Origin of the sequence: Hymenobacter psoromatis, assembly GCA_001596155.1 — a bacterium.
Classification (GTDB): Bacteria; Bacteroidota; Bacteroidia; order Cytophagales; family Hymenobacteraceae; genus Hymenobacter.
Genome location: CP014771.1, coordinates 2,768,230 through 2,825,900 on the forward strand (window position 1 = coordinate 2,768,230; position 57,671 = coordinate 2,825,900).

The following is a 57,671-nucleotide window of genomic DNA, read 5'->3' on the forward strand; positions in this document are numbered from 1 at the left end:
GGCCACTATCCGTCCGAGCGCATCGAGCACCTGAACAGGCACGTTAGGCACTGCGTTTTTGAGGAGTGTGTTGGCACTGGCCGGATTAGGAAATAGAACTAAGTTGCCACTACCCAACGCCAGCCTGACGGTGCGCACGGGCGAGTAGGTAGCGCTGCCATCGATATCAACCTGCCGCAGCCGGTAGTAGAGCACGGCGCCGGGTAATTGGCCATCGATGAAGCTGTAGGAATGCGCCACGGTGCCGGTGCCGGCCGCCGCCACGGTGGCTAGGTGGGTGAAGGCCGCGCCGTCGGTACTGCGCTCGGCCTCAAACCGAGCACTGCTTTTTTCAGTGGCCGTGGACCAGGCCAGGCACACGGTGGCCTGGTCGGCACTCGGCTGGGCGGTGAAGGCAATGAGCTCGACTGGCAGGGGAGTAGCCACGGTGGTTTCATTGGAGCGGGCACCCTGGTTGAGGAGGCTAGCCGATTGAGCCGCCACGCGGTAGTAGTAGGTAGTATTGCGCGCCAGGCCGGCTACGTCCAGGCTGGTTACCGGGGCCGCCACCGAGAAGGGCGAACCAGCGAGCGGCGTCACGAAATCGGCCGTAGTAGCCACCTCGACCAGGTAGCTGTCTGCCTGGCCCAGGCCCGACGCCTGCCAGGTAGCCGTGAAGCTCGTGGCGGCCACGTTGGTGGCAGCAGTAGCGGTGGGCACTACGAGGGCATAACTGGCTACGTAATTTGAAGTAATACTGCTGCTGCTAAGGTCAAATCCGTTCAGGGTGCCGTCGTAGCTATTGACCAGTTCGTCGAGCGTAATCTGGCTGGTATTGTTGCTGGTCGGGGCACCCTGGTCAAAATTCAGGTACATGGCCAGGTCCGTCTGGGGTAGGGTCGGCAGCGTTTGCAGGTCGGCCATAATCTGGGTGATGCTGCGAGCCGTGCTCCAGATACGCAGCTCGTCGAGCCGGCCCCGCAGGTAGTTGCCGCCATAGGCCACGGTGGCCCCGATAGTCAGACTCTCCGAACTGGCCGCCGTAAAGGAACTGCTGCTGACCACATCAGCCACTCCATTCTCGTACAGGTCGAATCGATTGGCTGCCTTGTCCCACACAGCCGCCACGTGCGTCCAGCGATTGGTGGGCACGGTGCTGGTGCTGGCCACGCTGCGCGCAGCTATGGTGCCCAGGCCACCGGTCCACACTTCAGCAGTCAGCTTACCACTATTGAGATACAGGTTATAGTCGCCGCTTTTGCGAATCAGCGAGTTTACGGCGACCGTGCCGTCGTAATATACCCAGGCTTCGAGCGTAAAGGCCGAAGCACCTAGGTTACTTACGGCAGGGGTAGGGTTAGCAAATCCCACGTAGTCATCTACCCCATCAAAAGCCAGGGCGCTACCCGGCGCGGCGCGCACGAACAGGGCTATGCTGCTCGCCATGCCGGTGGCCGTGGTCAAGATAGTAGTACCCGCGTCGGGCGCGGCTGTTGGGACCTTAAAGGTGAGGCTGGTCGCGGTGTTGGCTGTGATGGTGGCGGTGGCATCTACGCCATTGACCACCAAGGAAGTGGTATTGGCCAGGTTAGCCCCCGTAACGGTTACGACCTGCCCGCGCCCGGCGGGCGACTGCGAAAAGCTACTGATAGCTGGCACCAGCGTGGGCGTCACGGCAAACCAGTCGGAACGCTCCGCGGCACTCAGCAGGCCACTATATACGGCTATGGCACCCATTTCGCCAGCCAGCGGATTCGTGCCATTCAGGTAGCCCCCCAACTCCATATCCACTACCGGTGTGCTCCCTACCCAGGGTAAGCCGGGCAGGGTAGTGCGGTAAGTTTCCGTATCGTGGGCGTAGACTATCAACTCGTTAGTGGTTGCGTTGAAGGTGAGAATGCACCGCGTCAGGGGCGCCGTGCCCAAGTCGAGCGAGGTTACGAAGTTGCTACCCTTGTCGAAAACCTGTAGCTTGGTAGTGTTCTGAAACCAGATACTCAGGTCGCCGCCCACTGAAATTACTGAATTGAAGCCATTAGCCAGCAGCCGTATGTCCACCACTATAGAGGCATCTGAGTTAGCGGCCAAAGCATCCGTTACGGTCATGCTTTGGCTGGGGCTGGGCGTGCCTGCGTTGTACTGGGCTACCTGCTGGCCATCGTCGGCTACAAGGCGGGGGCCGGCGTGGCCAGCGGTTACCACTGCATTGCGCGAGGCTCCGCTTTGGTCAAGTCGGCGCACAATCTCGCCGCTGCTGCCCGTCACGTAGTCGGCGGCGGTGGTGCCGTAGCGCACACGCAGCACTGCCGGGCCCGCAGGTGTGGGGATAGGTTCGGGAGCTGGCGCGGGTGCCGGCTGCCCGCTACCGGGCACCGCGATGCCTGGCAACATAAACGTAGCCGGAATGAGGCCCGTACGGGGACGGGAGTTGAAGCCATCAACTGCGCAGTGGGCCGGTATCTGGTTGCCCGGAGTGTTGAGATGCAGGCCATCGGAGCAGTAGCCATACTGCGGGTCCATGCCAGTTTGCGTAACGTAGGGGCTGCTTTTTACATCAAGCAGCATATCGCAGAACGATGCCCAGTTGGCCCGGTACAGGTCGTTGATAGCGTCGATTTCGGCGTTGTACTGCGGGTCCTGAGTAGCGTAGCAGGTTACGACGGCCACCTTGACGCCCTTCGATTTCCAGTACTGTGCCCAAGCCACCATCTTGCCATATACCTGCTGTGCCGGATTGGCCTGAAAAATCTGGTTCGTGGTTTCCTGCAACACAATCCACTCTTCGCCGTAGTTGCCGGTACCAAAGAGCGGTGCTACCTCCGTGTCGTCGCTCAGGCGCAGGTAGTCGATGGTCGCGCCGTTTTTGCTACGGTTTTGCCACACGTATCCGCTGCCTAGCAGGGCAGCGGCCTGGTCGGGCCACGCGCCGGTAGTGGAGCTGCCGATGGTGCTGGCGTTGCCCGTGGTAGTGGCCCCGTTGGCCTGCGAGTTGCCACGTACTACTATCAGCACCGGCCCCACCCTAAAACTGCCGCTGCTGGTGCCAATGCCATTAGGCGTTGTCACCAGCACCTGGCCCGTGGCCTGGCTGCTACTCAGCGTGGCCGTGAGCTGGGTATCCGAATTGACGGTGAAGGCCGCCACCGGACTACCCTGAATACTCACTGCCGTGGTGCCCGCGAAGCCACTACCCGTAATGACCACCGTGCCACCGGGGCTACCACTGGCGGGTGCAAAGCCACTAATAGCTGGCGCATTACCAAAGCTGCCCGTTCTGGTAGCTGCATTGGAACTGTTGAGTGTCCGCGTGGCAGCAACTGGAGCGGCGTTTTTGGCTAATGCTGCCATCTGCCCCATTCCACCAAAAGCCAATACTACTACTAGGAAAATAATAGTTATAAATCTTAAAACAAAGTATTTACTAATTATATTAAACATAACGCTTTTGATTAAATGCAAAAACTCAACCTCAATACTCAAGTGTCTTTTATAAATAATGAGTAGCCAAAGACACCCCTAGCAAATATATGTCGTCCAATAACTTCACCAAACATGAACAAGTTAAATAATTTATAAAATCCAATTTTTACGTTTCAAATTACCAAATTTTGCTCATATTTTTTTCTAAAGTGCATTTTCTTACCGTAATAATATTTCGTAAATTATTATTTTTATCATAATTAGAGACAATAAAAAAACCAAGAATATTGGTTGATATCGAATTTATTCATGATTATTACTATTTTATTTTTATAGAAATTAAAATTTTTTTAGCACATCAACACGTACAAAAGGCAATAAAAGCATAATACCTAGCGACTCAAGCAAAAATACTTAAATCTCTAAGTATTACATTTTTATAGCAGATAAATGCTGTTAAGCGTCGCACTTAGCTATACTTGGCTGGATTTCAAGCGCAGAGCGTATTTTCTAATGGAAAAAATAGCGCCAGGGCCTTGAGTGCCCGATTGGAGGGTAGGGCGCGCCGCTAAAGCCTGTTATACTCGTCACGAAGTGAGTTGCGCGTCGAGAATATGATAGCTGCGGGTTAGTAGGGACGCGAGGTCTTGCCCAAACTCGGGGAGCCGGGTAAAAAAGCTGTGTACAGCTTAGCGAAATTCGCCTTTGGTGCGGTAAAAAGTGGTGTTGATAATCTTCTGGCGCAGATACTTCCAGAAGCGCTCAATCAGATTCAGATTGGGCGAGTAGGGCGGTAAAAAGACTTGCACAATCGGTTTATCGACTAGCCAGGCCCGCAATTCCTGGTTTTTGTAGTAGCGGGCGTTGTCACAGACCACGTAAATCCGCGCTTTATCGGGGTGAGCCGCCAGCAGCAGCTCGTATAAACATTTCGTGCTCTGCGCATTTACGCGGGCCGTTTCATCCAGCAGCACCTGGGTCGGGCCGTAGGCATTCAGGGCCGCGTTCAGGTTCCCCCGCTCGCGGCCGCTGACGGTGAGCAAGGGTCGTTCTTCGCCCACGGCGCACCAGGCGCGGGTGCAGCGCGTGTGGTAGGTGGGATGGGCCGCGTCGGCATAGTAGAGGACAGCCTCACCTCGCGCGAGGTGGGCTCGAGCACGGCCAGTTTCTGCAAAAAGTCTTCCTGCGCCCCCGCATTGGCCTGGCAGGGCACGGGCGTGGTAAGCTTGTAGGTAAAGCCCAGCCGGTGCAAGAGCTCCGTCAGACCAGAAACCGAATAGGCGACCCCGTATGTGGCGGCCACCCAGGCCTGAAACGCCTTTACCTCCGTGTAGAGCCGCGTATTGACCTCGTGGCAGAGGCCCGCGAGTTGGGCGCTGCGCAGCAGGCCCCAGTAGCCGGGCGCTCGTGGGCCAGATATTTGACTAGGCCCAGGTCGGTGAAGGCGCGCACGTAGCGATAGACTGTGGCCTTGTCCAAGCCCAAGTCGTCGGCAATATCGGACAACGGACGGCTCTTATCCACCAGCAGAATGACTGTCACTTTCACATAGCCCTCGTCGCGCCGTTATTTTTGCAACTGCCGCAGTTCGCGCCGTTCTACGTCTGTCAGGCTGAGCTTCATGCGGCAAGTTTAGCACTTTTTAACGACTACCTTCGCACCTCACTTCGTGACGAGTACATGCACTATTGGCATGTCTGGCGAGCATGATACAGGCGAAGACGACAAAATAGAGTTGCTGTAAGGTGTTGCTCAACCGCTCGTAATCGCGGGCCAGCCGTCGAAAACGACTGCACCAGGCAAAGCTGCGTTTGACCACCCAGCGGCGGGGCAGCAGCACGAAGCCGGTTTGCTCTTCAGGCTTGGTTATTACCTGTAAATCAATGTCGTGTACGGCCGCCTCATACTCTGGGTCTTCACCCGTGTAGCCCTGGTCGCCAAAGCCAACCTCCACCGTTTGGCCCGTGATTTCCTGTACCTGCTGGCAGCGTTCGCCCACCTGTGCCCGCTCCTGTTCGTTGGCCGGGGTGATGCCCACGCGCAGCAGATAGCCCAGCGTATCGACGGCAAGGTGGGCCTTGCTACCCTTGCGCCGCTTCGCCCCGTCATAGCCCGCCCGGTGCCCGCTTTCGGGGGTGCTTTGCAGCGTGCGCCCGTCGAAGATGACCGCCGTGGGCGTGGCCGCCCGGCCCAGCAGCACCCGTTGCAATTCATTCAAATCATGTACAATAGATTCAAACACGCGGGCATCGCGCCAGCGGGTCCACTACTGGTACACCGCCGACCAGGGCGGCAGGTCGTGGGGCAGGTAGCGCCACTGACAGCCGGTGTGGCCTAAGTAGCGCAAGCCGTTGAACAAGGCCCGCAGCGGATGTTCGCGCTGGGCGCGTCTTCGCACATCAGGCACAGGTAAGGGACCACAGAAGCCCATTCCTCATCCGAAACATCACTGGGGTAACTTCGCGTAAAGGTCATACCCCAAATTTAACCCCAAGTGCAGCCCCGGCTCTAAAGCCGGGGCTGTTTGGCCAGACGCACCAGCAGCTGCAGGCCGGCGGTGCTGCCCGCGGGCAGGGCCTGCACCAGCATAAGCCCATAAATAGGCTTGAGCTTGGGATTGGTATTGAGACGGATGGCCGTGGCATCGTACGTATGAAAGGCATACACCTGGCCGGCCACCAGCTTGTTGAGCAGCGTCACCGAGTTGTTGGCCACGAACTGCTGCTGGATACTCAGCGTGTCCTTGATGTTAGCAAAGGTGGCAGGGGTAAGGGACGTCAGGTTGAAGAGGGCGTTCTGACGCGGTGCCGTCCATCTTTTGTTCAGGATGACGCTAGGGTCCTTGGGAGTGGCCAGGCGAGCGGCATCGGTCAGCAGAATCAAATCGGTCTGCTCTTGCAGCACGGGGTTGGGCACCGTGCCGGTGAGCGCGTAAGCAGGGTACACGAGGCCCGATTTGAGGTCGATGAAGCGCCGGCCTCCCGAGCCGTAGGTGTTGTTGGAGGAGGGTAGGCGCAGGGTGTAGTCGTGGAATACTTGCGTGGAATCGGGGCGGCGCACCGCGAGCGTGAAGGAGCGCGCCGAGCTATTGCCGTCGGTATCGGTAGCCGTGAAGAGCCACGTTTCGGTGCCCGAGGTGGTGCGCGCGCCAAAAGTGGACGTGTACAGAAAGTTGCGGGGCGAGGTCGTGAGCGCCGAATCGAGGTAAACTACCTCCTGGTGGGTTGGCAGGCTGATGTAGCTGAACGTGGCCAGGTTGGTGGGGTAGGCGAAAGGCGCGGCCAGGGGCGAGTAGGTGACCGTAACGCGGAAATGGTTGAGCCGGTTGGCACTCGCGGTATCGGTGCTGGTAGCGGCGTAGAGGCGGGTCGAGAGCGTGTCGCCGGCGTTCACCGTTTTACTACCCGATGTGAAGCGGGACGAGCTGATGTAATACAGCTTGAGCGGGCTGTTGACTTTGGTGCAGGCTGCCAGCAGCAGCGACAAAGGCAAGGCAACAAGCAGCGGACGGATACACAGGCGAAAAAGCATAGGCAGCAGCAAAGGTCGGCAGGCCGGCGCGGACGCGCCCCTACCCCACCGCCTAACGCGCAACTACGCCAAGTTATTCCACGCCCCTAGGCACTTCGGCGCTTTCGCGCGCGAAGGCCGGCCGCGCTGCCCGCGGCCGGCCAACAACCTGCCTGAAAGCAAGTTGGCAAAAAAATCGACTATTTGGCTTTTACCCGGAGGAGCTTTTTGTTCAGCCAGTTCTCATACAGGTGCTTTTATCTTTAGCGCGTTATGGCGCTGGCCCCTACCCCCACCGTTTTTTTTGAGAATGTCGCCGGCCAGATACTGGTGCAGCCAGCGGGCTATTTATGCTCGAGCTGGAGCGCTAACCCGCGCACGCTTGCCGAAACGCAGGCCCTGCTGCTGCACCTGAGCCAGGGCCTGAAGCACTTTGGCTGGACCAAAGCATTAAGCAACCAAATGCAGATGCCGCCCTTCTCAACCGAGGAGCAGGCCTGGATAACCCAGGAATGGCTGCCGCACGCCGTGCACGACGCCGGCTACCACGTGGGCGCTATCATCCTGGCCGCCAACCTCTACGCGCGCCTGGCCACGGCCTTCGTCACCACCAACGTGCGGGGCCTGCCCGTCCGCTACCGCTCATTCGACGACGAGGCCGAGGCCACGGCGTGGCTGCTGCGCCAACGGTAAATGAGTAGGTGAAAATTAGAACGGTCATGCTGAGCTTGTCGAAGCATCTCTACCGCGCAAGTAATCCCAACGTTGGAATTACTTGCGCGGTAGAGATGCTTTGACAAGCTCAGCATGACCGTTTCGGTCTGCACTATTTACGCACTTACCATCGGGTAGTCGGTGTAGCCGTGCGCGCCCGGCACGTAGTAGGTATTCTTGTCGCTCTCGGCCAGCGGCACGTGCTGGGCAAAGCGCGCTACCAGGTCGGGGTTGGCGATGTAGAGCGTGCCGTAGGCCACGAGGTCGGCGTCGCCGTCGGCGATTACCTTATTGCCCTTTTCCTGGTCAAAGCCGGCGTTGATGATAAGCGTGCCTTTATACATGGGGCGGTAGTGCTTGGCGATGTGCGGCTCGGCAAACTTGTTCTGGCTCACATCAGTAAACGGCTCGGACAGATGCAGATACGCCAGGCCGTAGTCGTTGAGGCGCTGCACGATGTAGTCGAACGTGGGGATGGTTTCGGCGTCGAGCGTCATGCCAAACAGGCCGTCGAGCGAGGGGTTGAGGCGCGCGCCCACCTTGCCCAGGTCCACGCCGGCCGCCTTAATGGCATCCAGCACTTCGAAGAAAAGCCGCGCGCGGTTCTCGATAGAGCCGCCGTACTCATCGGTGCGATGGTTGCTGGTACCGTTGAAAAACTGGTGAAACAGGTAGCCGTTCGACGAGTGGATTTCCATGCCATCGAAGCCGGCTGCGAGCGCATTTTTGGCGGCCTGCGCGAAGTCGGCCACCGTTTGTTTGATTTGGGCCGTCGTCATGGCGACCGGCGCCACCGTGTCCTTCATGCCGGTGGGCGTGTACACCTGGGCATGCGGGTTGAGGGCCGAGGCCGATAGCGGCAGGTTGCCATCGAGCAGGTCGGGGTGCGATATGCGGCCCACGTGCCAGAGCTGCACGAAAATCTTGCCATCCAGCGCGTGCACGGCGCTGGTAACCTTTTGCCATCCAGCCACTTGCTCGGGCGTGTAGATGCCGGGCACGTTGATGTAGCCCACGGCCGCGCGGCTCACATACACGCCTTCCGTGATGATAAGGCCCGCCGTAGCGCGCTGCGAATAATACTCGACCATGAGGTCAGTGGGCGCGTGGGCGGCGTTGTCGGCGCGGCTGCGCGTCATGGGGGCCATCACGACGCGGTTTTTTAAGTTGAGCTTATCGGAGTGAAAAGCAGTCAGGAGCGGTTGCTCAGCCATTATAAGGAAAGAAAAAGTCGAAGACGAAGGCTGCCAATCGGGAAGCTGCTACAAAGCCTGTAGGTACACGTTTTGTTTATGCCATTGCGCCCATATTTTCCCTACCCCCCTCGCTACGAGCGAGTTGCCACCACCATACGCGGCCGACCAAACATATCGGCCACGCCCCGCACGGCCGCGTAGCCCTGGCCACGCAGCAGCGCCTGCGTCTCGCCCGAGAGCGCCTCGTTGATTTCCAGGTATAGCCCGCCGCCCGGCCGCAGCAGCAGTTGCCCCACCTCGCCCAGCCGGCGGTAGAAAAGCAGCGGGTCGTCGTCGAGCACGAAAAGGGCGGTGGCCGGCTCCCAGGCCAGCACGTTTTCGCGCATCAGCGGGCGCTCACTTTCGCGCACGTAGGGCGGATTGCTCACCAGGATGTCGAGGCTGCCGGGGGGTAGGCCGGTCGGCATTTCTTGCAGAATATCAACCCGTTGCAGCTCCACCAGCGGCGCGTAGCGGGCCGCATTTCGCCCGGCCACGGCCAGCGCTTCGGCCGAAATATCGACCGCCACCACCCGCGCTGGCTTGGCCAATTCCCGCGCCAGCGCAATGGCCAGGCAGCCGCTGCCCGTGCCCACGTCGAGCAGGCGCAGGCCCGGCTGCCCGGCGTGGGCGCGGGCAATGAGCTGCACCAGCTCCTCGGTTTCGGGCCGCGGGATGAGGGTAGCGGGCGTCACTTCCAACTCCAGGCCGGCAAAGTGGGCGGTGCCCAGCACGTACTGCACCGGCTCGTGGGCCAGTAAGCGGGCTTGCAGGGGGGGTAGGGCGGCGGCCAAGGCGGCGGGCACGGGCGCGGCGGCCTGCATGCGACGCTGCAAGGGCGAGAGGCTCAGCAGGTGCTCGGTCACCAGGGCGGCAATGGCCTGGGCTTCGGGCGCGGGATAGAGGGCTTGCAGGGCGGCAGTAAGCTCGGCGGTAAGTTGCTGGGTGGTCATGGGCGGGCAAAGATGGGGACGCGGGGGGTAGGGAAACTTCCATTTGGCGAATAGCTTTACGCTCCTAACCCGCCTTGCTACCCCCTCCTATGCCCGCGCCCGACGATTCGCTTTTTATGCGCCGCGCCCTCGACCTGGCGGCCCTGGGTCGGGGCTACACACGCCCTAACCCCTTGGTAGGCTGCGTAGTGGTCGGCCCCGAGGGCACCATCATCGGCGAGGGGTACCACCAGCAGTACGGCGGCCCGCATGCCGAAGTAAACGCCCTGGCCAGCGTGGCCGACCCGGAGTTGCTGCGCCACAGCCGCGTATTCGTGACTCTGGAGCCTTGCGCCCACCACGGCAAAACGCCGCCCTGCGCCGACCTGCTCATCGCCAAGGGCGTGCCCGAAGTGATAGTGTGCAACGACGACCCCAACCCGCTGGTGGCGGGCCAGGGCCTGGCCCGCCTGCGGGCGGCGGGCATCGGAGTAAGCACCGGCCTGCTCGCCGCCGAGGGCCGCCAGCTGAACAAGCGCTTCTTCACGGCCCAGGAAAAAAAGCGGCCCTACCTAGTGCTGAAATGGGCCGAGTCGGCCGATGGGTTTCTGGCCGGGCCGCACTTTCAGCAGGTGCAGCTGAGCGGGCCGCAGGCGCAGCTGCTTACGCACCAGTGGCGCACCGAGGAGGCGGCCATTCTGGTGGGCACGCGCACAGCCCTGCACGACAACCCTCGCCTCAACGCCCGCGAGTGGCCCGGCCCCCAGCCCACCCGCCTGGTTATCGACAAAAACCTGGCCCTACCCCCCAGCCACCACGTGCTCGACGGCTCGCAGCCCACCATCATCTACACCCACCGCGAGCGGGCCAGCCAGCTCAATCTTACCTACGTTACGCTGCCCTTTGCCCCGCCCGGCGCGCCGCCCGCGCCCGACCTGATGCCCGCCGTACTGGCCGACTTGCAGGCGCGCGGCATCGAATCGGTGCTGATTGAAGGCGGACCCACGGTCCTCACCGCATTGATTAACAGTAATATGTGGGATGAAATTCGGATTTTCCGCTGCCCCAGACGACTGGAGCGCGGCATCGCGGCCCCGCGCCTGGGCCTGCGCGGCTGGCACAGCCGCGAAAAGGTGGGCCCCGACGACCTGTTTACCTATTTGAATGAGTAATGGATAATAGGCAAGGGGTAATGTCGTTCAGAATTCTGAGCGACATTACCCCTTGCCTATTACCCATTACCAATTAAGCCTAGCGCCCGCCGAACAGGCCGCCGAGCAAGCCGCCCAGGCCGCTGCCCATGATGCCGCCGCCACCGGCGCTGGCCGGCTGCGAGTTGGATTGGCCACCCAGGCCGCCCAGCACCGACATAATGGAGCCCAGACCGCTACCGCCCATCGAACCCTGTTGCGGATACTGGCTGGTATTGACGTTGCTTTGGCCGCCGCCGCCGAGCACGCCGCTCAACAAGCCACCGCCGAGCAGGCCACCCAGCATGCCGCCCAGCGAGCCGCCGCCGCCGAGGCTGCCCATAGCTCCGCTCAGCAGGCCGCCCAGCGAGCCGCTCTGGCTCTGGGGCTGGCCACTGTTGTTGCTACCCCCGCCCATAACTTTAGAAATCACCATCGGGGCCACCACGCCCAGCAAGCCGGCCATCAGGGCACCTTTGGGAATGCCTACGTTGCTGAGCTTGTCGCCGATGCCGCTCAAAAAACCCTGCTTGTTAGGGTCCTGGGGGTCGTGCGGCACGCTGGCCGCCTGGTCCACCACGGTTTCCAGGGTTTGCTTTTGCTCGGGATTAACACCCAGGTAAGCCGCCATTTTATCTATCATCGCCTCTTCGTTGTTAGAGTACGAGCCGTCGGCACGGGCGAAGCTAATGAGGTCAGTAATAAGCGAAAACCGTAAGTCGCTACTTTTCAGCTGGTCTAGGTTTTGCTGAATGCTTTGGTTGGTAGAATCGCTGGCGGCCGCCAACACCTGCTGCGTATCGCTGGCCGAAAGGCCCGCCTGCTGCGTCAAATGCTGCAAAAATTCCATCTCAGTCGCTGAAGCCTGGCGGTCAGCCGTGCCTAGCGAAGCCATAGCACTTAAGTAAGCCGTTTTTTCGGCTTCCGAATAGTTTTGAAGGAGTTGGTTGTCCATGAGTGGGTAAAGATTGGGAAAGGTTTGGGGCGTAGCCAGTGGTCGGCCCGATTATCCCGTCTTAACGGGAACTTCTGGTTTACGTTGCCTCCGGCAGCCGGCACTTTTTCTCGAAAATTTTACCCCTGATTCCTAAAACGTTACTCCGGCGCTTGGGGGTTTTGCGCCCGGCCAGCCGCTTTTTCCAGCCGAAACATTTGGCTATTCCAAAAAGTCCTCCCATCTTTGCAATCCCAAACGGGAACAGCCCCACGGGAGATTAGCTCAGCTGGTTCAGAGCATCTGCCTTACAAGCAGAGGGTCACTGGTTCGAACCCAGTATCTCCCACGTTGATTAACAGCCACTTAGCTACGAAGCTAATTGGCTGTTTTGCTTTTGGTTTAAACGTTGGTTTAAACAAGTACCTTGCTCGTACTCACCGAGGCGATAGATTCCGGGAGGTTAGCTCAGTTGGTTTAGAGCGCTTGCTTCACACGCAAGAGGTCGAAGGTTCGAATCCTTTACTTCCCACCACGCAAAACAGCCACTTCGCTTCACGGCGGAGTGGCTGTTTTAATTTTCAATTACCCGGCGAATTACCTAGGGGTAGGCGCGTTCCGTGCCAGCGGGCCGCCCTAGTACCTTTGACCAGGGCTCGCGTCGGAACCTGCTTGCGCTACCTTTTATGCCCGAACTAACCTGGCTTGGCAAAGATGCCATTCGCCACCACCACCTGGAAGTGCCCTACCGGCCCTTCGTGCCCACGGCCTCTTTCACGGCCCCCGGCACGGCCCCCGATGCGCCCTGGCACCGCATTATTCACGGCGACAACCTGGACGCGCTCAAAAGCCTGCTGCCCGAGTTTGAGGGCCGCGTGAAGTGCATCTACATCGACCCGCCCTACAACACCGGCAATGAGCAGTGGGCCTACAACGACAACGTGAACGACCCGCGCCTACTAGCCTGGCTGGGCCGCACCGTGGGCAAGGAAGCCGAAGACCTCACCCGCCACGATAAATGGCTCTGCATGATGTACCCCCGGCTGCAATTGCTACACAAGCTGCTCAGCGAGGACGGGGCCATTTTTATCTCCATCGATGATAATGAGGTGGGGAATCTGCGCTGCGTGATGGACGAGATTTTTGGGACGACTAACTTCGTAGATACCGTTGTCTGGCAGAAAAACTACGCGCCTAAGAACTCAGCAAAGCATTTCAGCGGCGACCACGAGTATATCCTTGTGTATGCCCGCAACGGTGAAGTGTGGCGGCCCAATATGATGCCCCGCAAAGCCGAACAACTCAACCGTTACAAGAACCCTGACAAAGACCCGCGAGGCCCTTGGAAAGCTGGAGATTTATCAGCCCGTAACTTTTATAGCTTAGGTACTTACTCTATAACAACTCCTAGTGGGCGCTTCGTAGATGGACCACCTAAAGGCAACTACTGGCGTTATGCAGAAGAAAAGTTCTGGGACTTACATGCCGACAAGCGTATTTGGTGGGGAAAGGATGGCACCGCCGCGCCTTCTGTTAAGCGTTTTTTATCAGAAGTGCAACAGGGAGTAGTGCCCCAAACCTTATGGACTTACGGCGAAGTTGGGCACACACAGGACGCTAAAAAGGAAGTCAATAAAATTCTGCATGATGTTGAAACCTTTGCCACACCTAAACCCAGCACTCTAATTGAGCGAATTTTAGAACTCGCCACCGACTTCGATAGCATCATTCTCGATAGCTTCGCCGGTTCCGGCACCACGCTGCACGCCGTGGCCAAGCTCAACGCCCGCGACGGGGGCCGCCGCCGCTGCCTGCTGATAGAGGTAGAAGACTACGCCGACACGCTGACCGCCGAACGGGCGCGGCGGGTGCTGGCCGGCTACGGCGCGGTGCCCGGCCTGGGCGGGCGCTTCGAGTTTGGCGAGTTGGGCGGGCCGCTGTTCGACGCGACCACCGGCCTGCTCGACCCGGCCGCCCCGCTGCCGGCCCTGCGCCAGTACGTGTGGTGGCAGGAAACCGGCACCCAGCTACCCCCGGCCCCGGCCGCGCCGCCCGACCACCCCGCCTACCTCGGCACCGCCGCCGATGGGGCACGCATTTACTTCGACTACCACCCGGCCCGGTCCAGTGCCCTCACCACCGACTGGCTGGGCGGCCTCACCGTGCCCGCCCCGCGCTTCGTGGTGTACGCCGATAGCTGCGAAGTCAATGCCGACTGGCTGGCGCGGCATAACGTGGTGTATAAGAAAATTCCCCGCGACTTGGCCCGCCTTTAACGCTATGCAGCTCAAACCCTACCAACAAGCGGTGCTAGCCGACGTAGCCCGCTACGTGGCCCTGCTCGACGGGGGCCAGCAAACCCCGGCGGCCGCCTTCGCCGCCTTCTGGCAAACGCACCCCGTCTGGCCCCTCGATGTGGCCGCCGCCACCAACGCCCAGCCGGTGCGGCCCTACCAAACCAGCGCCGCGCTGGCCCGCACCCCCCAAATCACGGTGAAGGTGCCCACCGGGGGCGGCAAAACCTACCTGGCCTGCCACGCGCTGGGCACCCTGCTGGCCGATGCCCCGGCCGGTACGCCCCGGCTGGTGGTGTGGCTGGTGCCTTCGCTGGTTATCCTGGCCCAAACCCTGCGCGACCTGCGCAACCCGGCCCACCCCTACCGGCAGGCGCTAAACGCAGCCTTCGGCGGCCGGGTGGAGGTGATTGACAAGGACGAGCTGGCCCAGGGCCGGGGCCTGCTGGCCGCCGCCCGCGGCGAGCAGCTGACCGTGGCCGTGCTCAGCCTGAACACCCTGCGCACCACCGACCCCGACAACCGCAAAGCCTACGACGAAAATTCGGCGCACCTGCCGTTCGTAGCGGCCTTCGCGGGCCACCTGCCCGCGCCCATTGCCCGCCCCGATGGCACTCCCACCGACCCCACGGCCACCATGAACGTGCTGCGCGCCCTGGCCCCCGTAGTAGTGGCCGACGAAAGCCACCACGCCAAAACCACGCTCAGCGAAAAGATGCTGGTGGCCCTGGCCCCCCGCTTCGTGCTGGAACTCACGGCTACCCCCCGCCCGGCTTCCAACCTGCTAAGCCTGGTAAGCGCCCAGGCCCTGAAACTGGAGCATATGGTGAAGCTGCCGGTAGTGGTGCAAAACCTGCACCGCAAAGAGGACGTGCTGAACGCCGCCGTACTCTGGCAAGCCCGACTAGAGAAGCTGGCGCGGGCGGCGGCCCGCACCCAGGGCACGTACCCGGTGCGGCCCATCGTGCTGCTGCAAGCCGAATCGCGCACCAACGCCAGCAGCGAGAACTTCGACAAGGTGAAGGCCGCCCTGCTGAAGATGGGCGTGCCCGAAGCCCAGATTAAAATAAAGACTGCCGACCGCGACGAGCTGAAAGGCATAGACCTACTGGCCGCCGCCTGCCCGGTGCGCTACATTATCACGGTGAACGCGCTGGCCGAGGGCTGGGACTGTTCCTTCGCCTACATCCTGGCTTCGCTGGCCAACCGCAACAGCGCGGTGCAGGTAGAGCAGCTGCTGGGCCGGGTGTTGCGCCAGCCCCACGCCACCCCGCACCCTGAGCGCCTGCTGAATTGCAGCTACGTACTCACGGCCTCCGACCAGTTCAGCAAGACGCTCGATAACATCGTGCAGGGCCTGGAACTAGCCGGCTACACCGCTGCCGACTGCCGGGCGGTAGCGGCCCCCGACCTGGACGACGCGCCCGCCACCCCGGCAAGCAAGGGCGAACAAGGCCGGCTTGATTTTCCCACGCCCGCCCCCGCGCCTACCACTGCCGATGATTTTGACTTGCTACGCCTGGTGCCGGTATCAGACTTGCCCGACGAGGCAACGCCCCTACCCCCCGGCCCGGCCGCTACCCCGGTAGAAACTCCCGAAACCACGGCGGCCGCCCAAACCGTAGCTGCTATGGAGGCCACAGCAACAGCGGCGGCGCTGGCTGCCGAAGCCATTGCCGCTACCGCCATTTCAGACCCTAGCACCGACCCTAGCCCCGTGGCCTCCCAAGCTCATACCCACCCAATGCGGGACACCGTGCGCATGGCTGCTGCCAGCCTGCGCCTGCCCGAATTTGTAGTGCCCGGCCCCGGTGGCCTGTTTAGGCAAGAAATGCCGCTCAGCAAAGAGCACCTGCTTAAAGGTTTCCGCCTCGACCAGCAGCGCACCGACCTCAACTTTGCCCAACTGCCCGAAGCCCTGCGGGTAGTGGACTTGGAAGAACGGGCCGACCACTCCTACACGCCTACCGTGCGCAAGGCTGATGCACAACTGCGGGAGCCGCTACTGGCCTACTTCCGTGGCACCTCGCCCGCCAGCCAGCGCCAGGCCGTGGTATCGGAGCTAACGAAGCTGCTGAGCCGCCCCCTGCGCCCTATTGCCGAAGGCGACCTGCGTATTTACCTCGACCGCCTGCTGGCCCCGTTCGACCCCGAACAGCTTCGCGATGCCTTCGACCAGCCAGGCCGCTACGCCGCCGTAGTGCGGGCGGCTATTGAGGGCTTCACCGAAGAATACGCCGTAGCAACTTTTAACCGCCAACTAGATACCGGCACCTTACGCACGGCGGCCAGCTATGCCCTGCCCACCCGCCGCGTGGCACTGCATCCGGCCCTGCCGCTCACTCGCTCGCTCTATGAGCGCGAAGAAGATGGCAACGGTCTGGAACGCGCCATGATGCAACTGCTGGATGATGCCGATAATGTGGTATTCTGGACCCGCAACCCCTCCACCGCACCGGCTGGGTTTCGCCTCAACGGCCCCATTGCCAACCACTACCCCGACTTCATAGCCCAAACGGCCAGCGGTAAAATTCTGCTTATCGAAACGAAAGGTGACGACCGCGACAACTCGGATAGCGCCTATAAGCGCCGGCTAGGGGCCGCCTGGGCTAGTGCCGCCGGCCCCGGCTACAAGTATTACATGGTATTTGACCAGCAGACGGTAGCAGGTGCGCAACGCCGGGGTACGTTTGCTCAACTGTTAGCCGAATTGTAAAACACCTGCTAACGCTTATGTCCTAATGCCCGGCACCGTCCCTGCTCGCGTCCTTCTCTATCCAGCATTACGCACTACCTAAATCCGCCCGACATTACGCAGCGAAAAATGCCGCCGTGCAGCAGTTCAGCCACTAGTCCCCCGCCGAGCGCTTCATTGACCTTGAATGCGCCTCCCATACTACCGCTAAGTGGAAGCTGAAAATACACATAGAGGATAACTTGCTGGCTACGTAGGAATTAATGATGGCATTTTTTAATAGTAATTCGCGTTTGTATTGACAAAAGTTAACTCTTTTTGGCAAGAATCGCCGTACTTTGCGGCCCGATTCACGTATACACACCCGTTCCTGGCCCCCTCTTTTCAACGCTCTCTCCCTTTTTTACATGGTACACAACCCTTCCCCTCAAGCCGCCTTCGACCTGAATCGGGTGAAGGCTGAACTACAAAGCTCTGCCTACCAGAAGCGAGTTGCTGAGGCCAAGCGCGACGTAAAATCGTTGCAAGACAAGGCAATCATTGACCGCAGCCGCCTCAACGTTCCGGTATCGTTCTAGCGGCTCTTTGCTCTATATTTCCAACGGCGTTCCTATTTTGGAGCGCCGTTTTTGTTTTTTCTTATGCCCCTGCCCACCGACCCGCCCATTGCCATTGAACCCAGGTTGCTACCCTACTCCGAAGCTGCCTTAGCCGAAGTGCTGGAAAACAAGTGGGTAGATGCCGCTACCATCTCCCAACGCCAGCAGTTTATCTTTCTGAAAGAGTACCTGGGACCAAGCCGCGACGGGCTAAACGCGCAAACTATCCTGGTCGAATCTCCCTACGTCAGCCAATCGTACCTGACTGATTACGCCAACTACTACGCGCACTGCTTCGCGCCCTATGAGCGGTATTGCAAGCGGGTCCACTTCTTCGCCCTGTCTTTCACGCAAGATGAACTGCTGGCGGCCCTGCCTAACGAAGGCCACGCTATTTGGGCGGCTTACCTGGGCTATGTCGTGGTGAAGCCGCTGCCCGCACCCATTGGGGCTACCTTGCTCCGCCCCTATACGGCTGGTAACCAAAACCAGCGGCGCTACCCGGTGCGGCGGCCCTACCCCGTTAATCTACTGGGACGTAAGCTGACAATCGAAACGCTTATTTTCCAGCAGCAGGATACCAACGTGAGCGCCTGCGCCACCACCGCCCTGTGGATGGCCTTCCACAAAACGGCCTTCCTGTTTCAAACCAGGCTGCCGTCGCCGTACCACATCACCGAATCGGCGGGCAACCTGTTTCATAACAACGGCCGCAACTTCCCTAACCGGGGCCTCGACACTTACCAGATTCTGAACGCCATTGAATCGGTGGGCTTGGTATCGGAATACCGCAACTACACCGTGCCAACCACCGAAGCGGTTGCATCAGGCGAAGCTACCCGGCAGCTTCAACAAGCAAAGGCGTTCATTTACGCCTACTTACGCATGGGTCTACCCGTGCTGCTCTTTATTGAATTTGTGGGCGGCGGACACCTGATAACCGCCACCGGCTACCGCGAGCCGCAGCCCGACCACCTATACGCCGGTAGTACAGCCCTGCTCTCGGATGGCATTGAGCGAATGTACGTGCATGATGACGGTATCGGCCCGTACTCGCGCTTAGGATTCAACGATGGCGAAGGGCACTTGGAAACCTCCTGGCCGCTAAACGGTGATTGGAACCAGCGCGAGCCGGCGGCCCTGACTGCCGTAGCCGTTCCAATAGTACCTGACGTTCGCATTCAGTACGAGCAGGTTTACGAGCAAGCCGCCGTATTCAATCAACTGTTAATCGTGCTCTGTCAAGGCATATTTCCCGACGAGCAGTTGCCGCTGGTGTGGGATATTTATTTATCATACAGCAACGAATACAAGGCCGACCAGCTACGAAGCCTACCCGGTAGCCTGGCCCAAGCTCAACGTATCGCGTCGCGCCTGCTACCAAAGTACGTTTGGGTTGCCAGCGTGCGACGGGCGGGTAGCCTACTCCTGGAAATGATATTTGATGCTACCGACTTGCATACCGGCTTCTATTGTCTGCTCACCAGCGCCTACGGGCCGTTGCGCACCGTTCTGGATACCGCCCTCCGGCAAGTAGGCTTCCAGCAGCTTCTGCGTAGTAGACACGAATTTGATGCCCGCTACCTACCGCTGTTGTTGAATGATTTAGACCTGCCCGAATTGAAATAGAAACCGATTATTGCTGAAAAATTCATTGATAGCCGTTTGTCATTGTCATGAATCCCCTGGTGGATTACTTGTTTCACGAGTGGGGAGTAACCACGCCCGCACAATTGCCCGCCACCATTTGCGGCTAGGATGGCCTGGCCAATTCAAAATAGGGTGCCCGCAGTATCCACTTCATGCCCTTTGCTTGCTCGACCTAGCTACCTACTGACTGGCCGAAATTCAGATGTCCCCCGCGCCCGCATTAGCCCGCCACCTGGCAGCAGAAAAAAGTCGTCTCCTGGTACACGCCCGTACCTACTCACCAAATAGCCCCCCACCCAATGGGCTTCCCATGCTGATTCAGGCCAAACCGGGTGGGGTCTATTTGACCTACCCCGGCCGGGACGAAATTTCTAACAGCGTGGCTGGACTGCCGCACTTGGTTTCTATGGCTGTCACGCCTTGGAACAAGGAGTAAGAACCTAACTGTTTTCACTACCAATCTCCTCTCTTAAACCAGTCTCTCAATGCGCCCGCCCGCCGACTTAACCGGCCTCGCCAGCGCCGTAGTAGCTCCGGCCGCCCTACGTCAGCTCGCCCAAAGGTCCCATGTGCCTGCTGCTCTGCTGCAAGTATTATTGAGTATTTATCTTTTTCGTTGTAGTCAGCCAAATAATATACTTACTACCCCCCAGCTAAGCGAACTTCACCTCCTGAGCCTACCTCTGCTTCGGGGCTACATTCGGCAGTTAGAAGCAGGCGGCTACGTGCGGCGCGAATCCTTTTTCCGGCGCGGCCCCCGGCTGTTGGGCCTCACGACTCCTGGCCACGTATTGGCTAGCCAGTGTGCTGCTCACATTTGCCGGGCCGCTCAACTCTTTTTAGATGGCGAAGCAGTGGGAACGGCCCCAGCCAGCACAAAGGCTCGCAGTTCAGGCCGCACCCGCACGTAGGGCAAAGGGTCGAACAGGGAGCACTCGCGCACGGTCTTTTGTACGGCTCGGCGCGTGTTGTGGCGCGGGTTGCTGGCCGCATTCCGGCATTTTTTAGCCGCCCGCCCATACCGCGCTTCGCTGCAATACTGCGCCCCCGCTGCCTGCCCTGAGATGTCGCGCCCGCATGTCTGGCAGCGGCGCACATCGGGCACGGGCGGGGTAGCCGGTTCTACCCCTATAGACAAGCTGTTAAAACCGGGACGGTTTGGCCGGGCGGGGGCGGGCGGGCAGTTAGTTAAAACCGGGATGGTTTGCGGGTGGGCTTTGAGCAGGTGCGGCAGGCAAGGAGCGGCCGTGCGTAGGTGCTCCCATCCGGCGGCCAGGCCAGCGGCGGCGGCTGGGGCCAGTAAGTCGGGCGCATACTGAGTGAGTAGCTCACGGTAGCGTTGGCGCTGCTTGCGTAGGCTCTCCGGGTGCTCTTTGCGTAGTGCCTGCCAGTAGTTAGGATGGCTGCCCGCCGTGAGCAACTGCCGCACGGGCTTGGATAAGCCGGCCGGTATGGAGGCCGCCGCGAATAGTACCTGGTCTAGTGCCTCGATGAGCATCGCGCCCAGGGCGGCCAACTTAGCGGGGTCAGTCAGGTCAGCCAGCGTGGCTACTCCGGCCCCGCTCAGCCATTCGGTGCGCCGGGTTTTCAACTCCACGCGCAACAGGGGCGCGGTGGCGGGATGGTGGTAGGCCGCTAGGTGGCGCTGCTTGTCGTATAGCTTCAAGTGGTACTGCTGGGCGGTGGCCTCCAGGAAATAGCCTTGGCCGCCGAAGTGGCTCAGGTCGAAGGGCAGCGTTTTGTAGAGCACGGCCCGGCGCAGTAGTTGGGTGGCCGGCGCGGGTAGCGGCACGTTCAGCCCAAACTCCAGTGCCCGCAGCCGGGCTTGCTCAGGGCGAAACTTGAACGAGTAGGCTAGTTCGGCAATGGTAGCGGCCACGGCCCACGCCGGAAACGGGCCGCCATTGTGCTGCCCGTGCCGGAGCTTATGCAGACTACCCTCGAAAGTGGCCCGCCCGCTGGGGTAGATGGTAAACAACAGGTTGCGGAAGGTGGCCTCGCTCCGTGGCGCGCACTCGCCTGTTTTCAGGTTAACCGGCGTGTAGAAGGTCAGGTCTGGGTGCGTCGTCCAGCCCCGGCCCACTTCCGGGGGCACTTCCACCTTCACAAAGTCAATCATCGGCCCGCTACTTGGTGGCTGTTGCTTCACCCCGCTGCCCGGCTGCTACCCACGCCAGCAACTCAGCTCGGTTGAAGTAGAGCTTATTACCGCGCTTGCTGTGCGGAATGCCCCGCGCCGATACCAAGGCGTACAAGCGCGGCTTGCTCAGGCGGGTTATCTGCTGCGCCAGTTCAATGCCGCCCACCTCGGGGGCGGGCGCGGCGGCCGTGGTGCGAAGGCAGTTTAAGGTATCCAACATCAATGCTTCCAGGTTGCTCAACCGGGCATTGATAGTTTCAAAAGGGTTGTTCATTGCTCCATCAGTTAGTTTGATGGGCAAATTTTTCAACCGCTAGGTGGCCTAAACCGGTTTAACCCGGTTACTATTTTCTAGCTTGTAATGTTTTCAGTTCACTTTCTGCTTGCTCTCGGGCTGTGCCACTAAGAAGCGCAACAACCCTTGCTATATCTTTAATCATATCCGACAGAGCCTTACCCTCTAATCTAATACGGTTAGTGGTATGGTGGGCTAGCGCATTGTAATATTGCATTAGTTTCTGGCCACTTGTTCGGCTGGAATAGCCAGCCTTAGCGGCGGCCTTAACTGCTTCGGTACTATCGAGGACCCGGCCCTCGTAGATGTGTAATAAGGCTACCTGGCGTAAGCTGAGCTTATCAGTGACTACTGGCATTTTATACCCCTCATACTCATCCAGCAAAACGCGAAAATGCAAGGCCCGCGCTAAACTTTGGCTAGTAGTACGGGGCGCGTTTGCTAGGGGGCGGGGGTCGAACTCAAATAACAGCTTGGACAGCCAAGTATTACCGGCTCGTGCGTCGCGCAGCATACGCACGAAAGGATGAAGTTCTTGCGACAATTCGGATAAGCGCTCCGCTAAATATAGCCTTTTGTCTGAGGCGCGGTCAAGGTGCCGTGCGTGTCGTTGGGCAAGCACTGCCGTTTCGTTCTCAAAAAATAGGGTGAACGTATTTCGCACCATACGAAGCCTCCGCAGTACATAAAGCCTGCTTACCAAACGTTGAGCCAAGCGGTCTGCCCGCACAGATTTTTCTCCATCAAAACGTGGTAAAAACTTCCCTTTCGTTCTTAGATTCAGCCTCTGAACCCGGTCAGGTCGAGATATTTCAATGGCCCGTTTATAGTAGAAATCCTCACAACTACTATAATACCAACGCCTGAAGCTATCGAGAGTAAGCCCGTTTATTTCGTTGGCAATCTCCCGTACAACGCCCGTGTAGTCAGCTATTGCATTGTAATAATCAGCGGTTTTCATAACCAGTCAGGTTTGGGCTACAACAATCCCTCAAAGGCCGAATCAACCAACTCCGAAGCGAAGGAATCCAGGTACACGGCCGTAACGGCTTCCGACTTGTGGCCCATCGCTTGCGCGATAATTGCCGTTTGGGTGCCGGCCTGTTTCAGCGTGGTGGCGAAGGTGTGACGGGCCACGTAGGTAGTGAGGGGGGTAGCAATGCCAGCCAGCTCGCCCAGCTCTTTCAAGTCCTTGTTGACTTGCCCCAGCATCTTGTGCAGGCGGTTTTGCACCTTGTGCGGGGTGCCGTGGCGGGCCTCATCGAGCATCGGAAACACGTAGCTGCTGGCCGTGGCGTAGGTCAGGGGCCGGTAGGCGGCCAGGATAGCGGCGGCCGGGGCCAGCAGCCGTAACGAGAACTTGCCGCCCGTCTTTTGGCGCACGTAGTGCAGGCGTTCGGGGTGGCCGGTGTCGGGTGCTTCGCCGCTCAGGTCGCGCCAACGCAGCTGAGCCAAGTCCACGAAATTGATACCGCCGCCGTAGAACGAGAACAGAAACACGGCCTTCGCCAGCCGTAGCCGGTCGCTGGCTGGCTCTAACGCTTCCAGCCGCCGCAGCTCGTCGCGGCCCACGGCGCGCTTAGCAGTACTCACGTCAAATTTGCCCACCTGAAACTTGTACTTCTCGGCCACGGTGCGGGCGAAGGGGTAGGCGTTGGCCCGCAACAGGCCGCCCGCGATAGCTTGATTGAGCACGGCCCGTAGGGTACGGAACCGATTGGATAGCGTGTTGTCGCTGGCCCCAGTGGCGCGTAGCGTTTGCTCCCATTCTTGGCAGAAAGGCCCCGTTACTCGGTCAAGAGGCACGTCGTAGCTAATGAGCCAGGCGGCGCGGGCCTGCTGAGTGCCCCGGCCGCTAGGCGGTGTAGGCGCGCCGGCCTCGGCCGCCAGGAACTTCGCCAACTGGTTGCCTAAGTCGCGGTACACAATTGCATTGCCTGACTGCCCGGTTTTAGTGTAGCCCGCACTTAGCTCGTCGCAGTAAGCAATGAGCTTCACCCGGCGCTGGGCTTTGCGGCCCTCAATGGCTTTGGCAGCCACGGCGGGCGCGTCGTGCTGTTCGTCGGCTTCGGCCAGCGCGTCGGCCGCGCCGCTATACTTGACCTCCCACTCGATTAACTTTTTCAGTAGCTTGTCGCGGTCTGGTTCGGGGTAGCTTTTGCGAACCTCTTTCTTGTCTGCGTTCCAGTATTTCGGCTGCAAGCTCAGGCCGGTAGACAAATACTTTAGCTTACGGTCTTTCGTAATCCGCACCATGAACGGATGCGACCCATCGGCCAGGGTTTTGTGGATGTAGTAAACGACCTTGACCGTTGCCTTACCCTCTTTGTGTTCCGTAGTTGCCATTTGCTCGCCCTAATGCTGGTTTAAACGCTGGTTTAAACAAATGTAATAGAAAGTGCGGTAACGACAATAAGCCGCAATAGGCTTAGAGTGCTGAAAACGGCCTTTTTTCTACCGTTAAGGGCTATTAGCAATTATCGATAAGGATAGGTCCTCGGCCTTACAAGCAGAGGGTCACTGGTTCGAACCCAGTATCTCCCACGTTGAGTAACACCCACTTAGCTACGAAGCTAATTGGGTGTTTTGCTTTTGGCTTAAACATTGATTTAAACAAGTGCCTTGCTTGTACTCACCGAGGCGATAAATTTTGGGAGGTTAGCTCAGTTGGTTTAGAGCGCTTGCTTCACACGCAAGAGGTCGAAGGTTCGAATCCTTTACCTCCCACCACTTAAAACAGCCACTTCGCTTCACGGCGAAGTGGCTGTTTTGCTTTTCAATTACCCGACGAATTACCCAGGGGTAGGCGCGTTCCGGGCCAGCGGGCCGCCCTAGTACTTTTGGCCGGGGCTCACGTCGGAATCTGCTTGCGCTACCTTTTATGCCCGAACTAATCTGGCTTGGCGAAGAGGCCATTCGTCACCACCACCTGGAGGTGCCTTACCGGCCCTTCGTGCCTACGGCCATCTTTGAGACCCCGGCACGGCCGCCGATTCGCCCTGGCACCGCATCATGCGCGGCGACAAGCTGGACGCGCTCAAAAGTCTGCTGCCCGAATTTAAGGGCCGCATGAAGTGCCTCTATATTGACCCGCCCTACAATACCGGCAACGAGCAGTGGGCCTACAACGACAACGTGAACGACCCGCGCCTGCTGGCCTGGCTGGGCCGCACCGTGGGCAAGGAAGCTGAAAACCTCACCCGCCACGATAACCGGCTCTGCATAGCTACCCCTATTTACCACCGTTTTTCAGGAGGTTCCACCGGGGTTTTGGCGGCTTGATAGGTTGAAGCTAGCGCGCAGAGCCGCCGCTGGTCCTGGCAATCGGCCGGCTTGCCGACGCGCCAGACGAACGGCGGCAAACGTCCGAAACTTCGCATCTTTGGCCCCGGTTAGGACGGCTGGAATACCAGTTGTGGGTCGGCCGCGCGTTATGGGCCACCGGGGACCTTTTTTCTATGGCTAAATTCGATGATGCGGCCCTTGACGCGCGCCTGACGCAACTGCGCCAGACCGATGCGGCGGCGTTTATCGAACAGCTATTCAAGACCTTTTATGCGCCCCTGGGCGGCCTGGTGTACCGCGTGGTGCCCGACCGAGCGGCGGTGGAGGACATTGTGCAGGACGTGTTTTTGCGGGTGTGGCAGGGGCTGGCCACGCTGCCGGCCATCGACTCGCACCGCGCTTACCTCACGCGCATGGCCCTCAATGCGGCCCTGCGCTACCAGCAGCGCGCCCAGCGCCAGGTAGCCTGGGACGATGCGCCCCCCAATACCGCCCCGCAGGCCCCCGACGCGCTGGCCGAGCTGCACGCCAGCGAAACGGCCGCAGCTATAGCCGCCGCCCTCAACCACTTACCCCCGCAGTGCCGCCTAGTGTTTGAGCTGAGCCGCTACGAGGAGCTGAGCTACCAGCAGATAGCGGAGTCGCTGGACATCTCGCCCAAAACCGTGGAGAACCAGATGGGCAAGGCGCTGCGCATTATGCGCCGCGAGCTCGCCGGCGTGCTCAAAAACCTGTATGGGCTGCTGCTGTGGCTGGCGGCGTGGCGGCTGCTGGGGCCGCTACCCCCCGGCGGCGCGCCGGTGGCGGCCGGCCACGCGCCCAGCAACTATTTTTGGACTTTGCGTAGGGGTAGCGCGCCCGCTCGGTATCCTATGAGTAGCCCTGCCACCACTTTGTGCCGTCCGCTTCGATGATGCCATTTTACCCTGACCCTGCCGACGCCCCCTGGGCCCTGCTTGCGCGCCACCTGGCCACCCAGGCCACGGCCGACGAGCGGCGGGCGCTGCGCGAGTGGGTGCGGGCCGACCCTACCCACCTGCAAATCCTGACCACCGTGACCCGCGCCTGGGAGCGGGCGGGCGAGGCGCAGGCAGGGTCCGTACTCTTCACGCCCGCCGAGGTGGAGGCGGCCTGGCAACGGTTTCGGCCGCTGCTGGCTGGGCCGGTGCCGGTGGCTGCCCCGGCCCCTACCCCCGCGCCCGCGCCGGTAGTGCGCCCACTGTGGCCGGTGCGGGCGGCGGTGCGCTGGCAGCTGGCGGCCGGGCTGGCGCTGCTGGTGGGCGCGGCGTATGCCCTCACGGAGCGCTTTGTGGTGCGGCACCCCGTGCCCACGGTGGCCTACGTGAGCGGACCCGGCCGCCGCGTGGTGCACCTGCCCGATGGCAGCACGGTGTGGCTCAATGCCCGCTCGCGGCTGCGCTACACCGGCCTGGGGGCCGGGGCCAGCCACGGCACGCGCGCCGTGTCGCTCACGGGCGAGGCATTTTTTGAGGTAGTGCCTAACCTTGACCGGCCGTTTCTGGTGAGCACCGCCACGGCGCGGATGCGGGTCACGGGCACGGCCTTCAACGTGCGGGCCTTCGCCGCCGAAGACTCGGTGGTGGTGAGCGTGACGCGCGGCCAGGTGTGGCTGCTGCACCCTGCGGCGGCCGACAGCGTGCTGCTGGCCGCTGGCACCCGCGCCGCCCTGCACGCGGCCGATGCCCCCGGCCGCGTGGCCACCGCGCTGCGCTGCGCCCCCCTCACCGACTATAATTTCCGGGCCTGGCAAACCGATACGCTGCGCTTTCAGGATGTGGCGGTGGCGCGGGTGGCGCGGGCCTTGCAGGCCACTTTTGGCACCACCGTGCGCATAGCCAGCGCCGGGCTGGCGCGCTGCCGCTTCACGGGCACGTTTGCGCGGCCGCAGCCGGCACAGGTGCTGGCCGTGCTGGCGGCGGCCACCGCCAGCCGCCTCAGCGCCGATGGCGGCGGCTACGTGCTGACCGGGCCGGGCTGCGCCGCGCCAGCCGATTCCGTCACTATGAAAGCTGCCTTGTGAGCCGGCGGCCGAAAAACCGGCTGGCGCGCCGCTGGGCCGGCGTGCTGCTGCTGGCCAGCTTGTTGGCCGGGGGCCAGTGGGCGGCGGGCCAGGCCCTACCCCCGGTGCTGCGGCGCACGGTGGCCCCCACGCCCGGCAACCGGCCGCTGGGCGCGGTGCTGGCCGAGCTGTCGCGCCAAAGCGGGCTGCCTTTCAGCTACAGCAGTTCGCTCGTGCCCACGGCGGCGCGCTGCGCGCTGCGGCCCGGCCCGGCCCGGCCGTTGGGCGAGGTGCTGCGCGAAGTGCTGGGGGCCCGGCATCTCACCTACGGCCTGCTCGACGGCCAACTGGTGCTCTGGCCCGACCACGTAGCCGCACCTCCTAACGCATTGGCCGTGAATGGCTATGCCACGCCGCCGGGCCAGCCTGCCGGCAGCCCGCTGGTTCCCGAGGCTTCTGCTTCAGCGGCAGTTTCCCGCACTGCTGCTCCTCTTTTGCGGCCCCTGGCGGCGGCCGCGCGCGCTGGCGTTGCGGCCAGCGCGGCCCGGCCGGCTGGCAATTCGCGCTACTTAGCCTCAGGCCCTAAAAAAGCCCTGGCGGCGCGCGCCCTACCCCCCGCCACCGGCACCAACCCGAGCGGCCGACTGGCCGGTCGGCCCGGCACCGCTCGCGCTGCCCCGCAGGCAACCACGGAGCTGCTAGCCAAAGCTGCGCACGGCAAAGCTGGCCACCTACCCACGCGGGCCGGGACGACTGGTGCTGAGTCGTTGGCTACGGCGGGGCGCGCGCGGCCGGCATCGTCCGCGCTTGCCAGCCGAGGCCAGGGCCCGCGCCTTGCCCCGAGCCCCGCCGGCCGCCGCACTGCGGCGGGGGCGGCGGCCACGGTGAGCCCGGCCGCGTCGCTGGCCCGGCTGCCGATGCGCCCGGTGCCGCTCGCGACGCTGGCGCTGGTTGGCGCTCCCACTCTCTTGTCGGCCGGGCCCGCGCCAGCTGCCGCAGGCAGGCCCGCGGGAAACAAGCCGCCGCGCACGGCGGGCTATTTTCTGCGTCGGGCTTATTTGCACGGCGAGGTGTGGGGCAGCGAAAGCCTACCCCTCAGCGCGGCCGCGAAGCTGGGCACGCAGCGGATTTATCTGATGCTGGGGGCGGCCACCGGGCCGTTTGGGCGGGGCGGGCTGGTGGGGGGGGTAGGCCTGGGCACGGCCGGCGCGGCGCGGGGCCGCTTCACGCCCAGCCTCGATGTCATTTACTGGTTTTTGGCCGGCGACCGCGACGACGACGACGTATCCCACGCCGCCCTGGCGCAGCTGCGGCCGGCCCTGGCCTGGCAGCTGCGCCAGGGCGGGCCAATACAGCTGTTTGGCGGCCCCACGCTCAACCTGGCCACGGCCCGCCACAACGGCAGCCGCCGCTGGAGCTTCGGCCAGGACCAGTGGCTGTGGGCGAGTGATACGGATGACCAGACCATCACCCGGCTCTGGCCCGGCGTGCAGGTCGGCCTGCGCTTTTGATAGTGCCGCCCGGTTAGGCTGCTGCCAGCCCTAAACAACGGATTGGAAGAGCAGGAGATGAGCTGTAAAAAACTAGCATGGAGCTACTTACCAAAGCCACTGCGCCCCCGCGCGGCCCGCGGCGACGGACCCGGTCGGGGGCACGCTCCAGCCGGCCAGGTCGCGGATGAGCTCCTCCAGCGTAGTGGCCGACAGGCTGGCTTCGAGGCCCGCCAGCATTAGCTGCGGCTCGGATAGGCGGCGCTTGCGGGCCGATAATTGGTCAAGGTCGGGCAGGACCAGGAACCGGGACACCGGGCTGCCCAGCGGGCGGTAGTCGGAGGAATAAGGGGTAGCCATAACCGTGGGTTGCTTGAGCGGGGGGGGGTAGGGCGGGGCACCGCACGGGCGGTAGCAGTAGTAAGAGGCGGCCGCCGCCGCCTACCCCTACGCACCTGACCTATAATTTTTAATTAATTGACTATCAGCAATAAACTACCCTACCCATCACGTAGCAAAGAATGAAAACGAACGTCATTCCGAGCTTGCCGAGGAATCTCGCCCGTAGCCGTTCGTGCCTCGTTCCACGACGCGGGCGAGATTCCTCAGCAAGCTCGGAATGACGTTCGTTTTCGCCCCTGGCTCCCTAGAAACTATAATTTCAGACTTAGGGCATGACGAAGCCCAGGTCCACAGTCACGATGTTGGCCGCGAGGCCGGTGGTTTGCCAGTAGTGGCCGTAGCGTAAATCCAGTGATTTGAACTTGGCAACCCTACCCCCAAAGGGCGTTTTGAAGCGCCCCAGGCCGTAGAGCGGGGCGTAGCGGAAACCCAGGCCCACCTTTTGGGCCGTGAAGGCCGACAGGTCGTAGTCGGAGGTATAATATTCATCCGTAACCGAGTGGGCCAGGTAGGGCGCGAAGTAGGTCGCGGCCGTCTGGGTATGGTAGCGGTAGAAGGGATAGAGCGCGAAAAACGGCGACACTTTCACCGGCGCTTCCAGCTCGAAGGTGTGCGCCCGGATGCCGAAATTATCGTTGTAGAAGCGGTAAAAACCCCGGATTTGCACCAGGTCGGTGGCGTAGTAGTTCAGGCGCAGGCCCACGGGATACTTGTTGCGCAGGCGGGGCAGCAGCTCGGTTTTGGCGGTGCCCAGGGTGCCGGGCGTGCCCAGCGTGGGGCTGCTATCATAGAAATAAACCCGGTGAAACGGCGTGCTCAGCAGTCCGCGCTGGCTCACGAGTTCGGTGCTCACGGCCAGCTGCAGGCGCTGGTTGATAACCTGCGAATACACGATAGTCAGGTTGTAGCTCTGGCGGTTATCGAAGCCCGAGCCGTGGGCCTGGTTGCCCTTGCCGGTGGTGCCGGTGCGCAGCTCTACGGGCAAAATCAGCGTCACCTGGTCCAGGTACACCTGCCCGGCCACGCTCAGCTCGCGGTTGCCGTTGCGCGAGCCGTGAGTCCAGGAGCCGGCCAGGTTAAACGACTGGTAGTCATATTCTTTGGAAGCCCCGCCGCCCACGCCCACAATGGTGCGCTTGTCCTTCAGGGTGCGGTTATAGCCCAGGTCGATGTGGTAGCGCGTGTCGTTGGACGAGGGCGAGGATATTACCTGGTCGATGCGGTCGGTCGAAGCCGAGGCGTAGTGGTCGAAGCCTACATTGGCCGTGAAGCGAGCCACCGAATCGAGCGGCAAGTTCAGGATAATAGTGGGCGCCACGTCGGTAAGGTGCTGCGTGCCAATGCCGCCCTCCACGGCCCCGTGGTTGCCATTTTGCTGGTAGTAGCTGGTGATGAAGTCCACGTCGGTTTCCCCCACCGACACCCGCTCGTGGTTGGCCACCGAGGCCGAGGCTGGAATGCCCGAGCCGTCGAGGCGGTTGGGATTGGGGACGCCCTGGGCCAGGGTGGCCAGCGGGGCAAAAAGGAGAAGACCGAAAAGTATATTTTTCACTAACGCGTAAATTAGGTAAGTAGCCGGAATTAAACAGCAGGCAGAAAGGCCGTATTAGCCTGATAATCAAGTAAAAAACGCAAATTTTATTACTTTTTGCTTACTACTTATAAATGAATTAAAAATTCAGGACTGCGCCCTGCGGCAGCACTTGACGCCGCCGGTATGCTGAATTCATTATTAGAATCAGTTGCAGCCGCAGCCGCCGCCTACTTTGCCGCCGTTGGCGCCGCCCCCACCCTCGCGGTAGCTCTCGAAGTTGACTTCGGAGGTTTCGACTTTGCGGGTGGCCAGCTTCATATCCTCGTCGTTGAGGTAGGCTTTCTGGTAGGCGGCCACCGACACGCAGCTCGGGAGCAGGGCGCTGGCAGCCAGCAGCAGGCCCAGCAAGGCCGGGCGGAAGGGAAAAGGCTTCATAGAATAGCGGCGCGAAAAGAGGGGGGTAGGAGCGGCCCGGTGCGGCCTAACTCGTGATGGTGAGGATGTTGCCGCTCTGCGCCACGGTGTATTGGCGCAGCCCGCCCGGCGAGGGGCCGCTGACCACGCCGCCGCTCAGGTTGAAAATGGCGTTGTGATTGGGGCAGATAAAGCGGTTCTGCGACGGGTTGAAATATACGCTGGTGCCCTGGTGCGGGCACGATGCCTGGAAGGCGAGGTAGGTGCCGGCCGTGGTTTTGGCCACGATAATGGCGCGGCTATCAACGTAGATGTAGCCCAAGGTAGCGTCGTTGAGCGGCGCGCTGGTGGTGGCCGTCAGGTCCACCGTGAGGTTGACGCCGGTGGCGGCGGCCACGGGCGTGGGGTTGCTGCCCGCGCTGTTGCCGCAGCCGCCCAGGCAGGCCGAGGCCAGCAGCGAAGCCGCCCCGAGCCCGAAGAGCTGCATGAAATCTTTACGGTTCATTTCCGAAGTATTTGCCATCGCTAAAGCACGGGAAAAAGGGTGAAGCGTAAAAGAAATATCACTAGCGTAGCTGGTAAAAGCTTGCCTGCCCAGCCTGGCGGGCAGCTTTGGTAGTAAGAGCCACCAAACTCCGCCTACCCCCACGCCCTCCCGCAATTTATTTTACCCGGCCCAACGCGTTGCACTGATTAGGCTGACTATCAAACTAGCGCAGTTCACAAGTCCGTGTGCACGAACCTGAAATTTGCTGTCATAGGCATCATATAGCCAGTATCAGTCCGGCATTCCGGGCTTGCCAAGGAATCTCGCCCGCGTTGTCGGACACTGCCCGAACGGCCCGCGCGCAATTTTTCGGCAAGCTCAGCATGACAGGATGATGCCTGCCTGAACAGCTCCACCAGAGCGTCAACTACGCTGCTCAGCGAACACGCGCGCCGCCCCAAAATGGCCGGGCCAGGGCGGCGGGGTGGCCAATGGCAACGAGGGCGGCGGCGCTGTAGCGGAAGGACTCGAACCTTCAGGAAGTGGTTAGGCGGCGCGGGCGGCGCTTTATCCCGAGCCTTCACCCCCGAGAGAGGAGGGCGTGTCTGCCAGTTTCACCACGCTACAAGAATACGCCGGCGGCAAAGCAGCAGCAAAATTGGCCGGACTAGCGGCGGCAGAAAATGAGCAAGCTCACTTTCGAAAGTGACGCGTGGCATTTGGCCGGGCCCGCCCCACGGCGAATTTTGATGCCTTGTTCTCCCCGTCTTTGCCCAGCAGCCCTACCCCCTTGGCAGAGCTGAGGCGGCACCGGCCACCCCGCCCTTTTCCCTTCCCGCCCATGCTTTCGCGCGTTTTCGCTTCCTGTCCTGGCTATCGCGGCGCGGGCAGGGGGGTTGGGCTGCTGCTGCTGGCGCTGCTGAGCAGCCAGGCCAGCTGGAGCCAGCGCCCCCAGCCCTCGCGCAAAATTGCGCTGCCGGCCGGCACCGACAAAAAAGAGCTCTCGCCCAAGCAGGTGGATGAAGCCCTGCGCCTATTCTTGCGGGCCGATTCGCTGCAACAGGCCAGCCGGGTGCAGCCGGGCCTGGAAGCCGATGCTGAGGGCTTCGTGCTGGACCAGACTATTACCAAGCCGGGCCATGATTTCTACGAGCTGTTCTACAGCTCGTTGCAGGCCGTTACGGGCCTGGGCGACTATACCATCACGCTGAGCGAGCGGCCCATTCGGGGCACGTCGTCGCTCATTTCGATGAACGTGAACGATACCGAGCTGCTCGAAATACCCCTGCCCACCCGCATCGAGCAAATTGAAGAGGCCGTGGCCGCCGCCGTCGAAACGGCCGGCGACTACCTCACCGAGCAGCAGACCCTCAGCACCCAGATGGAAACCGTGCATCCGACCTCCGCCGCTTCGCCTACCCCCGCCCCGCCGCCCAAGCACTAGCCGGCCGCGGCCCCACCCCAACCTACCCTACCCCCACCTCTCTTCACTACCTGCTATGAACAAACATTTTCTCGTACTGCTGCTGCTCGTGCTGGGCAGCGCGGCCCGCCCGGCCCAGGCCCAACGCTTTGTATATACGCCGGTGAACCCGGCTTTTGGCGGCAACACCTTCAACTACAGCTGGCTGCAAGCCTCGGCCACGGCCCAGAACACCACCGTGGACCCGGCTTCCGCTGGCCAGAACGCCACCGCCAACCCGCTCACCCAGTTCAGCGCCAACCTCAACCAGCAGGTGCTTTCGCAGCTCACCAACCGGCTGCTGACCTCGCAGTTTGGCCAGGGCGCCATCAAGGCCGGGTCCTACACGGTGGGCACTTACCAGATTCAGGTAACGCCCGGCGGCAACGGGGTAGTGGTGACGGTGGTGGACTCCGGCACCGGCAACCAGACGACCATCACCATTCCTAACGGCTTGTAGGTCATATGCTTGCCACCTGCCTACCCCAGCCTACCCCCCGCCGCTGGCCCTGGGCCGCGCGCGGCCTGCTGGCCGCCGCGCTGCTCACGGCCAGCAGCTGCGTGCCCTACCTGCACCAGCACCTGCTGGCGCCGCAACCCGCCCGCCTGGGGGCCGAGGTGGCCGGCAACGAGCCGTGGCACCAACTGCCCGCCCCCGCCGGCAAGACGGTGGTGGCGGTGTACAAGTTTCGGGACCAGACGGGCCAGTACCGCCTCCAGGACAACGGCACCAGTTTCTCCACCGTCGTCACGCAGGGCGCTACCAGCATTTTGCTGCGGGCCCTGGAAGAGTCGCGCTGGTTTGAATCGATTGAGCGCGAAAACATCGGCAACCTGCTGAATGAGCGCAAGATAATTCGCTCGGCGCAGTCCGAGTTCGCGGCCCAGACCGGCAAGCAGGCGTTGCCGCTGGCCTCGATGCTCTTCGCCAGCATTATTCTGGAGGGCGGCATTATCTCCTATGATTCCAACATCATTACGGGCGGCGGCGGGCTGCGCTACTTCGGGTCCGGTGCCTCGGGCCAGTACCGGCAGGATAGGGTGACGGTGTACCTGCGGGCCATCAGCACCAACACGGGGCGCATCATGAAAACGGTGTACACGTCCAAAACCATCCTGTCGCAGCAGGTGAGCGCGGGCGTGTTTCAGTTCGTGGATTTCAAGCACCTGCTCGAAACCGAAACGGGCTTTACCTACAACGAGCCCAGCGAGATGGCCGTGAAGGAGGCTATCGAGAAGTCGGTGCAGGCCCTTATTATGGAAGGCGTGCAGGACCGATTCTGGGCCCCGCGCGACACGGCCGAAGCCCACGGCCCGGCCATGCGGACCTATCTGCGCGAAAAAACCGAGAACCTGAACATCGACGAGCTGGGCCGGGTGCAGCAGCCGCGCCGCGCCGCCGTGGGCCTGCGCCTGGCCGGCGCCGCGCAGCGCTACTCGGGCGACTACAGCAACCCGCAGCTGCGGCCCGCCATTGAAGCCAGCCTGCACGTGCAGGTGAACCCGGCCTGGAGCCTGTTTGCCACCGGGGGCCGGGGAGGGCTGGCGGCGGGGGTAGGCGGCAGCTCCTTCGACCAGACCTTTCTATACGCGGAGGCGGGCGCGCTGCTGCGCCTGCTCCCGCGGGACCGCCTCACGCCCTACCTGCTGGCCGGCGGCGGCGTTACGCGGCGCGAGCGGCGCACCGACACGCCGTATAACACGCTGCCCCACGCCGTGGTGGGGGTAGGGCTCGAATACCTGGTGACCAACCGCCTGGGCGTGAGCGCGCAGCTCGATAATCACCTCTACTTCAACGACCAGCTCGACCTGCTGGCGCGAGGCAGCTACAACGACTACTACTGGGGTGCCCGCGTGGGCGCGGTGTTTTACCTGGGCCGGCTGGGCGGGCCGGCGGGGCGGCCCCGCTAGCCGGCAAAACCTCCGGCGTACGTATTTATACCTGGTACGATATCATTTTAGAGAGAAAGTTTTTAAAATTACTCCCTTTGGGGTATTGATTCTAGGTTACTACCCCCAATACCTTTGACTTATTCTTCCGGCCGGAGAATGTCTCTCTCATCCCCTACCACTTCAACTACCCAACCTCATGAATACGCTTAAACTCAAACTGCTCGCCGCTTCCCTGTTCGCTTGCTCCGCCGCGTTTGCCCAAACCCCGCGCACTACCCCCTACGACCTTGGCACGGCTCCCGGCCCTAATAATGGCGTGGGTGCTTCTACCAGCCGCTCGACTTCTGCGCGCGGCGTGTCGTTCACCAACGACTCCTACGTGCTGCAGAACGGCCCCAGCCAGTATGCCAAGGTGGACCAGAGCGGCGGCGGTGCCGGCAACTCGGCCGACATCATTCAGAATCTGGCCAACGACCCGTCTGACTTCGGCATGGACGCTACTCAGACCCAGATTCACAGCGGCACAGCCGGCCGCAACAAGGCATTTGCCCGCCAGGATGGCGACCGCAGCGTGTCTATCCAGTACCAGCAGGGTGGTGGCAACACGGGCAACGTGTACCAGGATGACGAGGACTTCAACTACGCCACGCAGTCGCAGATTGGCGACAACAACCGGGCCGGCATCACGCAGAACAGCGGCGATAACTACGCCAAGCAGACGCAGCAAGGCAACAACAACTACGCTACCACGCAGCAGCAGAACTACGCCAGCTCCAGCACCATTGCCCAGACTGGCAACATGAACACGGCTATCGTAAGCCAGCGCTAGTCGCTTCCTACCCGGCCGTTCGGGCCGGCCTGACTACAGCCGGGCTCCGGGCTGGCAGCTTGCCAGCTTGGAGCCCGGCTTGATGGCTGCTTAACCCTGGCTTTGAGTACAACCGTTTTTTTCCTAAACCTCTACTAGTATGAAAACCTGCTGGTTACTACTGCTACTTTGTTTGGGCCTCGGGCATGTGGCCTGGGCGCAAGCCCCCGGCACAAGCCAGGCCGCCACGGCCGAGCAGCGCCTGGCCGAAGACCTGGGGGTGGACCGCCTGCGCAACGCGCTGCTCCTGCCCGCTTCCGACGCGCGCAACACCACTTCCTTGCTGCAAACCGGCACGGCCAACACCGCCACTATCGACCAGACCAGCCTAGGCACGCCGGCCAACCAGGCCGCCGTGGTGCAGGCCGGCGTCGGCAATGGCCTGACGCTGAATCAGGCGGGCCTCGGCAACCAGGCGACCTTTGGCCAGACCGGCAACGCCAACCAGGCCACGCTGCGCCAGTCGGGCAGCAGCAACACCATTGATGGCCAGGTGACGGGCGACGACAACGCGCTGGACGTGCAGCAGCAGGGCCAAGGCAACCGCTACTCGACGCAGCTCACGGGCAACCGCGGCCGCTACACCATCGAGCAAATTGGCAGTGGCAACAGCCTGACGCAGCGCGAAACCTCCACTACTACCCCCCTGCCCGGCTATAGCGTGCAGCAGCAGGGCAGCGGGATGCACCTGACCATTGAGCAGGGCAAGGTATTTCCGTAGCGGGCCGCGCGGTGCCGCTTTGCTTTTTTCTACGCCCTATCTACCTCTTACTATGAAACTTACTTTGCTACTGGCCCTGGTGGCGTGGCCGGCCCTGGCGGCTTTGCAAGCCAGCCCGCCGTGCCTGGCCCACCTGGCGCTGCACGAGCAGGATGGCCTGCTGCACATCACGGGTAGCTGCCGCAGCCAGTTGGCGCAGGCGGCGCAGTACCGCTATGAGCTGCGCACGCAGCGCGCGGGGCGGGCGGGCCAATCCACTACTACCCAGGGCGGGCGCTTTGAGCTGCCAGCGGGCCAGGAGGTGACGCTTTCGCAAGTGAGCCTTAATGCTGGAGCCGATGCGCACTATCACCTGCACCTGCTGGTGTACGATGCCACTGGCCACGCCGTGGCCCAGGACTCGGCCAGCCGATGATTCCCTCCCCCCCTCCCTCCGACTCAGGCAGCAGTGCCTGAGTCTTTTTGAGTTTATACCGGCCGGGCTTTTTTGCCCTACCCCCTCGCGCTTCTCCCACCCTCCCCACTCCTTCTTTCTATGAATGCAACCAAATACTTTTTTCTGATAATCAGCTGGTTAATGCTGGCCGGCTGCACCGAAACCACCGTGGAGCCTACGCGCTACGGCACGCTCACGGGCACGGTGCTCGATGCCCGCAACAGCCAGCCGCTGGCCAATGTCGTCATCACGACCAACCCGGCCACGAGCAGCTATATTACGGATGCAAAGGGGCAGTTTAGCATTGGACAGGTGCCCACCGGGGCCGTCAACGTAACGGCCCACAAGGCCGACTATACGGACCAGACGACCAGCGTCACGGTTACGGAAGGTCAGAATCAGAACGTGGCTTTGATACTGGCCAAAACTGCCACCAGCACCACTACCCCCAACTCCCCCGCCCAGCCCAGCCCGGCCAACGGCGCCACCGGCCAGCCCATTCAGCTTACCCTGGCCTGGCACTCGGTGGGCACGGCCAAGAGCGACTCGCTGCGCTACTCGGTGGTGCTCTATGAAAGCAACAACCTCAACCAGCAAAACCTGCTCACCAATGCCCGCGACTCGACCGTGCAGGTGAATTTGCGCTACAACACTACCTATTTCTGGCAGGTCACGGCCACGAATATGTCGGGCACCGGCAGCAGTGTGCGTTCGCCGGTGTGGACCTTTCAGACGGCGGCCCTGCCCGACAACCGCTTCCTGTTTGTGCGCCTGACGGGCCTCAACTCGGACATTTATTCGTCGAATAAAACCGGCGGCGACCTGGTGCGCCTCACCAGCGAGGCCACCACCGAAACCGCCCCCCAGCTCAGCCCCAACCGCGACCTGATTGCCTACACTTCCAACGAAACGGGCCAGTTTCAGCTCTATACCATGAACCGCGACGGCTCAAACCGGCGGCGCATCACCACACTCGCTGTGGAGGGCTACAACAACGCCGGCCTGGGCTACCGCTGGTCGCCCGACGGCGCGCAGCTTATTTACGCGCACTACAATCAGCTCTACCGCGTGAACCGCGATGGCACGGGCCTGCAGCTGCTGGCCACCGCGCCCGCCGACCGCCACTTCCGCGAGTGCGACTGGACGGCCCAGAACGGCGGCCGGCTGGTGGTGCAAACCATTGGCGTAAATGCCTACGACGCTGAATTATACCTGCTCAACACCGATGGCAGCGGTGCCGTCCTGCTGGTGGGCAACCTGCCGGGCCGGCTCGACTCGCCGAGCTTCAGCGTGGATGGCAGCCGGGTGATGTACACCCGCGACGCCGCGGGCTTCGACAGCCCCACCGGGCGGCAGCTCGACGCGCATATCTTCACCCAGCGCCTCGACGGCAGCACCCTGCTCGACGTGACGGCCACCAGCAGCAACGGCGGCGGCAGCAGCGGCACTCCCAAAGCGACGGGCACCAATGACCTGAACCCGCGCTACTCGCCCGATGGCTACTCCATCATCTTCGTCAACCAGGTCAACGATAACCTCACGCCCGGCGAAATCTGGACCGTCGATGCCAGCGGCACGTCCCGCACCAAACAGTTCGCCAACGCCGCCCTACCCGACTGGAAATGACTAATAACTAACTGCTGTTACGCGACGGGCAGTAGCGCGAACTTTGTAGTTCGCGTCCCCGCGCCGTTCTACTGGCTTTAACGGCGCGGGGACGCGAACTACAAAGTTCGCGCTACTGCCCGCTGCCATCTCGAATAAGATAATGCGTAACAGCAGTTACTAATGACGGACTACTAATTACTAATGACCATCTAAATATCATTAGTCACTAGTCATTCTTCCTCTATACCATGCCCAGGCCCAGGTGCGCCAGGCGCTGGCTGATGTCGTTGGACTTGATTTTGCGCTGGATGTTGCGGCGGTGCGTCTTCACGGTGAAGTAGCTGATAAACAGCTTTTCGGCGATGGCCGCGTTGGTCGCGCCAGCCAGGATGAGGGCCAGGATTTCCTGTTCGCGGTCGCTCAGCTCGTCGTCGGCGCGCTTGCCCTTGCGGGCGGCCAGCCAGGCCGCAAAGTCGGGGTGGTCGAGGCTGAAGCGCACGTCGGCGGTAGTTTTGTGGGCCGTGATGTCGGTGAAGAGACTGGCCGTAGCCAGCGGGCGGCCCTGCGCATCCTGGGCCAGAATAAAGTTTTGGCGCAGCACGTGCAGGTAGTGCCCCGCCTGGCAGCGCAGCCGGTAGTCGATGCTGAAACACGGGGGGGGTAGGGCCAGCGCGGGGCCGCACTGCTGCAAAAACTCGCTGGCCAGCGCCGAGGCCTGCCCCACGGCCGGGCGGTCGTCGGGGTGCGTGGCCTCGTAAAGCTGCGTCAGGCTGAGCTGCTCGGGGGCGTAGCCCAGCAGGCGGCTCGTGCCGGGGCTGCTGTAGCAGCACTGCTGCTGCCAAACTTCAAAAACCACCAGGAACTGACTGGCAAACAGCCGACCAGTCAGCTGCTCGGCGGCCTGCCGCACGCTGCCCGGCGCAGGGGGGGTAGGGCCGGCGGGGCGGGCACCGGCGCATCAAAAGGCAAAAGCATGGGGGCGGGAAGGGGAAGGGCAAAGGTGCCCCTACCCTCCGCCTGTGGCATTGACGAGCGTCATTACCCAAACTGACCTTGGTCAGCTTTTTACGCCGCCGCTTTAGTCAAACTGGGTGGCGATGGCCACCAGCTGCTGGGGTGCCAGAATGGTAATGGCGCTGCCCCGCGTGGTGACCATGCCCTCGTGCTTAAACTCGGAGAGCATGCGCGTGGTGGTTTCCTTGGTGGTACCCATGAGCGCGCCTAGGTCCTCGCGCGAGATGGCGATGGTGAAAGGCTGGGCGTCGCCCTCGGCCCGGTAGGTGCTTTGCAGCAGCAGCAGGGCCTCGGCCAGGCGCTCGCGCACGGGCTTGTAGGCCAGGTGCAGCATGCGGGCGGCGTTGGTGCTGAGGGCGTCGGCCAGCAGGTGCAGCAACCCGCTATTAAACTGCTGATTATTACCCATTCGCACGCTCAGCACGGGCTTCGGAATGAGGCACACCGTGCAGTCGCTCAGGGCCACGGCCGAGGTTGTGTGCGGGGTGCCGGCCACCAGGGCGCGGTAGCCCAGCACGTCGCCCGCTTTGCCCAGGCGAATAATCTGCTCCTTGCCATCGCCGCCCGATTTCGTGATTTTAATCTTGCCCTGATGCACGCAATAGAGGCCGGCCGCGCGGGTGCCTTCCGCAAAAATCATCTGGCCCGCCGCGTAGTGCTGGCTGGTTTTGGCCTGGGAGATGGCCGTGATGTCGGCAGTGGTGCAGCAGTTGAGCAGATTGTGGCGGCAGCTTGAACAGTTTTGACAGGTGGGAGTAGCTAAGCGGTTCATAGAGAGAGAGGGTAGGGAAGAGCAGAGTAGTCAACCCCACGAACGCGCGGGGCGCAGGCGGGCTAGTTGGCGCGATGCGGGCCAGGGCCATAGAGCGGCTGGAAAGCCTCGGCCCGGCTGATTTCGCCATTGAGGTAGCGCTGCAGGCGGTGCTGGCTGCCAGGCTGCGGCACCTGCCCGCCAAAGGCCTGGCAGAGCAGCGCGTTTTCGACTTCGCGCAGGCGGGTAGCGTAGGCAAGCTGGTCTTCGGGCGACTGCACCGTGGCGGTGGCGAAATCAAATTGCAGGCCTGGAGTTAAGTAGGTAAGTGCCATGTTTTCAGAGAGAAGGAGATAAGAAGAGCGGTCGAAGGAAGCTGGCCCGCGGGCAGGCAGCAGCGGCAGAAAGGTCCGGCGTAGGGTAGAAATGCCGCGCCCGCATCGAGCGGGCAGCGCCGGGGCGCGGGCGTTAGGGCGGATAGCTGGTATGCTGGCGGAAGGGGCATCCCGCGGGCCTGGCTAAGTTTTTCATAGTAAAAAGAGAGCAGAAACTCCGAGTGGTTCGCGCCTGCCTGGCTCAGCGTTAATGGCTACAACCCCCGCTACGCTACCCCCACCAAGCCACCATAGCACGCATGAATAGCCGGCAAGAGATAAAACTATTTTGCCGCGTCCTGGCGGGCACCCGGCTACTGACCAGGGAAACAGCTTGTTTAACCGCTAAGAAGCAAGTAGCTAACAGGCAGTTTGCTTGGTGAAAAAACAGTGAGTAAAACTACCGATTTAGTTTTGAGTGGCGCTTTATACTAGCTGAATTTCGCTTTTGCATAGCTGAAAACTATTTTGCGCTATCTAAAGAAAAATTTGCACATGCCCAATCCAGGTATTTATACCTGGCTTATAGTTAAGCTTAAAAACTACGAGCTGCGCAGGGCTTGCAGCAGCTCGTCCTGGTAGGGCTTGGCTAGCGGCACTTCGTGGCCAGCCAGCAGCAGGGTGCCACCTTCCACGCTGTCAATCAGCTCGGGGTTAACAATATAGGAGCGGTGCACGCGTCGAAAATGCGCGAAAGGCAGCCATTCCGCGATGCTTTTCAACGTCAGGTGCACGATGTGCTTGCAATGCGCCGTCACGAACACCGAGTAGGTTGACATGGCTTCGATGTAGAGCACCTCGTCGAAATTGAGCCGCACCAGCCGGTTGTTCACCTTCACAAACAGCCAGCGCCGCCGGCGCGCTCGTGAACGATGCCAACCGACAGAGGGTGGGCGTGAGGTCAACATAATAAGCCAGGCGGGTCATATCCAGCTCATTATCGTCCACGATAACGCACGTGAGCGGGGGCAAGCCGGTCGTGGAGCAGGTCGTTGGAGCTGGCTAAATATAGAGGTTTTTTCGCAAAAAAAACGTGCCTACCCCCCGCTTTCGCGGCAGCGCGCGCCCAACGACTACTCAGCTTTAGCGAGCCGGCACGGCGTGGGTGGGGGCGGCCATCGGGTCGTGGGCCGCCAGGTATTGGTGGCGCCATATTACCCAGGTGAGGCCAATGGCAGCGCTCACCACCAGCAGGATATGCACGATACGCTCCTGGCGCGCGATGATGTCGAAGCGTTTCATGGGGGTAGGCCGTTGGAGCCGGGTCCTTAACGCAGGCCACGCGGGGAGGTTGCGGGGCACCTGCCGGGGGCTTCGGGCAAGGGAGCATGGCCCGCCGGGCGGCCCGTACCTTTGCCCCATGCCCTTGCTCGAAGTAGTTACCCGCCGCCAGCAGCGGCAATTTTGCGCCCTACCCCACCGCCTGCATCGCCACGAGCCCGCCTACATCGGCCCGCTCGATAATGAGGTAGATGCCGTGTTTGACCCCGCCAAAAACCAGCTGTTCGCGGCCGGCGGCGAGGCCCGGCGCTGGCTGCTCACCGATGCGCAGGGGGTAGTAACCGGCCGCATCGCGGCCTTCGTCAACCCGCTCACCGCCACCGCCACCGACCCCACGCTGCCCACCGGCGGCCTGGGCTTTTTTGAGGGCACTAACGACCAGGCGGCGGCCAACGAGCTGTTTGACGTGGCCTGCAAATGGCTGAAAGCCCGCGGCATGCTGGCCGTGGATGGCCCCATCAATTTCGGCGACCGCGACCGGTTCTGGGGCGTGCTCATCGATGGCTTCGACCGCGAACCCAACTACGGGATGTTCTGGCATCCAGCTTATTACCAGCATTTATTTGAAAACTACGGCTTTCAGCTCTACTTCAAGCAGTATACTTGCTACCGGCCGGTGAATATGCTGCTGCACCCCAGCTTTCATAAAAAGCTGGCCAATTTTTCGGCCGACAGCCACTTTCGCTTCGCCCACGCGCGCAAGGCCGAGCCGGAGAAGATGGCTCTTGATTTTCACCACATCTATAACCTGGCCTGGGGCCGCCACGCGGGCGTGAAGCCTATGACCCTCGACCAGGCCCGCCACTTGGTGCGGGAGATGATGCCGGTGCTCGATGAAAACATCCTGGCCTTTGCCTACCACGACGACGAGCCGGTGGCATTTTTCCTCAACCTGCCCGAGCTCAACCAGATTTTCAAGCACATTGGCCACCGCCTCAACCTCATCGGCAAGCTGCGCTTTGTGTGGGCACGTTGGCGCTACATGCGGCGAACCGACAAAAAGCTGCTGGGCATTATTTACGGCGTCGTGCCTGAGTTTCAGGGCACCGGCGTTGACCTCGCCCTCATTACCTGGACCCAGGATAGGTTTATAAAGGTTGGCTACCAGGACATTGAGATGAACTGGATTGGCGATTTCAACCCCCGCATGCTGGTAACCACGCGCAGCATCGGGGCCAAAATCGTGAAAACCCACGCCACCTACCGCAAGCTGTTTGTGGACCGCCCCTTCGAGCGCTACCCCATCATTCGGTGAAAGAGGGGGTAGAGAATTTGGCTTGAAGAGTCAGCTGAGCAGTAGTTCGTCGTTCCTTGCTCTGAATCTGAGTAGTCCATTAAAAGTAACCGAATAAAAAGAACGTCATTCCGAGCTTGCTGAGGAATCTCACTCGCGTCATTGAACGATAGCCAACGATGCGAGCGAGATTTCTCGGCAAGCTCGGAATGACGTTCTTTTGATAACTAGTTACTGTTGCCCGCGCACTTCAATTCTAAACTCCAAATCCAGCGTCAGCACCTGGGGTAGCACCAGCTGCGAGTCGTCGTTATACACCACGTATTCAGCGCGCGCCAGCTTTTCCTCCTCGCTCAGCTGCTTGCCCATAATGGCCTGCACCTCAGCGGCCGAGCGGTGGGCGTCGCGGCGCAGCACCCGCGCCGTGCGCACGGCGGCCGGCGCGAAAACGGTAATAATGGCATCGAGCCCCCGATATGCGCCCGATTCGTAGAGCAGCGCGGCTTCCTTGAGGCAGTAGGGGTAGCCCGCCGCGGCCTGCGCCGTGGCCCAGGCCGCGTAGTCGGCCCCCACGCGCGGATGCACCAGGCCATTGAGCCGCGCCAGCTGGGCAGCATCATTAAAAGCGACCTGCGCCAGATAGGGCCGGTTGAGCTGCCCGGCGGCATCGTAGGTTTCGGCCCCGAAGGCGGCTTGCAGCTGCTCGCGCAGCACCGGGTCGTGGGCCATCACCCACTTGGCGCGGCTATCGGAGTCATACACCGGCACGCCCAACGCAGCAAACACCCGCGCCACCACGCTCTTGCCCGAGCCAATTCCGCCGGTGATGCCGATGCGTTTCATGGGATTTCTAATTATGAATTAAAAATTATGAATTACGTCCGGCAAATTACTCGTTCGAAGAATGCCCTTGAGCAATTTCCATTCATAATTTTTAATTCATAATTCATAATTTTTAATTCATAACTCCCCCCACCGAATCGCCGCCCGGCACCAGGTAGTAGCTGGCCGAGTCGGCGGGCAGGGTCACCAGGCGCACAGTGCCCAGGGCGCGGCGCAGCGGGGGCCGCAGCGGCGAGCGAAAGGGCGGCGTGCCGGGCAGCCGCAGGCGCACCTCGGCGGGCGGCAGGTGCATGCCCAGGGCGCGACTCAACAAGCGCCAGCCGTTGCCACCTACTTCCACGGCTACGGTGGGGGGTAGGGCGCGGCTGGGGTGGTAGCGCCGGGCGTTGTAGTGCCAGCTCACCGGGTAGTTGAGGGGCGCCACGTAGCTTTTGTTGAGCGAGCGCAGCATCCACAACGTGCTAGCAATCAGGAAACAGGCAAAAACCACGCGGTAGAAATGCGGTTCTTTCTCGGCCAGCGGGCGCAGCAGCCGGCGCAGCACCTGCACCAGCGGGCCGTGGCCGCTGCCGGCCGGGGGCGGCGCGGGCTTCATGCTAGGCGTTGGTGGCGGGGCTGTCGGTGGTGGCGGGGGTAGGCGAGCCGGCGATGCGGGCCACGGCGCTGCGGTCGAAGCGCATACGCTGGCCGCGCTCTACTTCGAGCAGCACGGTTTCGGGGCCTACCTCCACCAGCAGGCCGTGCAGGCCGCCGATAGTAACCACGCGGGTGCCTTTCACCAGCGACTCGCGGAACGTCTTGGCATCAGCCGTTTTGCGCTGCTGCGGCCGAATCATGAAGAAATACAGCACCAGGCCAATGGCCACCGGAAAGACAAACTGCATGATATTGCCACCGACTGGGGCTTGCAGCAAAAGGGTCAAAAAGGTCATGGATAAAAAATAAGGAGATGCGCTGAAAGCGGGAATCCGGTAAATGTATGGCTCCCGGCTTATTTCGTCAGCACGTTGCCTTTGATATAAATCGTGGTTGTGCTGGGCTGCGTGTTGGCCCGCACGTTCACCTGCTTGCTGATGAGGCCCTGCTTGCCGCGGCTGTCAAACTGCACTTCCAGCTCGCCGGCGGCACCAGGCGCAATAGCGTCCTTGGTCCAGCTGGGGGTAGTGCAGCCGCAGCTGGCCGTGGCATCGGCAATGAGCAGCGGCGACTTGCCCGTGTTGGTAAACTTGAAGGTGTGATGCACCTTGCCATCGGGCTGAATATCACCGAAGTCGAATTGGCTTTCGGCAAAAGTCATCACCGGCGCGTTGGGGTTGGGTGCCTCCGTGTCGCTGGCCACGTTGGGGTTGTCGATGGTCGGGTTGGCTTTGGCATCGGCGGCCGCGTCATCGGCGGCGGCATTCATGCCCTTGGTGCCGGCATCGGTGGGTTTATCATAGCTGCAACCGCCCAGCAGCAGGGCGGCCACGGCCAAAGAGGAGAGAGTAGAACGCAGCATATACTCGGCCCGCGCCGCGCCCCGAAGGGGCCGCCGCGCGGGGTTTGGTTAAAATCTTTATTTCAGCTTGTCGATAATGTGCTGGGCAAACTCGGTGGTCGAGGCTTTGCCGCCCAGGTCGCCGGTGCACTGCTCTTTGTGCAGCAGCGTCGCGTTGAGCGCGGTTTCGATGCGGGTGGCGTAGTCCTTCTCGCCCAGGTGCTCCAGCATCATCAGGGCCGAGCGCAACAGGGCGGTGGGGTTGGCTTTGCCCTGGCCCGCGATGTCGGGGGCCGAGCCGTGCACGGCCTCAAAAATGGCCATGTCGTCGCCGATATTCGCACCGCTCACTACCCCCAGGCCGCCCACCAGGCCAGCGCACAGGTCCGACAGGATGTCGCCAAACAGGTTGGTCGTCACAATCACGTCGAACTGCTGCGGCTTGCTAACCAGCTGCATACACATGTTATCGATGATGCGGTCGTCGTAGAACGTGACCTCCGGAAACTCGGCGGCGGCTTCCAGGCAGGCATCGAGCATCAGCTTGCCGGCATTCTTCAAAATGTTGCCCTTGTGGGCCATCGTCACATGCTTGCGCCCGTGCTTGGCGGCGTAGGCAAAGGCCGCGCGGCAGATTTTGCGGCAGCCCACCACCGTGATGCGGCTGATGGAATCAGCGATACCCAGGCGCTCATCCCAGATTTCGAGGCCCGCGTATAGCCCCTCAGTATTTTCGCGAAACAGCACCAGGTCAATGCCGTTGAAGGGGGTAGTAACACCTGCGGTGGTTTTGGCCGGGCGCACGTTCTGGTAGAGGTCGTACTTCTGGCGCAGCGTAATATTCACGCTCCGAAACCCCTTGCCAATCGGCGTCGTCACGGGTCCTTTCAGGCCCACGCGGGTGCGCTCCAGCGAGTCGAACAGCGCCTGGGGCAGCAGCTGGCCGCTTTCGGCCAGGGCCGTTTCGCCGGCGTTGTGCGAGTCCCACTGCACGGGCACTTGGGCCGCCGTGAAAATATCCACGACGGCGCGGGTGATTTCCGGGCCAATACCGTCGCCGGGAATAAGGGTTACAAGATGCATTCTTTTCTAAGGTTTGAAAGTTTCTGGTTCCTGGTTCCCGATTACTAGCTTAAACAACAACCAGAAACCAGGACCCAGGGACTTACAGCGCGCGGCGCGAGTTAATCTGGCTGATGAGCTGGTCAACGTCGCCGAGCAGCTGCTCGGCCTTGCTCTTGGCATCCTGAATCACGCGCTGGCCCTCGCTCTTGGCCGACGACGGGGTGTTGTCGCGGCTCGTAACCAGGCTTTCGGTGAGGTCGGCGAGCACCGAGCGGTACTTCTCCAGCTGGTAGCTGAGCCAGGAACGAGTTTCGCGGCCGGTTTCGGGCGCGTAGAGCAGGCTGATGGCGGCCCCGGCAAGGGCGCCACCCGTGAAGCACAGCAGGCCGGTGGTGGTTTTGCTAGCCATTCTTTTTAAGAATTAAAGATGGAGAATGAAAGATAAATGGTCCGTGATTACCAGGTAAACAGGAGTTACCGGGTAACGCGGCGCGCCGGCAATCCGTGCGCACCGACCATTACTTACTGGTTATCAAGCAGGCCCCGGCCCGACTTGCGGATGTCGCCGCTCGCCGCCAGGTCCTGGGCCAGCTTATCCAGCACGCCGTTTACGAATTGTTTGCTCTTGGGGGTGCTGTATAGTTTGCTGATTTCGATGTACTCGTTGATGGTCACCTTCACCGGGATGCCCCGAAAAAGCTGCATCTCACAAAGCGCCATCTTCAGAATGATTTTATCCAGCAAAGCTACCCGCTCCACATCCCAATTGGGCGTCGAGTCGGCGATGAGCTTTTCCGACTTCGCATCGTCGGCCAGGGTCTGCTTATAGAGCGTTTCGGCAAAGTCGCGGTCGTCCTGCCAGTTGGCGCTCAGGTTCATCAGCTCCTGCGTTGAGTCGGCGGGGTAGGGCAGCATTTTCAGCGTCTTCAGTACCAGGTTGCGCACAATGGGGCGGTTTTCTTCCCAGTTCAGGTCGTCGCCCTCCAGGTAGCGGGGTAGGGCTTCGCCCCTGAATACGAAGTCTTTGTAGAGGTGGCGCACCAGCTCCATATCGGTTTCGTAGTCGGTTTCGACCAGGCCCGTGTTTTTGCCGGCCAGGTAGGCTTGCACGGTTTCGTCGGGCTTCATCTCTTTCTGCCAGGCCTCGCGCAGGGCGTCCAGCTCCTCGGCATCGGTCCATTGCAGCTTGCGCTTGATGGTGGTTTGCAGCAGCTGCTCGTTTTCGCGCAGCTTCCCGAAAGCCGCGTTCCCAAACAACCGGGCCGTGCCCTCAGCCTCGAAGCGCGGGCCGGTAAAGCGCCGGGCCTCGCGCTCATTGTCCTCCGTAATCAGCTGAAGCAGCGCTTGCGGCAGGTTCAGCAGGTGCAAATACTGGTCGTGAATGCTCTCGGCACCGTGCAGCAGCTGCCCGCCGTAGAAGGTGCCTTCCTTCTGCACCTGCTTTTGGTAATACTCCACGGCGCCCTGCACGGCGGCGGCAACCTCCTTATCATCAGAGCCCGACTCGGGCATTTCGCCGGTGCGGTGCCACTCGCGCAGCTGCGCTTCGCCCAGCTTGCGCTGGCCTTCGAGCAGGCGGCGGTCGGGAACCTTGTCGGCCGCGAGGTTGGGCTCAAAAGCCGCCGCGATGCGGTCCTGGGCCAGCAGCAAATCGGCGGCTACCGCTTGCTGGTAGGCATAAAGGGCCTGCATGACTTTGATGCGAAGAAGACGGCGGTTTAGCATGTTGTTGGGTAGGTTTCAGTAGTCAATAAAGAACGTCATGCTGAGCTTGCCGAAGCATCTCGCTCGCCTCGTTGAGCAGTAACCGCTAGCGATTTGAATTACTGCTGCACGCGAGATGCTTCGACAAGCTCAGCATGACGTTCTTACTTAAGAAGTAGATTTTACCCGGCCCACGGCTTCGATGCGCTCCTGGGCCTGGCGAATGGCAGCCGCCTGGGGGTGGCTGTTTTCCTGCTCAGCTTTGTCGAGCACTTGCAGGGTGTAGTCGTAGATTCTTTCGGTTTGGGCCAGCGCGCCCTGGCGGCTGCTCCCCACTATTTCGGAGTACACGTTGATGAGGCCGCCGGCATTTATCAGAAAATCAGGCGCGTACACGATGCCGCGGCGCACCAGCTCGGGGCCGTGCTCGTTCTCGCGTTCCAGCTGATTGTTGGCGCAGCCCGCGATGACGCGGCACTTGAGCCGGCCAATGGTGTCGTCGTTGATAGTGGCGCCCAGCGCGCAGGGCGAGTAGATGTCCACGTCCTGGTCATAGATTTCGTCCATGCCCACGGCCTGCGCGCCAAAGCGGCTGGCCGCCTCGTAGGCGCGCTCCTCATAGTAGTCGGTGAGCACCAGCTGGGCACCTTCTTTCTGCAAATATTCGAGCAGATAAGTACCCACGTACCCTACCCCCTGCACGGCAATGCGCTTGCCGGCGAGGCTGTCCGAGCCGAAGGCTTTTTTGGCGGCGGCCTTCATGCCCATGTAGGTGCCGTAGGCGGTCACCGGCGACGGGTCGCCGCTACCCCCCATGCTTTCGGGCAAGCCGGCCACGTGCTTGGTTTCCATGCGGATGTACTCCATGTCCTTGGTGGTCATGTTCACATCTTCGGCAGTGATGTACTTGCCATTCAGGTTGTTAACGAAGCGGCCGAACTTGCGCAGCAGCGCCTCGTTCTTGAGCTTCTTCACGTCGCCGATAATCACGGCCTTGCCGCCGCCCAGGTTCAGGCCCGAGATGGCGGCCTTGTAGGTCATGCCGCGGCTCAGGCGCAGCACGTCGTGCAGGGCCTCGGCCTCGGTGGCATAATGCCACATGCGGGTGCCCCCCAATGCCGGCCCGAGGACGGTATTGTGGATGCCGATAATGGCCTTGAGGCCAGTTTCGTGGTCGTGGCAGTACACCACTTGCTCGTGCTGAAATTCGGCTACCTGCTCAAAAATAGAGGCAGGGGCCTGGGTTGGCGCGTCGAGTACCATAGGGTTAAAAAGGAAAAATGGGTGGGAATGGGTGGGAAGAGTGGGGTGTAACTTTGTTAAGGTGCCGGTGGCCGGCCCGAACGCCGTTACGGCTACAAAAGTACCCGATTTTTTCCGGTTGCGGCCCGGTTTTCCGGCCCCTACCCCCCTCCTGCCCATGCCAACCCGCTCGCTCGCTGCCGTCAATCCGCATATTTTTCACTATAAATGGCGTTTCCTCGGCGGGGTGCTATTCGTGGTTCTGAGCACGCTGCTGACCATTTTTCCGGCCCAGCTGGTGCGCTACTCCTTCGATTTGGTCAACGAGGGCGTTGACCTCTACCACTTGTATGCCGGCACGCAGGCGCAGGCGGGGGTGTACCAGCTGTTTGGGCGCAACGTGCTCTTTTATGGCATGGTCATTATCGCGCTGGCGCTGCTGCGGGGCATTTTCTTGTTTTTTATGCGCCAGACGCTCATCGTGATGTCGCGGCTCATCGAAAACGACCAGAAAAACCAGATTTACCAGCACTACCAGTCGCTGCCGCTCAGCTTCTACCGCCGCCACAGCACCGGCGACCTCATGTCGCGTATCTCTGAAGACGTGGGCCGCGTGCGCATGTATCTGGGGCCGGGCATTATGTATTTTTTGCAGCTCGTCGTGCTGTTCGTGCTGGTGGTGCCGCTCATGCTGCTGGTCAATGTGAAGCTGACGGTGCTCACGCTCCTACCCCTGCCAGTGCTGTCGGTCGCTATTTTCTACGTTAACAACCTGATTGAGAAGAAGTCGGATGATATTCAGCGGGCGCTGGCGGCTATGACGACCTTCACGCAGGAGGCATTTTCGGGCATTCGGGTGCTCAAGTCGTTCGTGCGCCAGGAAGATTCAGCCGAGCAGTTTCAGGTTTCGACCAACGAGTACAAAGACAAGTCCTTGAGCCTGAACTTCGTGAACTCGCTGTTCTTTCCGCTCATTCTATTTCTGGTGGGCATCAGCACCATCGTCACGGTCTGGATTGGCGGCCAGGAAGTCATCCGCGGCACCATCACCACGGGCAGCATCGCTGAGTTTATTATCTATGTAAACCTGCTAACCTGGCCCGTGACGGCCTTGGGTTGGACCTCCTCGCTGGTGCAGCGCGCCGAGGCGTCGCAGGCCCGCATCAACGAGTTTCTGGACGAGAAAACGGACATCGTTTCGCGCCAAAACGTGGAGCGGGAAATCATCGGCGACATTGTCTTTGACCACGTTACGTTCACCTACCCCGACACCGGCATTAAGGCGCTGCGCGACGTGAGCTTCCGCATCCGGCCGGGCCAGACGCTGGCCGTTATTGGCAACACGGGCTCGGGCAAGAGCACCATTGCGGCGCTGCTGTGCCGGCTCTACGACGTGAGCAGCGGCACCATCCGCGTCGATGGCGTGGACGTGCGCGACTACGCGCTGACCTCGCTGCGCGAGCAAATCGGCTACGTGCCGCAGGACGTGTTCCTGTTTTCGGACAGCATTCGCAACAACATCAACTTCGGCCTCAACCAGCCCGATGAGGCGCGCATGGCCCAGGCCGCCCGCGACGCCGACGTGTACGACAATATTATCCACTTCCCCGAAGGCTTCGACACCAAAGTGGGCGAGCGTGGCATCACCCTTTCGGGCGGCCAGAAGCAGCGCGTGAGCATGGCCCGCGCCTTGGTGAAGGAGCCCAAAATCCTGATTCTCGACGACTCACTCTCGGCTGTCGATACCAAAACCGAGAATGCCATCCTCGACAGCTTGCAGCGGGTGATGAAAAACCGCACCAGCCTCATCATCTCACACCGCGTAAGCTCGGTGAAGCTGGCCGACGAAATCCTGGTCATCGACGACGGTCAGATTGTGCAGCACGGTCCCCACGCCACGCTCATGGCCGAGGCCGACGGCCTCTACCGCGCCCTCTACGAGCGCCAGCTCCAGACGGAAGAGGCTGTAAATGAGTAATTAGGATAATGGGAGTAGCACGAGCTTTCCAGTTTGTGCGTGAGCGTAGCGAGCAGGCGAACCTGCCCGACGCGTGAACGATGATGCTCGCTGCGCTCGCGCACGAACTGAAAAGTTCGCGCTACTACCCTAGTTGCTCAACTGCACCAGGCGCATGCCTTTTTTCTCGCCGGCGGTGCAGCGCACCACGTAGGGCCCGGAGGGGAGCGACGACACGCTCAACACCACTGGCGAGGTGCCAACCATCACGTTCTTGGTGAGCACCGGGTGGCCTTCCTTGTCGTTGATTTCGAAGCGAGTAGGGCCGGGCGCGTCACAGCGCACCGTGAGAGTATGCGCAATAGGATTTTGCTCAGCCCTGATTTTTAAGGCGTTGGGGTCGGGGGCGGGCGTTACCGGTGCCAGCGGCACGGGGGCGGGCGGCGCGTCGGCCACCGCGTTGGTAGCGCTGGCCGTGGCCGTGGCAGCTGCTTTGGCCGCCGTAGCGGCGGGCTTGGCAGCAGGTCTGGCAGCGGCCGGCTTGGCAGCGGCCGGCTTGGCAGCGGCTAGTTTGGGCTTGGCAGCCGGGGCTTTTTGCGCCAGCAGGCCCAGCGGAGCCAGCAGCAGCGCACTGACAAGTATAACGATTGGTTTCATAAAGGTTATTGGACTAAAATGGGACACCGACTTAGTTGGGTAAAGATACTACCGCTGGCAAAATACCCTAACCTATTTTTTTTACTGGCTAGAAGTGAAGGGCTTGACTCACGAATATCCTTTTTTTCGCCTCCACTCCATAAAAAAGCCAGCTTTGCTTGCGAAAATACCGGCCCTACCACTACCTTTGCACCTCCAAATGCCCTCGGGGTGTAGCGTAGCCTGGTATCGCGCCAGCATGGGGTGCTGGAGGTCGTAGGTTCGAATCCTGCCACTCCGACCGAGGAGCAAGTTTGCCCCACAAAAAAGCCCCCGACTTTCGGGTCGGGGCTTTTTTAGGCAATTTTGCTGAATTTGGATTTTTGCTGCGGAGCCGCCCCATCGGTCCCGCCAGTACTCGGGGTGTAGCGCAGCCCGGTAGCGCGCTGTGTTCGGAACGCAGAGGTCGTAGGTTCGAATCCTGCCACCCCGACTACAAAAAAGGCCTTTGCTTCTCTTACGAGCGGCAAAGGCCTTTTTTGCTTTGTTATGCAGTCAGCATACTAAGAATATACCTTTGCGCGTAAAGGCATAAGCTCTTCCCTTTTCACTTGCATGAAAAAACTACTCTCCCTTGTTTCCCTCTGTGCGCTTGCTCAAACCAGCTACGCCCAAACTGCTATTAATGCCGGTACCCTCCAAGTGGGCGGTGGCATTAATTATACTACGAGCAACGAAGATATTACTACCAAAATCGGCAGTATCAGCAACACGAATAAATACACCGTTAATAGCTTAACACTAACTCCTTCCGTAGGTCTATTCGTGGCTAATAACCTAGCCCTCGGGGTGAATTTTAGCTACACTGCGGCTAATAGCTACGCTAATTCGGGCGTGACGACAACGCAAACGCCTACTACTAGGCTGCGGGTTGGCCCGTATGTGCAATACTATAAGATGGTAACGGAGCAATTTGGCTTTGTGGGCACGCTGGGCGGCGGCTATGAGCGTGACTATCAGCCAGGTATTGGCGCGCAGGGCATTAATGTCACCACTGATGGCTCGTACATGGGCCTCACTCCAGGAATCGTATTTCTCCCAATTCCTAAACTCAGCATAGGAGCATCAATTGGTAGTCTTGCCTACACGCACCTTAAAGTGAAGCCTGATAACGCTAGCGGTGATTATGATGATACCATCTCTTCGTTCGGCGCGGGATTTGGCCTAAGCCAATTGCTTTTTAGCGGCACTTACTATTTCGGTCGTAAGTAGTTTTTGTCAAAAAGAAAGCCCGGCAGTCTGCCGGGCTTTCTTTTTGATAAAAAATTACTTCCCGCTTACCCGCAGCTCGGCCGCCTTTTTCGGCCCGAACTGCTCCCGGCGGCATGTCCCTTTGGTCTTCAGTGCCTTGCCCGGCCGCGCCGTTGAATAGTAGGAGCCGGCAGTGGCCCTGCCCCCCTTAATTCACGCGGTTAACACGTTGACTGAATTACGTTTGGTTTATGCGGCGCGTCTTTCTCCTGTGGACTTTTCTGCTGGCCGGGCGCGCTAGCTGGGCGCAAACGGCTGAGGCAGTGCCGCCCCCTACCCCGGCCCGCCATGCCTATTGCCTGCTGGGCCCAACCGTGCTTTTTGCCGACGACGGCCGCACTTATTTCGGAGTCGATTTTGGGGTAGGTGGGCTGGTTAGCCGTCGGCTGGCTATTGGCGGCACGCTCAGCATCAGCGGGCGGCGCAACATAGCCACTAATTATGGCTACCAGGCTACGGCTCCCGAAGTGGGCCTCTACAGCTTGCAGGCCAGCACCCGCCTGATGCTGGCCGACGCAGCCTTTTGCCGCCTCGAACTGCTCAATGGCATTGGCTACGGGGCGGCCTGTCTCTTTGACCGCGACCGCACGGTGCAAACGACAACCCGCACGAGCACCGGCGGCACTATCACCAACTCCCAGCCCCTGCGCGTTGCCCTGAGTGAACACCTGTTGCTGGAAGCCGGTCTGAGCCTGACTTTTAAGCTCTGGCGTGGGCCGTGGCTTACGACGCAGTTTAGTCGGCGGCAGTTTATGGGTAGCTCGGAGTTTGGAGGACCCAACGGGTTCTCGCACTGGATAGGAACTATCGGCGTCAGCCTGCCCAATGGCTGGTAATTACATCAGCAACAGCGCCTTGCTACTTAACCCCTACCCATAGCTCGTCCGCCTCATTCGGCCCGAACTGCTCCAGATAGAATGGCTCTTTAATCAGCTTCCGGTCCTTAATATCTTGCTCGGCCGCGCCGTAGAGCTTGCCAGGAGCCAGCATAAAGCTCACGCCACTTAGCCGCGCCACCACCGCTCGCCGGCCGGCCGGCACCACCCGGTAGCGCCAGCTAGCGGGCAGCGCGGCGGCCGTGTCGGGCACCAGCATACCCACGAAGGCGCGAATGGAGTCGTGCGCCGACTCGGGGTTGTTGTAGTAGAGGTTGGCCAGCGGCGGGGGGGTAGGGCTGGCATCCTGCCGGACCTTGGCCGCCCGAAACAGTTCGCCGAAGCGCGCATCACTCACCTTGCCGTGGAAGGGCTGGCCGGCCAGCAGCACGGGGGTAGCCGTGGTTTCGAAGGCCACCGTGGGCGTGCGCAGTCCGCCCAGGTAGGCGTAGATGCCCAGGCCCAGGGCAGTAAGCAGTAAAACGAGGGGCAGGAAAAAACGCACGGGAAATAAAGAGCAATTATGGGTGAGTGATGAGCAGTTTTCGGGCTACTTGTCAGTTTTTCCCTCAATGAGCGACTGCTCCTTACTCATTGCCAGCTGCTCACTGCTGGCGTATTGCATGCGGTAGAGCTGGGCGTAGTAGCCGCCGAGGCGCAGCAGCTCGTCGTGGGTGCCGGTTTCCTTGATTTCGCCGCGGTCGAGCACGATGATGCGGTCAGCCTTCTGAATTGTGCTGAGGCGGTGGGCGATAACGAGTGCCGTGCGGCCTTCCATGAGCTTGTCGATAGCGCCCTGAATCATCTCCTCCGTCTCCGAATCGACGGACGACGTGGCCTCGTCGAGCACAATCACGCGCGGCTCGTACACCAGCGCCCGCACAAAGCTGATGAGCTGGCGCTGGCCCACCGAAAGCGTGGCACCGCGCTCCATCACCGGGTAATCGAGGCTGCCCGGCAGGCGCTCCATAAAGCGCTGGGCACCCACCAGGGCCGCGGCTTCCCAGATTTTGGCGTCGCTGATGTCGCGGTTGCCGAGCGTGATGTTGTCGCGGATGGAGCCGGCAAACAGGAACACGTCTTGCAGCACTACCCCTATCTGGCGGCGCAGCTGGCCCAGGTCGTAGTCGCGCAGGTCGTGCCCATCGACCTTAATGTGGCCTTGTTGAATGTCGTAGAAGCGGCTCAACAGATTGATAATGCTGGTTTTGCCCGCGCCGGTGGCCCCCACGAACGCTACCGTCTGGCCCGGCTGCACGTGAAAGCTGATGTCGCGCAGCACCCACTCGGGGTCGTCGGTCGGGCCATCCTGCTGATTATAAGCAAACCACACGTGGTCGAACTCTACCTCGCCTTGCAGCTGCGGCACGGCCAGGGTGCCCGAGCTGGAAACCAGCTCCTTGCTATCCAGCAATTTGAGCAGGCGCTCGGTGCTCACCAGGCCCAGCTGCAAGGTGTTGAAACGGTCGGCAATCTGGCGGATAGGCCGGAAGAACAGCGCGTTATACATGATAAAGGCAATCAGCTCACCTTTCGAGATGCTGCCGTCAATCTGGCCCTGCGCGGCGTACCACACCAGCAGCCCTACCCCTATCGCGCCCAGCACCTCGGCCACCGGAAAGTAAATGCTGTAATACAGCACCGACTTAATATTGGCGCGGGTATGCTCTTGGTTGATGTCCTTGAATTTCTTGTATTCGCGCGCCTCGTTATTGAAAATCTGCACCACGTTCATGCCCGTCAGGTGCTCCTGCACGAAGGAATTGAGCTTGGCCACCGCGTTGCGCACCTCCTGGAAGCTGCCCTTCACTTTTTCCTTGAAGACGTAGGTGCTGAAAAGCAGCGGCGGAATAACGCACAGGCTGATGAGCGCCAGCTGCCAGTTGGTCCAGAACATAAAAATCATGAGGAAGACGATTTGCAGCAAGTCGCCGACCATCGCCGCCAGGCCCTCGCTAAACACGTCGGCCAGCGTCTCCACGTCCGAAATGTTGCGCGTCACGAGCACGCCGATGGGCGTGCGGTCAAAAAAGCTGAGCTTGAGACTAAGCAGGTGCCGAAACAGGTCGGTGCGGATATCGCGCACGATATATTGGCCCAGCCAGCCGCCATAATAGGTTTGCAGGTAGCTCACCAGCGTGTGCACCAGCAGCAGGCCCAGCAGCCACAGCGTCGAGCGGTTGAGGCCGGCCCAGTCGTTGTTGCTGATGTCCACGTCCACCATGCGCTGAATAAGCGCGGGCCGCACCGTGCCCAGCACCGCCGTGGCCACGGTGAGCACGATGAGCCCAATGAACGTGGCGCGGTAAGGCGTCACGTAAGTCAGCAGGCGGCGAAGCACCAGCCAGTCGAATACCTGGCCGGTTTTGGTAGCAGAAGTTGGGTTCATAAGCAGTGGTATCCTAACAAAGGTCGGCAGGTTTCGTTGCTGCCGCGATACGCCCCTACCCCCTCCGAATAGACTGTTTTGTACCGACAAGTCAAGGACCTGGAAACTAAACAGGCTTTTTTGTACTGAATGCAGCGCTCAAAGCGGTTGGGGCAAATCCGGCACAATTCCCGACGCGTACGTTACCTCGCTCAAATACAAACCTTTAGCTGGCGCGGCCCCGCTGGCCGCCACGCGCTGCTGCCGATGCAGCACCTGCTGAAACTCCGGCGGCGTGAGCTTGCCGCGGCCCACGTCGAGCAAGGTGCCCACTACCAGCCGCACCATGCCCCGCACAAAGCGGTTGGCCCGAATACGGAATACCAGCCCATTAGGCACCTCGCGCCAGTTCGCCTCGTAGAGGTAGCATACGTAGTGGCTCTCGCTACCCTTCACCTTCGAAAACGCCGTGAAATCGAACTGACCCACCAGGTAGGCCGCGGCCTCGTTCATGGCCGCCACGTCGGGCGCGCAGTCGAGGTACAGCGCCTGGTCGCGCCGAAACGGGTCGGGCCGCAGGCTCACAAAGTACTCATAAGTGCGCACCTCGGCCGAAAAGCGGGCGTGGTCCTTATCGCCCACCGGGTGAATGCGCATCACCTGCACATCGGGGGGTAGGGCGCGGTTGAGGCGATAACGCAGCAGGTCGAACGTCATTTCGGCCGGAAAATCGGCCTCGAAATGCGCTACCTGATGGCTGGCGTGCACGCCCGAATCGGTGCGCCCGCTGCCCAGCGAATGCACTGGCTGGCGCAGTACCTGGCTTAGGGCTTTGTCGAGCGTGGCCTGCACGGTGGCCACGCCGGGCTGCACCTGCCAGCCGCAGTAGGCCGTGCCATCGTAGGCAAAATGAATGAAGTAGCGCATGGAAGCGCAAAAATACCACGCCCCGGCCCCGGCGGCCCCGTCTCAAACAAAACACCCTTGCCACGAGGTAGCAGGGGTGTTTCAGTACTAGCCAGCTTGCTTCGCAGGCTGTGGAGGGGGTAGGCCCCAAGCTTATTGCAGCCCCGCGTAGAGGCTGGCAAAAGCCTGCTCCCGGCTCAGCTCCCCGGACACGTAGCGCTGTAGCTGCGCTTGCACGGCAGGGCCAGGCGACTGCCCGCACAGCGCCTGCACCAGCAACGCCGTCTCAACTTCCCGCTGCCGGGCAGTGGGCGTGGTGGTCGAACTAACCGGAGGGGCGGGGCTGAAAAGGGGGGTTTTCATAACTCAGAAAAGCAAAAGATTGAGTAAAGGCGGAAGATTAAAAAAGCAGAAGAGCGAGTAAAA

51 protein-coding genes, 5 tRNA genes and 1 pseudogene (1 of these 57 running past the window's edge) are annotated in these 57,671 nt (G+C 61.0%); 25 read left to right on the forward strand and 32 right to left on the reverse strand.

The genetic code is table 11. The annotated features are described in order from the left end of the window. From A0257_11650 to A0257_11665, 4 genes and pseudogenes are all read right to left on the reverse strand, one after another. Positions 1-3,183 carry the 5' portion of a hypothetical protein gene (locus tag A0257_11650; GenBank protein AMR27687.1) on the reverse strand. 114 nt of this gene lie to the left of the window's left edge, so only the first 3,183 of its 3,297 coding nucleotides appear in the window; the start codon lies at positions 3,181-3,183; its stop codon lies beyond the left edge, outside the window. Between the two features lie 905 nt (positions 3,184-4,088). Next, positions 4,089-4,460 (reverse strand): hypothetical protein, encoded by a 372-nt coding sequence (locus A0257_11655; GenBank protein AMR27688.1) that lies wholly within the window; start codon positions 4,458-4,460, stop codon positions 4,089-4,091. A 581-nt stretch (positions 4,461-5,041) separates the two neighbouring features. Further along, a pseudogene (locus A0257_11660) lies at positions 5,042-5,874 on the reverse strand (transposase). Between the two features lie 33 nt (positions 5,875-5,907). Further along, positions 5,908-6,885, reverse strand: coding sequence for a hypothetical protein (locus A0257_11665; protein ID AMR27689.1), 978 nt, complete (start codon positions 6,883-6,885; stop codon positions 5,908-5,910). A gap of 297 nt (positions 6,886-7,182) precedes the next feature. Here A0257_11665 and A0257_11670 point away from each other — a divergent pair, with 297 nt between their 5' ends. Continuing rightward, positions 7,183-7,602 carry a hypothetical protein gene (locus A0257_11670; GenBank protein ID AMR27690.1) on the forward strand — a complete coding sequence of 140 codons (420 nt, stop codon included), beginning with the start codon at positions 7,183-7,185 and terminating at the stop codon, positions 7,600-7,602. 137 nt (positions 7,603-7,739) lie between these two features. Here A0257_11670 and A0257_11675 read toward each other — a convergent pair whose 3' ends face one another. Continuing rightward, the gene (locus tag A0257_11675) at positions 7,740-8,837 is read right to left on the reverse strand and encodes an alkene reductase (GenBank protein AMR27691.1); all 1,098 of its coding nucleotides are present in this window, start codon (positions 8,835-8,837) and stop codon (positions 7,740-7,742) included. Between the two features lie 113 nt (positions 8,838-8,950). Further along, positions 8,951-9,811, reverse strand: a complete 861-nt coding sequence (locus A0257_11680; GenBank protein AMR27692.1) for a hypothetical protein — start codon at positions 9,809-9,811, stop codon at positions 8,951-8,953. Positions 9,812-9,900: 89 nt separating this feature from the next. Here A0257_11680 and A0257_11685 point away from each other — a divergent pair, with 89 nt between their 5' ends. After that, positions 9,901-10,962, forward strand: a complete 1,062-nt coding sequence (locus A0257_11685; protein AMR27693.1) for a bifunctional diaminohydroxyphosphoribosylaminopyrimidine deaminase/5-amino-6-(5-phosphoribosylamino)uracil reductase — start codon at positions 9,901-9,903, stop codon at positions 10,960-10,962. A 79-nt stretch (positions 10,963-11,041) separates the two neighbouring features. Here the strand turns inward: A0257_11685 and A0257_11690 are convergent, their stop codons facing one another. Beyond that, complete coding sequence (locus tag A0257_11690; GenBank protein AMR27694.1) at positions 11,042-11,935, reverse strand: hypothetical protein; 894 nt, start codon at positions 11,933-11,935, stop codon at positions 11,042-11,044. Between the two features lie 253 nt (positions 11,936-12,188). Between A0257_11690 and A0257_11695 the strand changes: the two genes are divergently transcribed. From A0257_11695 to A0257_11715, 5 genes are all read left to right on the forward strand, one after another. Further along, positions 12,189-12,263: transfer RNA gene (locus tag A0257_11695), tRNA-Val, on the forward strand. Positions 12,264-12,371: 108 nt separating this feature from the next. Then, a tRNA-Val gene (locus A0257_11700) sits at positions 12,372-12,449 on the forward strand. A gap of 151 nt (positions 12,450-12,600) precedes the next feature. Next, entirely contained in the window at positions 12,601-14,190 is a 1,590-nt protein-coding gene (locus A0257_11705; protein AMR27695.1) for a type III restriction endonuclease subunit M, read from the forward strand. A gap of 4 nt (positions 14,191-14,194) precedes the next feature. Then, complete coding sequence (locus A0257_11710) at positions 14,195-16,924, forward strand: hypothetical protein (protein ID AMR27696.1); 2,730 nt, start codon at positions 14,195-14,197, stop codon at positions 16,922-16,924. Between the two features lie 620 nt (positions 16,925-17,544). Next, positions 17,545-19,131 carry a hypothetical protein gene (locus A0257_11715; GenBank protein AMR27697.1) on the forward strand — a complete coding sequence of 529 codons (1,587 nt, stop codon included), beginning with the start codon at positions 17,545-17,547 and terminating at the stop codon, positions 19,129-19,131. 850 nt (positions 19,132-19,981) lie between these two features. Here A0257_11715 and A0257_11720 read toward each other — a convergent pair. The 4 genes from A0257_11720 to A0257_11735 all read right to left on the reverse strand — a co-directional run bounded on the left by A0257_11720 (position 19,982) and on the right by A0257_11735 (position 23,933). Then, on the reverse strand, positions 19,982-21,259 hold the full coding sequence (locus A0257_11720; protein ID AMR27698.1) for a hypothetical protein: 1,278 nt from the start codon (positions 21,257-21,259) through the stop codon (positions 19,982-19,984). Positions 21,260-21,278: 19 nt separating this feature from the next. Further along, entirely contained in the window at positions 21,279-21,566 is a 288-nt protein-coding gene (locus A0257_11725) for a hypothetical protein (protein ID AMR27699.1), read from the reverse strand. Positions 21,567-21,636: 70 nt separating this feature from the next. Then, positions 21,637-22,254 (reverse strand): hypothetical protein, encoded by a 618-nt coding sequence (locus tag A0257_11730; GenBank protein ID AMR27700.1) that lies wholly within the window; start codon positions 22,252-22,254, stop codon positions 21,637-21,639. A 311-nt stretch (positions 22,255-22,565) separates the two neighbouring features. Then, a complete protein-coding gene (locus A0257_11735; GenBank protein AMR27701.1) occupies positions 22,566-23,933 on the reverse strand; it encodes a hypothetical protein in 1,368 nt (455 codons plus the stop codon). Positions 23,934-24,239: 306 nt separating this feature from the next. Between A0257_11735 and A0257_11740 the strand changes: the two genes are divergently transcribed. From A0257_11740 to A0257_11760, 5 genes are all read left to right on the forward strand, one after another. Next, a tRNA-Val gene (locus A0257_11740) sits at positions 24,240-24,317 on the forward strand. 282 nt (positions 24,318-24,599) lie between these two features. Further along, on the forward strand, positions 24,600-24,869 hold the full coding sequence (locus A0257_11745; GenBank protein AMR27702.1) for a hypothetical protein: 270 nt from the start codon (positions 24,600-24,602) through the stop codon (positions 24,867-24,869). 176 nt (positions 24,870-25,045) lie between these two features. Continuing rightward, positions 25,046-25,786, forward strand: a complete 741-nt coding sequence (locus A0257_11750) for a hypothetical protein (protein ID AMR27703.1) — start codon at positions 25,046-25,048, stop codon at positions 25,784-25,786. Then, entirely contained in the window at positions 25,783-26,913 is a 1,131-nt protein-coding gene (locus tag A0257_11755) for a hypothetical protein (GenBank protein AMR27704.1), read from the forward strand. Before A0257_11750 ends, A0257_11755 begins: the two co-directional genes overlap by 4 nt. Beyond that, on the forward strand, positions 26,910-28,403 hold the full coding sequence (locus A0257_11760) for a hypothetical protein (GenBank protein ID AMR27705.1): 1,494 nt from the start codon (positions 26,910-26,912) through the stop codon (positions 28,401-28,403). The genes A0257_11755 and A0257_11760 overlap by 4 nt, the downstream gene beginning before the upstream one ends. An 87-nt stretch (positions 28,404-28,490) precedes the next feature. Here the strand turns inward: A0257_11760 and A0257_11765 are convergent, their stop codons facing one another. The 4 genes from A0257_11765 to A0257_11780 form a co-directional block, all read right to left on the reverse strand. Then, a complete protein-coding gene (locus tag A0257_11765) occupies positions 28,491-28,742 on the reverse strand; it encodes a hypothetical protein (protein AMR27706.1) in 252 nt (83 codons plus the stop codon). A gap of 307 nt (positions 28,743-29,049) precedes the next feature. Beyond that, entirely contained in the window at positions 29,050-30,336 is a 1,287-nt protein-coding gene (locus A0257_11770; protein AMR27707.1) for a hypothetical protein, read from the reverse strand. Positions 30,337-30,522: 186 nt separating this feature from the next. Further along, the gene (locus tag A0257_11775; GenBank protein AMR29731.1) at positions 30,523-30,723 is read right to left on the reverse strand and encodes an arginine decarboxylase; all 201 of its coding nucleotides are present in this window, start codon (positions 30,721-30,723) and stop codon (positions 30,523-30,525) included. Positions 30,724-30,799: 76 nt separating this feature from the next. After that, positions 30,800-31,237: a hypothetical protein gene (locus tag A0257_11780; protein AMR27708.1), complete on the reverse strand. Its 438-nt coding sequence runs from the start codon at positions 31,235-31,237 to the stop codon at positions 30,800-30,802. Between the two features lie 823 nt (positions 31,238-32,060). On the opposite strand from A0257_11780, the gene A0257_11785 reads away from it, so the two are divergent. From A0257_11785 to A0257_11815, 7 genes are all read left to right on the forward strand, one after another. Then, a complete protein-coding gene (locus A0257_11785; GenBank protein ID AMR27709.1) occupies positions 32,061-32,663 on the forward strand; it encodes a hypothetical protein in 603 nt (200 codons plus the stop codon). Between the two features lie 76 nt (positions 32,664-32,739). After that, the gene (locus A0257_11790) at positions 32,740-33,141 is read left to right on the forward strand and encodes a hypothetical protein (protein AMR29732.1); all 402 of its coding nucleotides are present in this window, start codon (positions 32,740-32,742) and stop codon (positions 33,139-33,141) included. A 5-nt stretch (positions 33,142-33,146) separates the two neighbouring features. Further along, positions 33,147-34,592, forward strand: a complete 1,446-nt coding sequence (locus A0257_11795; protein AMR27710.1) for a hypothetical protein — start codon at positions 33,147-33,149, stop codon at positions 34,590-34,592. 178 nt (positions 34,593-34,770) lie between these two features. After that, on the forward strand, positions 34,771-35,403 hold the full coding sequence (locus A0257_11800; protein AMR27711.1) for a hypothetical protein: 633 nt from the start codon (positions 34,771-34,773) through the stop codon (positions 35,401-35,403). A gap of 172 nt (positions 35,404-35,575) precedes the next feature. Continuing rightward, positions 35,576-36,163 (forward strand): hypothetical protein, encoded by a 588-nt coding sequence (locus A0257_11805; protein AMR27712.1) that lies wholly within the window; start codon positions 35,576-35,578, stop codon positions 36,161-36,163. Between the two features lie 52 nt (positions 36,164-36,215). After that, the gene (locus tag A0257_11810) at positions 36,216-36,578 is read left to right on the forward strand and encodes a hypothetical protein (protein ID AMR27713.1); all 363 of its coding nucleotides are present in this window, start codon (positions 36,216-36,218) and stop codon (positions 36,576-36,578) included. A gap of 120 nt (positions 36,579-36,698) precedes the next feature. After that, entirely contained in the window at positions 36,699-38,225 is a 1,527-nt protein-coding gene (locus A0257_11815; GenBank protein ID AMR27714.1) for a hypothetical protein, read from the forward strand. A 223-nt stretch (positions 38,226-38,448) separates the two neighbouring features. Here A0257_11815 and A0257_11820 read toward each other — a convergent pair whose 3' ends face one another. The 4 genes from A0257_11820 to A0257_11835 form a co-directional block, all read right to left on the reverse strand. Next, a complete protein-coding gene (locus A0257_11820) occupies positions 38,449-39,117 on the reverse strand; it encodes a hypothetical protein (GenBank protein AMR27715.1) in 669 nt (222 codons plus the stop codon). A gap of 168 nt (positions 39,118-39,285) precedes the next feature. After that, positions 39,286-39,993: a hypothetical protein gene (locus A0257_11825; GenBank protein AMR27716.1), complete on the reverse strand. Its 708-nt coding sequence runs from the start codon at positions 39,991-39,993 to the stop codon at positions 39,286-39,288. Positions 39,994-40,055: 62 nt separating this feature from the next. Then, a complete protein-coding gene (locus A0257_11830) occupies positions 40,056-40,307 on the reverse strand; it encodes a hypothetical protein (protein ID AMR27717.1) in 252 nt (83 codons plus the stop codon). A 581-nt stretch (positions 40,308-40,888) separates the two neighbouring features. Further along, a complete protein-coding gene (locus tag A0257_11835; protein AMR27718.1) occupies positions 40,889-41,185 on the reverse strand; it encodes a hypothetical protein in 297 nt (98 codons plus the stop codon). 521 nt (positions 41,186-41,706) lie between these two features. Here A0257_11835 and A0257_11840 point away from each other — a divergent pair. After that, entirely contained in the window at positions 41,707-42,882 is a 1,176-nt protein-coding gene (locus A0257_11840; GenBank protein ID AMR27719.1) for a hypothetical protein, read from the forward strand. A gap of 210 nt (positions 42,883-43,092) precedes the next feature. Here A0257_11840 and A0257_11845 read toward each other — a convergent pair whose 3' ends face one another. The 8 genes from A0257_11845 to A0257_11880 all read right to left on the reverse strand — a co-directional run bounded on the left by A0257_11845 (position 43,093) and on the right by A0257_11880 (position 49,213). Next, on the reverse strand, positions 43,093-43,704 hold the full coding sequence (locus A0257_11845) for a dephospho-CoA kinase (GenBank protein AMR27720.1): 612 nt from the start codon (positions 43,702-43,704) through the stop codon (positions 43,093-43,095). A 112-nt stretch (positions 43,705-43,816) separates the two neighbouring features. Beyond that, positions 43,817-44,299 carry a hypothetical protein gene (locus A0257_11850; protein ID AMR27721.1) on the reverse strand — a complete coding sequence of 161 codons (483 nt, stop codon included), beginning with the start codon at positions 44,297-44,299 and terminating at the stop codon, positions 43,817-43,819. A gap of 1 nt (position 44,300) precedes the next feature. Continuing rightward, complete coding sequence (locus A0257_11855) at positions 44,301-44,636, reverse strand: hypothetical protein (GenBank protein ID AMR27722.1); 336 nt, start codon at positions 44,634-44,636, stop codon at positions 44,301-44,303. Positions 44,637-44,695: 59 nt separating this feature from the next. Further along, positions 44,696-45,178: a hypothetical protein gene (locus A0257_11860; GenBank protein ID AMR27723.1), complete on the reverse strand. Its 483-nt coding sequence runs from the start codon at positions 45,176-45,178 to the stop codon at positions 44,696-44,698. A gap of 81 nt (positions 45,179-45,259) precedes the next feature. Continuing rightward, on the reverse strand, positions 45,260-46,264 hold the full coding sequence (locus tag A0257_11865; protein ID AMR27724.1) for an isocitrate dehydrogenase: 1,005 nt from the start codon (positions 46,262-46,264) through the stop codon (positions 45,260-45,262). An 82-nt stretch (positions 46,265-46,346) separates the two neighbouring features. Next, positions 46,347-46,655 carry a gas vesicle protein gene (locus A0257_11870; protein AMR27725.1) on the reverse strand — a complete coding sequence of 103 codons (309 nt, stop codon included), beginning with the start codon at positions 46,653-46,655 and terminating at the stop codon, positions 46,347-46,349. A 113-nt stretch (positions 46,656-46,768) separates the two neighbouring features. Further along, on the reverse strand, positions 46,769-47,971 hold the full coding sequence (locus A0257_11875) for a transcription antitermination factor NusB (protein AMR27726.1): 1,203 nt from the start codon (positions 47,969-47,971) through the stop codon (positions 46,769-46,771). A 147-nt stretch (positions 47,972-48,118) separates the two neighbouring features. After that, positions 48,119-49,213 carry a leucine dehydrogenase gene (locus A0257_11880; GenBank protein ID AMR27727.1) on the reverse strand — a complete coding sequence of 365 codons (1,095 nt, stop codon included), beginning with the start codon at positions 49,211-49,213 and terminating at the stop codon, positions 48,119-48,121. 157 nt (positions 49,214-49,370) lie between these two features. On the opposite strand from A0257_11880, the gene A0257_11885 reads away from it, so the two are divergent. Beyond that, positions 49,371-51,170: an ABC transporter gene (locus A0257_11885; protein AMR29733.1), complete on the forward strand. Its 1,800-nt coding sequence runs from the start codon at positions 49,371-49,373 to the stop codon at positions 51,168-51,170. A 129-nt stretch (positions 51,171-51,299) separates the two neighbouring features. On the opposite strand, the gene A0257_11890 is transcribed toward A0257_11885, so the two are convergent. Continuing rightward, positions 51,300-51,806, reverse strand: a complete 507-nt coding sequence (locus tag A0257_11890) for a hypothetical protein (protein AMR27728.1) — start codon at positions 51,804-51,806, stop codon at positions 51,300-51,302. 206 nt (positions 51,807-52,012) lie between these two features. Between A0257_11890 and A0257_11895 the strand changes: the two genes are divergently transcribed. The 4 genes from A0257_11895 to A0257_11910 all read left to right on the forward strand — a co-directional run bounded on the left by A0257_11895 (position 52,013) and on the right by A0257_11910 (position 53,932). Next, positions 52,013-52,089: transfer RNA gene (locus tag A0257_11895), tRNA-Pro, on the forward strand. 115 nt (positions 52,090-52,204) lie between these two features. Then, positions 52,205-52,281, forward strand: a tRNA-Pro gene (locus A0257_11900). Positions 52,282-52,400: 119 nt separating this feature from the next. Continuing rightward, positions 52,401-53,057 carry a hypothetical protein gene (locus A0257_11905; protein AMR27729.1) on the forward strand — a complete coding sequence of 219 codons (657 nt, stop codon included), beginning with the start codon at positions 52,401-52,403 and terminating at the stop codon, positions 53,055-53,057. A 230-nt stretch (positions 53,058-53,287) separates the two neighbouring features. Beyond that, positions 53,288-53,932 carry a hypothetical protein gene (locus A0257_11910; protein AMR27730.1) on the forward strand — a complete coding sequence of 215 codons (645 nt, stop codon included), beginning with the start codon at positions 53,288-53,290 and terminating at the stop codon, positions 53,930-53,932. 22 nt (positions 53,933-53,954) lie between these two features. Here A0257_11910 and A0257_11915 read toward each other — a convergent pair whose 3' ends face one another. The 4 genes from A0257_11915 to A0257_11930 all read right to left on the reverse strand — a co-directional run bounded on the left by A0257_11915 (position 53,955) and on the right by A0257_11930 (position 57,608). Beyond that, positions 53,955-54,476 carry a hypothetical protein gene (locus tag A0257_11915; GenBank protein ID AMR27731.1) on the reverse strand — a complete coding sequence of 174 codons (522 nt, stop codon included), beginning with the start codon at positions 54,474-54,476 and terminating at the stop codon, positions 53,955-53,957. A 45-nt stretch (positions 54,477-54,521) separates the two neighbouring features. Further along, positions 54,522-56,360, reverse strand: a complete 1,839-nt coding sequence (locus tag A0257_11920; protein ID AMR27732.1) for an antibiotic ABC transporter ATP-binding protein — start codon at positions 56,358-56,360, stop codon at positions 54,522-54,524. Positions 56,361-56,498: 138 nt separating this feature from the next. After that, positions 56,499-57,266, reverse strand: a complete 768-nt coding sequence (locus A0257_11925; protein AMR27733.1) for a tRNA pseudouridine(38,39,40) synthase TruA — start codon at positions 57,264-57,266, stop codon at positions 56,499-56,501. A gap of 132 nt (positions 57,267-57,398) precedes the next feature. Then, positions 57,399-57,608 carry a hypothetical protein gene (locus A0257_11930; protein ID AMR27734.1) on the reverse strand — a complete coding sequence of 70 codons (210 nt, stop codon included), beginning with the start codon at positions 57,606-57,608 and terminating at the stop codon, positions 57,399-57,401. Between the last annotated feature and the right edge of the window lie 63 nt (positions 57,609-57,671).

Coding starts and splice junctions, on each gene's coding strand:
- A0257_11670 (AMR27690.1), top strand. CDS start 7,183: ATGGCGCTGGCCCCTACCCCCACCGTTTTTTTTGAGAATGTCGCCGGC.
- A0257_11675 (AMR27691.1), bottom strand. CDS start 8,837: ATGGCTGAGCAACCGCTCCTGACTGCTTTTCACTCCGATAAGCTCAAC.
- A0257_11680 (AMR27692.1), bottom strand. CDS start 9,811: ATGACCACCCAGCAACTTACCGCCGAGCTTACTGCCGCCCTGCAAGCC.
- A0257_11685 (AMR27693.1), top strand. CDS start 9,901: ATGCCCGCGCCCGACGATTCGCTTTTTATGCGCCGCGCCCTCGACCTG.
- A0257_11690 (AMR27694.1), bottom strand. CDS start 11,935: ATGGACAACCAACTCCTTCAAAACTATTCGGAAGCCGAAAAAACGGCT.
- A0257_11705 (AMR27695.1), top strand. CDS start 12,601: ATGCCCGAACTAACCTGGCTTGGCAAAGATGCCATTCGCCACCACCAC.
- A0257_11710 (AMR27696.1), top strand. CDS start 14,195: ATGCAGCTCAAACCCTACCAACAAGCGGTGCTAGCCGACGTAGCCCGC.
- A0257_11715 (AMR27697.1), top strand. CDS start 17,545: ATGCCCCTGCCCACCGACCCGCCCATTGCCATTGAACCCAGGTTGCTA.
- A0257_11725 (AMR27699.1), bottom strand. CDS start 21,566: ATGAACAACCCTTTTGAAACTATCAATGCCCGGTTGAGCAACCTGGAA.
- A0257_11730 (AMR27700.1), bottom strand. CDS start 22,254: ATGGTGCGAAATACGTTCACCCTATTTTTTGAGAACGAAACGGCAGTG.
- A0257_11735 (AMR27701.1), bottom strand. CDS start 23,933: ATGGCAACTACGGAACACAAAGAGGGTAAGGCAACGGTCAAGGTCGTT.
- A0257_11745 (AMR27702.1), top strand. CDS start 24,600: ATGCGCGGCGACAAGCTGGACGCGCTCAAAAGTCTGCTGCCCGAATTT.
- A0257_11750 (AMR27703.1), top strand. CDS start 25,046: ATGGCTAAATTCGATGATGCGGCCCTTGACGCGCGCCTGACGCAACTG.
- A0257_11755 (AMR27704.1), top strand. CDS start 25,783: ATGATGCCATTTTACCCTGACCCTGCCGACGCCCCCTGGGCCCTGCTT.
- A0257_11765 (AMR27706.1), bottom strand. CDS start 28,742: ATGGCTACCCCTTATTCCTCCGACTACCGCCCGCTGGGCAGCCCGGTG.
- A0257_11780 (AMR27708.1), bottom strand. CDS start 31,237: ATGAACCGTAAAGATTTCATGCAGCTCTTCGGGCTCGGGGCGGCTTCG.
- A0257_11785 (AMR27709.1), top strand. CDS start 32,061: ATGCTTTCGCGCGTTTTCGCTTCCTGTCCTGGCTATCGCGGCGCGGGC.
- A0257_11795 (AMR27710.1), top strand. CDS start 33,147: ATGCTTGCCACCTGCCTACCCCAGCCTACCCCCCGCCGCTGGCCCTGG.
- A0257_11800 (AMR27711.1), top strand. CDS start 34,771: ATGAATACGCTTAAACTCAAACTGCTCGCCGCTTCCCTGTTCGCTTGC.
- A0257_11810 (AMR27713.1), top strand. CDS start 36,216: ATGAAACTTACTTTGCTACTGGCCCTGGTGGCGTGGCCGGCCCTGGCG.
- A0257_11815 (AMR27714.1), top strand. CDS start 36,699: ATGAATGCAACCAAATACTTTTTTCTGATAATCAGCTGGTTAATGCTG.
- A0257_11825 (AMR27716.1), bottom strand. CDS start 39,993: ATGAACCGCTTAGCTACTCCCACCTGTCAAAACTGTTCAAGCTGCCGC.
- A0257_11830 (AMR27717.1), bottom strand. CDS start 40,307: ATGGCACTTACCTACTTAACTCCAGGCCTGCAATTTGATTTCGCCACC.
- A0257_11840 (AMR27719.1), top strand. CDS start 41,707: ATGCCCTTGCTCGAAGTAGTTACCCGCCGCCAGCAGCGGCAATTTTGC.
- A0257_11845 (AMR27720.1), bottom strand. CDS start 43,704: ATGAAACGCATCGGCATCACCGGCGGAATTGGCTCGGGCAAGAGCGTG.
- A0257_11850 (AMR27721.1), bottom strand. CDS start 44,299: ATGAAGCCCGCGCCGCCCCCGGCCGGCAGCGGCCACGGCCCGCTGGTG.
- A0257_11855 (AMR27722.1), bottom strand. CDS start 44,636: ATGACCTTTTTGACCCTTTTGCTGCAAGCCCCAGTCGGTGGCAATATC.
- A0257_11865 (AMR27724.1), bottom strand. CDS start 46,264: ATGCATCTTGTAACCCTTATTCCCGGCGACGGTATTGGCCCGGAAATC.
- A0257_11870 (AMR27725.1), bottom strand. CDS start 46,655: ATGGCTAGCAAAACCACCACCGGCCTGCTGTGCTTCACGGGTGGCGCC.
- A0257_11875 (AMR27726.1), bottom strand. CDS start 47,971: ATGCTAAACCGCCGTCTTCTTCGCATCAAAGTCATGCAGGCCCTTTAT.
- A0257_11880 (AMR27727.1), bottom strand. CDS start 49,213: ATGGTACTCGACGCGCCAACCCAGGCCCCTGCCTCTATTTTTGAGCAG.
- A0257_11885 (AMR29733.1), top strand. CDS start 49,371: ATGCCAACCCGCTCGCTCGCTGCCGTCAATCCGCATATTTTTCACTAT.
- A0257_11890 (AMR27728.1), bottom strand. CDS start 51,806: ATGAAACCAATCGTTATACTTGTCAGTGCGCTGCTGCTGGCTCCGCTG.
- A0257_11905 (AMR27729.1), top strand. CDS start 52,401: ATGAAAAAACTACTCTCCCTTGTTTCCCTCTGTGCGCTTGCTCAAACC.
- A0257_11910 (AMR27730.1), top strand. CDS start 53,288: ATGCGGCGCGTCTTTCTCCTGTGGACTTTTCTGCTGGCCGGGCGCGCT.
- A0257_11920 (AMR27732.1), bottom strand. CDS start 56,360: ATGAACCCAACTTCTGCTACCAAAACCGGCCAGGTATTCGACTGGCTG.
- A0257_11925 (AMR27733.1), bottom strand. CDS start 57,266: ATGCGCTACTTCATTCATTTTGCCTACGATGGCACGGCCTACTGCGGC.
- A0257_11930 (AMR27734.1), bottom strand. CDS start 57,608: ATGAAAACCCCCCTTTTCAGCCCCGCCCCTCCGGTTAGTTCGACCACC.